Raw genomic sequence first — 48182 nt, 5'->3', positions numbered from 1 at the left:
GGTTAGCGCACCGTCTTCAGGTAAAACCAACTCCCATGGTGTGACGGGCGGTGTGTACAAGGCCCGGGAACGTATTCACCGTGGCGTGCTGATCCACGATTACTAGCGATTCCAACTTCATGGGCTCGAGTTGCAGAGCCCAATCCGAACTGAGACGGCTTTTTGAGATTTGCGAAGGGTTGCCCCTTAGCGTCCCATTGTCACCGCCATTGTAGCACGTGTGTAGCCCAGCCCGTAAGGGCCATGAGGACTTGACGTCATCCCCACCTTCCTCGCGGCTTATCACCGGCAGTCTCCTTAGAGTGCTCAACTAAATGGTAGCAACTAAGGACGGGGGTTGCGCTCGTTGCGGGACTTAACCCAACATCTCACGACACGAGCTGACGACAGCCATGCAGCACCTGTGTTCCAGGCTCCGAAGAGAAGGTCACATCTCTGCGACCGGTCCTGGACATGTCAAGGGCTGGTAAGGTTCTGCGCGTTGCGTCGAATTAAACCACATGCTCCACCGCTTGTGCGGGCCCCCGTCAATTCCTTTGAGTTTTAATCTTGCGACCGTACTCCCCAGGCGGAATGCTTAAAGCGTTAGCTGCGCCACTAGTGAGTAAACCCACTAACGGCTGGCATTCATCGTTTACGGCGTGGACTACCAGGGTATCTAATCCTGTTTGCTCCCCACGCTTTCGTGCCTCAGCGTCAGTATCGGGCCAGTGAGCCGCCTTCGCCACTGGTGTTCTTGCGAATATCTACGAATTTCACCTCTACACTCGCAGTTCCACTCACCTCTCCCGAACTCAAGATCCTCAGTATCAAAGGCAGTTCTGGAGTTGAGCTCCAGGATTTCACCCCTGACTTAAAGACCCGCCTACGCACCCTTTACGCCCAGTGATTCCGAGCAACGCTAGCCCCCTTCGTATTACCGCGGCTGCTGGCACGAAGTTAGCCGGGGCTTATTCTTGCGGTACCGTCATTATCTTCCCGCACAAAAGAGCTTTACAACCCTAGGGCCTTCATCACTCACGCGGCATGGCTGGATCAGGCTTGCGCCCATTGTCCAATATTCCCCACTGCTGCCTCCCGTAGGAGTTTGGGCCGTGTCTCAGTCCCAATGTGGCTGATCATCCTCTCAGACCAGCTACTGATCGTCGCCTTGGTGAGCCATTACCTCACCAACTAGCTAATCAGACGCGGGCCAATCTTTCGGCGATAAATCTTTCCCCGTAAGGGCTTATCCGGTATTAGCACAAGTTTCCCTGTGTTGTTCCGAACCAAAAGGTATGTTCCCACGCGTTACTCACCCGTCTGCCGCTGACGTATTGCTACGCCCGCTCGACTTGCATGTGTTAAGCCTGCCGCCAGCGTTCGCTCTGAGCCAGGATCAAACTCTCAAGTTGGACTTGAACTTTGAACCGGCTGATCACAACGTTTTGACGAGGTCCCACCATTTTTCATCGACCGAAGTCGATGAGCTGCCCGCGATTCACATCGCTGGCAACGATGGTGTAACCTTAAAACGTGTACCGCCGAAGTCTTTCGTCCCCTCTCAGAACTCAAAAGCCGAAGCTCTTCAGTATCCGAGAGGCGCAAGGACTCCGCCGTCCACGTTTCTCTTTCTTCATCTTCACTTGTCAAACAGCCCGGGACCAGGAGGCCCCAACCTTCCAGAGAGGAAGGGTTCCGACACCCTTACCGACGATGGATGAACTCCAATCGACTTACGTCGACTGTTGTGTCACTCAACAAGGTGAGGAGCATCAGTGGCGCGTTCGCTCGCCTTGGTCAGTGACCCGGCGGCGCCGCGCTCAGTGGTCGGGTTATAGGCCCCACCCATCGGGGTTGTCAACGACCATTGTCAGAAAATCGTCGCACGGTGGATTGTTCGAAAAATCCACGCGATTACAGCAGGTTAGAAAGTCACCGAGCGGCTGGATCGGGCCAGCGCGGAGAAAAAACCCAAAAAAAGTTTGGGCCCGAGGGGGCTCCGGAGGCGGCATGGAGGCGCCTTGGCCGGGGCTTGGAGCGCCCGCCCCTGGAAGGCCCCTGACGCCCAGCCGTTTCCGGAAACTTTTCCATATTAGGCGCCGTACTTGAGCCACAATCCCCCGGCGTTCTGGTACAGACAAAGCTTGAATCGCAGGGATGCCAGTGGGGGCTGCCGGCGGTTTGTGTGGGGTCAGAGGAAGGCGATCATCCAATGAAGCAGCCTTCTTCAGACATTCGAGACACATCGAGAGATCTTTTTTCCGCTTAGCTGTTCGTAATTTCGGCCGGCCCGTCATCTGGGCCTTCTGACCGCGGACGCCTATGCGGCTTGCCTTTTCCGGAGACGCCCCAGAGCGGGCGGCGTAAGGAGGGGCTCGAAGCAGGGTTGCTCGAAACGGGGCTGCTCGAAATCGGGCTCTCGGGTCGTTGATTGGGGGACTTGGGTTGAACCACAGGACGTCACGCGGCGCTTACGGGCGTGAGACCGGGATCATCGATCTCGGCCACGAGCCGCCGCTGTCCGTCGATGGTTCCGAAGCCGCCGTCATCGATCGCCGCCGCGTCTCGGTGCAATGGTTCAGCGGGACGATTCTAACCGGACTTTGCGGCGCAGCCCTGATCGGCGGCGCCGTTTTCGCTTCGCTCGACGGCGAGATGACCTTCGCCAAGGTGCCGGAGCGCGTCGAAGGCGCGCTGCGCGGCGCATTCGGCGCAGCCGACCGCGCCGCCACGCTGCACAAGAGCGACCGCCTGCCGCCGCCGAACGAATCCACGGCCTCGCGCAACATCGTGCGCGTCTCGACCGTCGCCCGCGTCGGCAACCGCGACGTGATGCGGGTACGTCCCTTCATCCGGATCGCCGGCAATCTGTCGATGACGACGAGCGACCTGTCGGCAAAGATCCCGCCGTTCAACGCCCAACGCCTTCTCACCGACGTGGGCTCCGATCCGAAGACGGCATCCGAGGATCCCAACAATCCGGAAGCCGTCGAACCCGACGCCGAGGTCTCGTTCGTCACCAAGGATCTCTCCCAGGTGCTGCCGAAAGCCAAGATTTCCGCAGTGGTGGCGCTCGACGACATCCTGATGCGGGTCCGCGATGCCGCCAATTGGCGCGGCAATGGCGGGGTGCGCTACGCCGCGCTCTCCAATGCTGCGGCCGACGTCTCCGGCGCGACCGGCCCGTCCGACATCCGAAGCGCCTACGCCACCGAAGTGTCGCCGTCCGATCCCTATGCCGGCTTCGAGACGCGCGTGGTGCCTGAAAACGTCACGCTGCTGCCGAAGACCAAGGAGCAGATCACCGGCGGCAATCCCAACGGCGAACGTGTCCACGTGGTCAAGAAGGGCGACAGCGTCGCCGGCGTGCTGCGCGATCTCGGCGCCACGGCCGAGGAGATCAAGGCGATCACCGCGACGCTCGGTCCGCGCGGCCGCGACGGCGGCCTGAAGGAAGGCGAGAAGCTGCGCATCCTGATGGCGCCCGCAAGCCCCGGCGCCCGTCTGCAGCCCTACCGCGTCGTCATCGCCAACGAGACCATGGTCGAGGCAATCGCGGCGCTGTCCGATCTCGGCAAATACGTCGCGGTCGACGTCTCCAGCATGAATACCGTCGCCGACGCGGCGGCGAACGCCAACAGCGACGACGATGACGACGATGACGGCACGGGCGTGCGGCTCTACCAGAGCATCTACGAGACCGCGATGCGCAACAAAGTGCCGATGCCCGTCATCGACGACATGATCAAGATCTATTCCTACGACGTCGATTTCCAGCGCAAAGTGGCGCCGGGCGATTCATTCGACGTGTTCTACGCCGGCGAAGACGAAGGCGTGACCGCGAGCGAAAAGAACGACGTGCTGTTCGCTTCGCTCACGCTCGGCGGCGAGACCAAGAAATATTACCGCTATCAGAGCCCCGACGACGGCGTCGTCGACTACTATGACGAGACCGGCAAGAGCGCGAAGAAGTTCCTGGTGCGCAAGCCCGTCAACAACGCCATCATGCGCTCGGGCTTCGGCGGTCGCCGTCACCCCATCCTCGGCTATGTGAAGATGCATACCGGCGTCGACTGGGCGACCTCCTACGGCACGCCGATCTTCGCCTCCGGCAACGGCGTGATCGAGAAGGCCGGCCCCGAGGGCGGCTACGGCAAATACATCCGCATCAAGCATAACAACGGCTACGAGACCGCCTATGGCCATATGTCGGCCTTTGCCAAGGGCATGGAGCCCGGCAAGAAAGTGCGGCAGGGCCAGGTGATCGGCTTCGTCGGTTCGACCGGCGCGTCGACCGGCCCGCACGTCCACTACGAAATCCTGGTCAACGGCCGCTTCGTCGATCCGCTGCGCGTGAAACTGCCGCGCGGCCGCTCGCTGGAAGGCCCGATGCTGGCCGGCTTCGAGAAGGAGCGCGACCGGCTCGACGGCATGATGAGCGGCCGCGCCGGCGCCATCGCCCGGATGTCGGACGCAACCGGCGGTCCGTTGCAGGTCACCAACAGGTAAAAGCCGGCGACCGGCCGAGATCGGCCGATCATCTTCAAACACGATCCGGATTTGACGTCGTCGCGCGAGGCCGCTTGGCCGCATCACAACGTCAAGTTTCGTTTGCCAAAGCGGCGTGAGGAGCGAATACTTTCCAAAAAAACGGGAGGTCTCGCCATGAAGAACAGGCTCGCCTGCGCAGCCTTCGTTGCTGCGATTGTCTCCGCCACCAGTGTTTCGGCCGAAAACTGGGAGGTCACCAAGCTCGTCCCGGGCTCGGCGTTCCACGGCGTGCACGGGCTTGCGATCGACAAGGCCGGCCACCTGTTTGCCGGCAGCGTCGCGGGCGCGGCGCTCTACGAGGTCGACATCGCCGGCGGCACCGCCAAGGTTGCAATCCCCGCCCCGATCGGAATGGCCGACGACATCGCGTTCGCCCCCGACGGCACCATGACCTGGACCGGATTCCTGGCCGGCGATCTCTATTCGCGCAAGGGCGACGGCCCGATCAAGAAACTCGCTTCCGGCCTTCCCGGCATCAACTCGCTCGCTTACCGCAAGGACGGCAGGCTGTACGCCACCACCGTCTTCCTCGGCGACACGCTCTATGAGATCGACGTCGAGGGCGACAAACCGCCGCGCCAGATCATGGAGAAGATGGGCGGCCTCAACGGCTTCGAGTTCGGCCCTGACGACAAGCTCTACGGTCCGCTCTGGTTCAAGGGACAAATCGCAAAGGTCGACGTCGACAAGGCCGAGCTGACCGTCGTCGCGGACGGCTTCAAGGTCCCGGCCGCGGTGAACTTCGATTCCAAGGGCAATCTCTGGGTGGTCGACACCGCGCTCGGCCAGCTCGTTCGGGTCGATCCCAAATCGGGCACCAAGACCATGGTCGCGCAATTGAAGCCGTCGCTGGACAATCTCGCGATCGACGACAAGGACCGAATCTACGTCTCCAACATGGCCGACAACGGCATCCAGGAGGTCGATCCTGCGACCGGCCAGGCGCGGCAGGTCATCATCGGCAAGCTCGCTTTGCCCGGCGGCATCGGCGTCACGTCGGAGAACGGCAAGGATACGATCCACGTCGCCGACGTGTTCGCCTATCGCACGGTGGACGGTGCGACCGGCGAGGTCACCGAGAAGGCCCGCATGCACGCCGCCGGCGTCACGCTCGAATATCCGATGAGCGCGACGGCGAAGGGCAACGACGTGGTCCTGTCGAGCTGGTTCACCGGCACGGTGCAGGTGATCGACGGCAAGACCGGCGCCACCCGCGACATGCTGCACGGCTTCAAGGCGCCGCACGACGCGATCGTGCTCGCGGACGGCAGCATTCTGGTGGCCGAGCTCGGCACCAAATCGCTGGTCCGCGTCAGCGGCGAGCACGGCAAGGACCGCACCACGCTGATCGGCGGCCTCGAGGGCCCGGTCGGGCTGGTCGCGGGATCGCGTGGCGAGGTCTATGTCACCGAAGCGTTTGCGGGCGTCGTCTCGATGATCGAGAGCGGCGGCGAAAGGACCGTGCTCGCCAAGGACCTGAAAATGCCCGAAGGCATCGCACGCACCAGCGACGCCAAGCTGATCGTGGCAGAGGTGGGCGCCAAACGGTTGATCGAGATCGCACCGGAGAGCGGCACGGTCACCGAGATCGCGGCCAATCTCCCGATCGGCCTCGTGGGTGCGCCCGGAGGGCTGCCGACGCACATTCCGACGGGAGTGGCGGTCGGGGCGACGGGAGTGATCTACTTCTCGTCGGATGTGGAGAACGCGATTTACAAGGTGGTGAAGAAGTAGCTCTGCCGATCAACATTCGCGCAAGCGCCGCGCCGAGATACGCGCACGGCGTGTGCTGCCCGGCTACATATTCATCCGAAGCACAAAGAAATGCTTGTTTGCAGGAATGATCTTGCCGTCCGGCGTGGCGTTGACGTTCGTGATCCTGATCGACTGGGTCACGTTCCCGCCGATTGCCCTGATCTTCCCGGAAGACAGCTCAACCACCAGGTTTGTGTGAGAGTGAAAAGGCTTGTTCGGCAACATCTGTTCCAGATCTGCGCGGTTCTGGACATCGTCCGAAAATCCAATGAGATCTCCGACCCGCGGAGCCATTTCGCCCTTGTCGAAGTAAACAATTGGTGCGTCCATCCGATTGGCGACCCGGTTGGCAAGGGCGGCCAGGATATAAACCGAATGGCTCGCTGAAAATGGAAACTGGGCTCGGGTTACGCCTCCCGCATTCAAGACGAATGAAATATAGGCTGCCGACCATCGTACCGCAGCCGGATTTGTGACGTCGTCGCGGCCAACGAACTTGAAATACTCGAGCACCCGGGCGCGCAGCGGCTCCTCTGTTTCCGTTACAGCTGATCCCCCCCGTCGTGCGAACGTATTCATCTCATCGAGCGCCGCCTGAACTGCATTGGAGAGGACCAACGTGGTGCTGGGACTGCCAACACGCCCACCGCCAGCGCTGCCAGGCGTAATCGTCACCAAGGCGGCGGCCTCGTTGTTTCTGCGCTGATATAGGGCATTCAATTTGTTGATCGCTTGACTAACCGTCAGCCCCCCCAATCCATTGTTGTGCGCAGCTTTCACTCCGATGACCGACTCGATTGCAGTATCGGGATTCGCAGTCAGCATCTTGACCGCGCCTTCAAGGCCCTGCTGATGGGCCATGTAAAGCTCCACCGGCGTGATTGCCCGTCCCAATCTGGCCTTGAGCGCCTTTGCATTCTTCACCGTGAATGTGCATCCGATCTCGACCTGCACGTCGACCGAAGCGCCAGCCGCCTGTCCCTTTCCCGGGCCGCCTCGGTTGGGAAACGTAGGGCCCCCTTCGGCCGCCCATGTGTCGTCGATGAACTGAAACAGGCCGGCCGCCGAACTCACGGAGTTGCATTCGGTTGGATCAAAGTCGCCGGTCTCTATCGCAATGATCGTCAAGACGGTCATCGGATCAAGTCCATGACTTTTCGCACCGGCGATCAGCTTGTCGATAACGGCCTGATGACTTCCGGGCTTGGCCTGAATGTCGCCACCTAGACCGGTCGAAGTATCCCCTGAGATCGGGCTGTCAGGATCGGCTGGAAGGCTGTCCTTGATTTCGTGCGCCAGCCTGCTGACTTCGTCGAATCCTGGGATAAGCTTTGTGGTGCAGGCCTCCAGTGCTTCCTTGATCGTCGCGCTGCCATCGTCCTTGAAGATTGCCTTGTTGCGGCTCAAGAAAACCTTGCGCGCGACGTCATCCGGAAAGATCTCCTCGAGGACCTCCAAGGACGGCCGCGCAGGTTGGGCTTGCTCGGCGTCGAGGATCTTCGCGGCCGCGTTCGATCCGAAAGTCCCGGCGCCCACAAATATGAACGCCAGATAGAGGTCCACCGCGGTCAAACTATGAGTTGGAAGCAGCCCCTTGAGCAGGGTTGCCGACTTTGATGCCAGCACCGCAGCAACAACACATTGCGCGGTCGGGAACTTGATCTGTTCGGCGGTAAGGCCTCTGAGCTCCGCTAACTCCAGAAGCTCCTGCCAGGTCTTTGTGGTGAACTGGTATGCGCCTATTGTTTCTGCGCCGTCAGGATCGCTGGTCTTGACCTCCGTCAGGCTCCACTGGCTGCCGCTCTGCACGAACGCCAATGCATAGAGGTAAGCGGCATTGGTTGCGTTTTGCTCGGCCTGGGTAAGGCACGCATCTGCCAAATCAGTTCTCGATACCTGCGCGGGAAACGGTTGGAAGCCGCCGGACATCGGGATGTCGTTATTCTCGTCGACAATGAAATGGTCGTCCACAAACCCCTTTCGCTGCTCGATGTTGGCTCCGCTCGTCGCTTCAACGAAAACCCAGGTGATCGTTGTGCCCCCGATGATCTCGGTGGTGGAAGGCTTCGCCCCGATCTTGATCTTCTCACCCGCAAAGACCCGCAACGGCACGCCGTTCAGCACGACTTGATCCGAATCGTCTCGTCCCTCCTTGAGGAGAGGCTGATTCGTCAGGATTTTCCCGACCGCGGCTCCGGCCATGTCTAACTCCCAAAATCAAAAAAGGATTGATGTCATCCGTTATTCGCAGGTTGTCCAACTTGTCTGCAGGTGCGCGAGATATTGTTGTACGATTTGTCGTTGACAGTGTTCGTCGTCAAATCGGTCAACTCAGCCTTTCTCGCAGCGGTCATTTGCTTCTTGGCCTCAACAATCGCATCCCGAGTTAGTTGATCGAACTTTCCGCTCGCATTGCCCTTGATTCTCACATCGCAGAATCCGAGCATGACCTGAAATGCCTTCACCCCCGCCTCATCGACGAAGGCGTACCTCTCAAATGGTGTCCGGTTGACCCGGCCCTTCGGCAAATCGTCGAAGCAGGGTTGATCCAAGCGTGTAAATATTTGCGTCTCGACGCCGTTGACAATTTGCGGCTCGATGTTGGTGAATGGCACAGCTGAAGCACCGCTTTGCAATGCGCCTAGTTTGGCTTGCTTGATCGCATTTCGCATCGTGTCATCAAAAGTATTTGACTCTTTCAAACATAATGTTCTCTGGATCGACCCGCCGGTGGACTGAGACATGGCCCGCTCGCTGTCGGTGATCCCTCCGATCATCTTCGGTGGCTTCGGCGTCTGCGGATTTCCGGGCGTATCCGGCAGCGGGTCACGCGGATTCTTGGGAATCGAGTTGAGCAATGAACCAGCCAGGAGCGACTTGCGAATCTGTTCCGCATTGCCCTTATCAGGCGGTGTATTTCCCGCGACGCTGTCGCGCGTCCGCTGATTGACCAGATCCTCTATATAGAATGGCGTACATATCAGCATGTATTCCCGGAGCACGTGCACGGCGTCTGGTTGATATGCAATCCGCACATTCAGCGTCTCGCGGTACTGCAAGCGTTTCTCACGGACCAGAAGCGAGACCGTTGATTTCTCGATTTCGAACAGCAACCGCGAGTAGTAGTTTGTGAAGGAATTGCTTGCCAGACCGAAGGCGAGACCTGCTATGGCGATCGGCGCCGCGCCGACGCCAGTCGTGTACAACAGCGCTTCGGTAAAAGTCCGAGTGTCGTGGATCTGGCTCAGGATGGCGCTGCGGTCACGGCGCCGGCTGGCTAGCCAGGCAAGATAGCTGTCACAGCGGCGATCAATATCGTTGAACCCGGCACTCACTAAAGCGGACCATTGGGCACTTCCGTACCTGCTTACGTCGCAGGAGACGATGGCGTCAGAGGCCGGGTCGACGACTTTGACCCCTCCAGCCTGCACACACAAGTACGAGAGGTAAATCTCCAGCCGGCGGGTCGACTCGGCCATGTCCTCAGCTGGCAGTTCAGTGCCAATGCCTTCCTGGATTAACTTCTCTTCAAGTGAGCCGCAGCCGCTCAGCAGCAGCGCCAATGCAACAAAGCCCGCAACGATACCCGCACGCATCGCACGCCCCCACAATATCTTTCAGACTATGGCGAGCAACCCTGTCACCGCGAGCGACAGCTTCACGTGAACAACAGTTCCGGCAAAATACCGTGTGTGGCCACAATCCCTCAAATCTCGGAGGATTGTGGCGAGCCTCGACCGGATTGTTCAAGAAGATTCATGCACGCTCTCAGCGAAAGCGCGGAGCGTGTTTCATTTATAACACACGGCTTTTGCGTGCGTCGCAAGGACGCAGCCAGCGGTTGTGATACTTGTCACGCATATAGCGCGACACCTGATTGCGCGTCGGGCGAAGCAGATTGCGCGCGTTGCCGGTACGAAAAAACCTCCCCGCGTCGCGGGGAGGTTTGAGCAGGTTCAATGTGCTGTTTTGGACGCTCAGTTCAACTTCCGCTTCGACACCGGCGCCTCGAACTGCGCGATCTCGGCGGTCTGCGGCGCCTTGCCGTTGAAGGTGAGCACGTTGCCTTCGGAAGAGATCGCAACGGTATCGCCGTCCTTGACGTCGCCGGCCAGGATCATCTCGGCGAGCGGATCCTGGACATGACGCTGGATCACGCGTTTGAGCGGCCGTGCGCCGTAGGCGGGATCCCAGCCCTTGGCGGCGAGCCAGTCGCGGCCGGCAGCGTCGAGCGTCAGCACGATCTTGCGATCGGCCAAAAGCTTTTGCAGCCGCGCGAACTGGATCTCGACGATCCGGCCCATCTCGCTCCTCTGCAAACGATGGAACAGGATGATCTCATCGACGCGGTTCAAGAACTCTGGCCTGAAGTGCGCCCGCACCATTCCCATCACCTGCTCGCGCACGGCCGAGGTGTCCTCGCCCTCCGGCTGGTTCACCAGAAACTCCGAACCGAGGTTCGAGGTCATGATGATCAGCGTGTTGCGGAAGTCGACGGTGCGGCCCTGGCCGTCGGTGAGGCGGCCGTCGTCGAGCACCTGCAACAGGACGTTGAAGACGTCAGGATGCGCCTTCTCGATCTCGTCGAACAGCACCACCTGGTAGGGCCGGCGCCGCACCGCTTCGGTCAGCGCACCGCCCTCATCATAGCCGACATAGCCCGGAGGCGCGCCGATCAGCCGCGAGACCGAGTGCTTCTCCATGTACTCGGACATGTCGAGGCGGACCATCGCGGTCTCGTCGTTGAACAGATACTCGGCGAGCGCTTTCGTCAGTTCGGTCTTGCCGACGCCGGTCGGCCCCAGGAACATGAACGAGCCGGTCGGCCGGTTCGGATCCTGCAGCCCCGCGCGCGAACGGCGCACCGCGGTCGCGACCGCACGCACGGCCTCGGCCTGGCCGACGACGCGCTTGCCGAGCGAGTCCTCCATCCGCAGGAGCTTGTCCTTCTCGCCTTCGAGCATCTTGTCGACGGGCACGCCGGTCCAGCGCGAGACCACCTGCGCGATGTGGTTGGCGGTGACCGCCTCCTCCATCATCTCGCCGGAGTTCTCCTTGGCTTCGATGTTTGCAAGCTGCTTTTCGAGCTCGGGGATCCGGCCATAGGCCAGCTCGCCAGCCTTCTGGAATTCACCGCGCCGCTGCGCGTTGGCGAGTTCGACCCGTAAGCCGTCGAGCTCGGCCTTCAGCTTCTGGGCGTCGGAGAGCTTGTTCTTCTCCGCGCTCCAGCGTGCGGTGAGTGCCGCGGACTTCTCCTCGAGATCGGCCAGCTCCTTCTCCAGCGTCTGCAGGCGGCTCTTCGAACCGGCATCGCTCTCTTTCTTCAATGCTTCCTGCTCGATCTTCAGCCTGATGATTTCCCGATCCATCGAATCCAGCTCTTCCGGCTTGGAATCGACCTGCATCTTGAGCCGCGCCGCCGCCTCGTCCATGAGGTCGATGGCCTTGTCCGGCAGGAAGCGGTCGGTGATGTAGCGGTTGGACAGCGTCGTGGCGGCGACCAGCGCGGAATCGGTGATCCGCACGCCATGGTGCTGCTCGTACTTGTCCTTCAGCCCGCGCAGGATCGAGATCGTGTCCTCGACCGAGGGCTCGCTGACGAAGATCGGCTGGAAACGCCGCGCCAGCGCCGCGTCCTTTTCGACGTGCTTTTGGTACTCGTCGAGCGTGGTGGCGCCGATGCAGTGCAGCTCGCCGCGAGCGAGCGCAGGCTTGAGCAAATTGGACGCGTCCATCGCGCCATCGCCCTTGCCGGCGCCGATCAGCGTGTGCATCTCGTCGATGAACAGGACGAAATTGCCCTCGCTCCCGGTCACCTCCTGCAGCACGGCCTTCAGCCGCTCCTCGAACTCGCCGCGATATTTTGCACCCGCGATCAGCGAGCCGAGATCGAGCGACAGCAGCTTCTTGTCCTTCAGGCTCTCCGGCACGTCGCCGTTGACGATGCGCAGCGCCAGGCCCTCGGCGATGGCGGTCTTGCCGACACCGGGCTCGCCGATCAGGACGGGATTGTTCTTGGTCCGGCGCGACAGCACCTGGATCGTGCGGCGGATCTCCTCGTCGCGGCCGATGACCGGATCGAGCTTGCCGTCGCGCGCCGCCTGGGTGAGGTCGCGGGCATATTTCTTCAGCGCGTCATACGCGTTCTCGGCCGTGGCGGAGTCCGCGGTCCGGCCCTTGCGTAGCGCCTCGATCGCCGCGTTGAGGTTTTGCGGGGTGACGCCGCCCTTGGCCAGGATCGCGCCGGCCTCGCTGGTCTTCTCCAGCGCGAGGCCGAGCAGCAGCCGCTCGACTGTGACAAAGCTGTCGCCGGCCTTCTCGCCGGCCTTTTCGGCGGCGTCGAAGGTGCGGGCGAGCTCAGGCGCCAGATAGATCTGTCCGGCGCCGCCGCCAGAGACCTTCGGCACCTTGTTCAGGGCGTCCTCGGTCGCCTTCAGGATTGCGCGGGAATTGCCGCCGGCACGGTCGATCAGGCCGGCAGCGAGGCCTTCATTGTCGTCCAGCAGCACTTTCAGGACGTGCAGGGTCGAAAACTGCTGGTGCCCTTCGCGCCCCGCAAGCGACTGCGCGGACTGGACGAAGCCCCTGGAGCGTTCGGTATATTTTTCGATATTCATATCGTGGTCTTTCCCTCGGCCTGCCCCTGGAGCCCTCTAAGGCACTCCAAACGGCATCTTCATTGGGTTTCCGATGGCCGCATTGACGTTTCTCAACCGGCAACGGTCGTTATCAGCCGGCGCTGGCGCCGGCCTGACCCAGATGTGGGAAGCGAGGCCTCGGACCGGAAGAGGCGCGTTCACAATTTCGTGCGCGGATCCGCCCGCTTAGCGCCGATGGGCCGAATCCCCTAAGTAGCGGCATGACCCCCAGCGCAATGACAGCCAGCCAGACCGCCGAGATCACCGGCCTCTACCGTTATCCGATCAAGGGCCTGACGCCGGAGCCCCTGCCCCGCGTCTCCCTGCGGACCGGCCAGACCTTGCCCGCCGACCGCCGCTACGCCATCGAGAACGGCCCCAGCGGCTTCGATCCGGAACAGCCGCAGTGGAAGCCGAAGATCCAGTTCCTGATGCTGGCGCGCAATGAGCGGCTGGCTTCGCTCGACAGCCAGTTCGAGGACGCGACCAACCGCCTGACCATCCGCAAGGACGGCCAGATCGTCGCCAGCGGCGATCTCGAGACAGCGGCCGGGCGCGCCGCCATCGAGGCCTATTTCAGCGAGAACTTTCAGCCGGAGCTGAAAGGCCCGCCCAAGGTCCTGTCCGGCCGCGACCACAGCTTCTCCGACGTCGCCCGCAAGGTCGTCTCCATCATCAATCTCGACAGCGTCCGCGCGCTCGAGACCATGCTCGGCGGCGCCGCCGTCCACCCGCTGCGCTTCCGCGCCAATCTCTACGTGAAGGGCTGGCCGGCCTGGTCCGAGCTCGACCTCGTCGGCCAGACGCTCGCGATCGGACAGGCCCGGCTGGAAGTGGTCAAGCGCATCAAGCGCTGCCCGGCCACCAATGTCGACCCCGAGACCGCCAGGCGCGATCTCGAAATCCCGGCCACGCTCTCGAGCCATCTCGGCCACATGGACTGCGGCATCTATGCCGAGGTGATCGCCGACGGCGATATCGGCGTGGGCGACGCGGTTGCGCTGGAAGAGCCGAGATTGGTGTGACGCGACGCCGACGCCACGTACTCCGTCATTGCGAGCGCAGCGAAGCAATCCAGGAATGCGCCCACGGAAACGGTCTGGATTGCTTCGTCGCTTCGCTCCTCGCAATGACGGGGCAGAAACCTCAATTCGGCATCACATACGCATAGATCCGGCCGCGCGAGATCGGCGCTTCGCGGACGCGGTTGCCGTTGTTGCCGGAGATCATGATCGGATTACCCTGCGCGTCGATGCCGGTGATGATGCCGACATGGCCACCCCGACCACCGCGCGACATCACTGCGATGGCGCCGACCTGCGGACCGGAGACGCGCGTGCCGTAATGCGCGAACGAATTCGCCATATCGGAGCCGGTGCCACGGTGACCGGTCTTCTCAAGCACCATGTTCATGAACCGCGCGCACCACAGGCTGCCGCGGCCGGTCGGATTGCCGCCGACATAGCGGCGCGCCTCGGACACGAGGCCCGATCCGCCACCGAAGCCGCCGCTGCTCGTGGCGCCATTGGCCACGCTGCCGACATTCGCCTCAGTGGCCATCCCACCGCCACGCCTCGTGGCGATTCGACGGCTGGCGCGCGTGGTCATCCCACCGCTATCGCCGGTAACGATTCCAGCGTTGCCGCTCATAGCCATTCCACCGCTGCCGCTCATGGCCATTCCACCGCTGCCGCTCATGGCTACGCCGCCGCTATTGGCGTTCGGGTCATAGCTGGCGAAGGTGTTGCCGAAGCCGCTCGCCTGCAATTGCGCCGCGCCGCGCTCGAAGCGCGAACCGCGTGCATGCCGGTAATGATGATATCTGCTGGCGTGATGCGCGTAAGCGTGCCGCTCTGCGCTATGACGATGAGATCGTGCTGACGCCGGAGAAGTGAAGGCGGCGACCGCCGCGAAGAAAACAGCCAGCGCGACGACACAGCGCGACCGGCGAGACGCAAACAACTCGAACATTCTTCATCCTTCGTTGACACCCCCACTTCCCCGTCGGCCGGTGCGGTGGCCGACATCCGCGGGCTGTATCAGTATCCTGATGTGGCGAGAACAAGACGCGGTCGCGGAGATTTTGGACGATGATCAAGATGATTAATAAGTGTTAGGATCGTATGCGCTGACCGCAGGACGGCATTCCAAAGCCGCAGCCACCTCTGGGAGAAAACCGGATGCCTCACGCCCTCACGAAAGACAATTGCAGTCTCTATTTCGAAGAAGCAGGCGCGGGCACGCCGATTATTTTTCTGCACGAATTCGCGGCCGACTACACCAATTGGGAGCCGCAGATGCGCTACTTCTCGCGCGGCCATCGCTGCATCACCTATTCGGCGCGCGGCTACACGCCATCGGACGTGCCTGATGGCGAGGTCTACGGCTACACGCATTTCTACACCGATGCGCTCGCGGTGCTCGATCATCTGAAGATCGATCGCGCGCACTTCGTCGGTCTCTCGATGGGCGCCTATTCGTCGCTCCAGATCGGGCTCAACGCGCCCCAACGTGCGCTGTCGATGACGCTCGCCGGCGTCGGCTCAGGCTCGGAGATCGAGAACCTCGACGCCTGGCGCCAGCAGTGCCGCGCCAACGCGGAGCAATTCGAGATGCTCGGCTCAACCGAAGTCGCAAAAGTCACGCGCGAGGCGCCGAGCCGGATTCCCTTCCTGGTGAAGGATCCGCGCGGCCACGCCGATTTCTATGCCGCCCTGGCGCGGCACGACGCCAAGGGATCGGCGCGGACGATGCGCGGTTTCCAGGCCGGCCGGCCCTCGATCTTTACGATGACGGACGCGATCAGAGCGGCCACGACGCCGGCACTCATCATTTGCGGCGACGAGGACGATCCGTGCGTGGGCGCAAGCCTGTTCCTGAAGAAGCACCTGCCTGCGGCAGGGCTCGCCATGTTTCCGAAGTCCGGCCACGTGCTCAATCTCGAAGAGCCCGCGCTGTTCAACGAAACGGTGGAACGGTTCGTCACGCTGGTGGAAGCGGGAAGATGGCCAGCGCGCGATCCGAGGTCACTGGCGGCGCATTAGCGCGACGGCGTCGCCACACGCTCCGTCGCGTAGCCCGGATGGAGCGAAAGCGTAATCCGGGGCCTTCGCGTCCGCGGATAGAATCCCGGATTGCGCTGCGCTCCATCCGGGCTACGGGCCGGCCTACTTCCTGCCGCCACGCGTCAGCAAGAACACGCCCTGCTCGCCGAACAGATTCCACACCCACCAGGGCATCCGCAGCCGCAGCGGACGACCGTAGAGGTCGAGCGCCTCGGCCCGTTCCATCTTGACGTCGATCGCATCGCAGAGCTCGACGAAATCCTTAATGGTGCAGAAATGGATGTTGGCGGTGTCATACCAGCTTGCCGGCAGGTTCTCCGTGCGCGGCATGTGGCCGCCGATCAGGAGTTGGAGCCGCATCTTCCAGAAGCCGAAATTCGGGAACGACACGATGGCGCGGCGGCCGATGCGCAGCAAATTCTCCAGCACCACTTTCGGCTGCCGCGTTGCCTGCAACGTCTGCGACAGGATCACGTAGTCAAAGGCGTCATCCGGATAATTCACGAGGTCGGTGTCGGCATCGCCCTGCACCACCGCAAGACCCTTGGCGACGCAGCGGTTGACGCCCTCGCGCGACAGCTCGATGCCGCGGCCGTCGATGCCGCGGGTTTCCAGCAGCTGGAGCAGGTCGCCCTCGCCGCACCCGACGTCGAGCACTTTCGAGCCCGGCTTGACCATCTCGGCCACCAGCACATGGTCGGCGCGAAAATCGCCGGGCTGCCCGGTCGCAAGGCCGCCGAGCGGCAGCGCTTCCTGTACAGACATGACTAGCCGTCCTTTAAGCTTTCTTGGCGGTGAGCCCGCGCGCCTTGTCTGCCGACTGCAGGAAGGCACGGGCGATGTCGAAGAACTCGGGCACGTCGAGCAGGAACGCGTCGTGACCGCGATCGGTCTCGATCTCGGCGAACGACACCCGCGCGCTCGACGCATTCAGCGCGTGCACCAGCGCGCGCGATTCCGAGGTCGGGAACAGCCAGTCGCTGGTGAAAGAAACCACGCAGAAGCGGGTCTGGATTCCCGCGAACGCCTTCGCCAGCACGCCGCCATGGTCGCCGGCGATGTCGAAATAATCCATCGCGCGGGTCAGATAGAGATAGGAGTTGGCGTCGAAGCGTTCGACAAAGGACGAGCCCTGGTAGCGCAGGTAGGACTCGACCTGGAAGTCGGCGTCGAACGAGAAGGTCGGCAGCTCGCGGTCCTGCATCCGCCGTCCGAATTTGCGATGCAGCGCGGCATCGGAGAGATAGGTGATGTGCCCGGCCATGCGGGCGACGGCGAGGCCGCGATGCGGATGGGTGCCGTGATCAACGTAGCGTCCGCCATGCCATTCCGGATCGGCCATCACCGCCTGCCGGCCGAGTTCGTGGAAGGCGATATTCTGCGCCGAATGGCGCGTGCTGCATGCGGTCGGGAGCGCGGAGAAGACGCGATGCGGATAGGCCGCGGTCCATTGCAGCACCTGCATGCCGCCCATCGAGCCTCCGACGACGCAGAGCAGCGTATCGATGCCGAGGCGGTCGAGCAGCATGGCCTGGGCTCGCACCATGTCGGGGATGGTGATGATCGGAAAATCCAGGCCCCACACTTTGCCGGTCGCCGGATTGGTCGACGCGGGGCCGGTCGAGCCCATGCAGCCGCCGATGACGTTCGAGCAGATGATGAAATACTTATTGGTGTCGAGCGGGCGGCCGGGCCCCACCATGATTTCCCACCAGCCCGGCTTACCGGTCAGCGGGTGCACACTGGCGACGTGCTGGTCGAGCGTCAGCGCATGGCAGATCAGGATTGCGTTGGACCGCTCGGCATTGAGCTCGCCATAGGTCTGGTATGCGATCTGGAACGGGGTGAGATCGACGCCGCAATCAAGCGGCAGCGGCTGGTCGGCACCGAAGCGTGCGACCTGGGAGCTCGGATGATCGACCTCGTGCGAGCGCTCGTCGGCGCTGATCGCGGGACTGGGAATTGACTTGATGCCCATCTCTGACCACTGACTCGTTTGCGATCGGGGGTCCGACCGCGACTGACATCAGGCCATGAAAAACCCGGCCTGAACGATAGGTTCGGCCGGGATCGAAAGGGTCCCCGGCCTGTTTAGCGAGTTTTTTAACGTGGCTGCAAGCCGGCCGGCTCAAATGACCACGGAACGGCTAAAAACTACCGTCTTGGACGGTTTTCGTCAAGTCACGGCCCGGATCAGCCAAATTCGCCTGTCGCGCCACGGGCGGAAAGGGCCCGATTTCCCTTTGCATTTCTCTTTGCTTTCGCAGCCCCGACTGCCTAATCAGGATATCCATCACAGCGGTGACAGCTCGACTGATCCGCATTGAACGCCTCGCAACAGCACCTCACAGACATGTCCCAACGTCCGCCCGCGCCACCATCACTCCAGGAATTGCGCAAGGAGATCGACGCGATCGACGAGGGCATGCATCGTCTGCTGATGCAGCGCGGCGACATCATCGACCGCCTGATCCAGGTGAAGCAGACCCAGGAGGTCGGCTCGGCGTTCCGCCCGGCACGTGAGGCCTCCATGATGCGCGACCTCGTCCAGCGCCATCGCGGGATCCTGCCGCTCGACACGGTCGAGAGCATCTGGCGCGTCATCATCGCGACGTTCACCTATGTCCAGGCGCCGTTCTCGGTCCACGCCGACATCTCGGCGAGCGAGCCGGCCATGCGCGATTCCGCGCGATTCCATTTCGGCTTCACGGTGCCTTACATCGCGCATTTCAGCGCGCAGGCGGCGGTCGAGGCGGTCGCGAAGTCCAAAGGTGATCTGGCGCTGGTCTCGGCGACCTCGAGCCGCACGCCGTGGTGGCTGTCGCTGGAAGAAGCCGGCGCGCCAAAGATCATCGCGCGGCTGCCCTTCGTCGAGCGCGCCGACCACCCGGCGGCGTTGCCCGTGTTCGCGGTCTCGCGCGTCGCCGACAGCGCGCTGGTGACGGAGGTCGAGACCTTCAGCGTGCGCGTTTCGGGGTGGAACGCCGAGGTCGCACGCGCCCTGTCACCGCTCGCCGAGATCGTGGCGGTACCCGACACCGCCTTCGACGGCGCCGCGCTGCTGGTCTCTGTCACCGCGACGAGCAGCCTCGACAAGATCAAGGCTGCCCTGATCGAAGCGGGGGCCTCGGTGCGCTCCACGGCCCTCGTCGGCAGCCACGCAACGCGCTATACGGTGCCCCCGACCGGGTCGAAATCGTAAGTCGCGAACCGCTTAAGCCAGTCCGGAGTTGAAGATGTCCCGCCCCGTGCCGAATCCCGGCATTCTCGATATTGCGCCCTATACGCCCGGCAAGAGTCCGGTGGCAGAGCCCGGCCGCAAGGTGTTCAAGCTCTCGGCCAACGAGACGCCGTTCGGGCCTTCGCCGAAGGCAATCGAGGCGTTCAAGCAGGTGGCGGATCATCTGGAAGACTATCCGGAAGGAACCTCGCGCGTGCTGCGCGAAGCGATCGGGCGGACCTTCGGGCTCGATCCCAACCGCATCATCTGCGGCGCCGGCTCGGACGAGATCCTCAACCTGCTCGCCCACACCTATCTCAGCCATGGTGACGAGGCGATCTCGACCACGCACGGCTTCCTGGTCTACCCGATCGCAACCATGGCGGTCGGCGCGAAGAATGTCATCGCGGCCGAGAAGAACCTCACCTGCGATGTCGACGCCATCCTCAAGGCGGTGACGCCGAAGACAAAGCTAGTCTGGCTCGCCAACCCCAACAACCCAACCGGGACCTACGTGCCGTTCGACGAGGTCAAGCGCCTGCGCGCCGGCCTGCCCTCGCACGTGCTGCTAGTGCTGGACGCAGCCTATTGCGACTATGTCTCGCGCAACGATTACGAGATGGGGATCGAGCTGGTGGCGACCACCGAGAACACGGTCGTGACCCACACCTTCTCCAAGATCCATGGTCTTGCGGCACTGCGCATCGGCTGGATGTTCGGCCCCGAGCACATCATCGATGCGGTCAACCGCATTCGCGGTCCCTTCAACGTATCGACGCCGGCGATGTACGCTGCCGTTGCCGCGATCGAGGACACCGCGCACCAGGCCATGTCGAAGCAGTTCACCGAGACCTGGCGCAACTGGCTGACCGAGGAGATCGGCAAGCTCGGGCTGAAGGTGACGCCGAGCGTCGCCAATTTCGTGCTGATCCACTTCCCGACCGAGGGCAAGACTTCGGACGCAGCCGACGCCTTCCTCACCAAGCGCGGGCTGGTGCTGCGCGGCTTGAAGAACTACGGCCTGCCGCATTCGCTGCGCATGACCATCGGCACCGAGGAGGCCAACCGCCTTGTCGTCGAGGGCCTGCGCGACTTCATGGCCGGACGATGAGCGCGACCCCGCACTTCCAGCGCGTCGCGCTGATCGGCTTCGGCCTGATCGGCGGCTCGATCGCGCGCGCCGCGAAGCTCCAGGGCCTGGCTGGCGAGATCGTCACCACCGCGCGCTCGGAGAAGACGCGCGCACGCGTGATGGAGCTCGGCATCGTCGATCAGGTCGTGGCGACCAATGCAGAAGCCGTGAAGGACGCCGATCTCGTCATCCTCTGCATTCCCGTCGGCGCCTGCGGGCCGGTGGCGCAGGAGATCGCCGCGCATCTCAAGCCTGGCGCGATCATCTCCGACGTCGGCTCTGTCAAGGGCGCCATCGTCAGGGATATGGCGCCGCATCTGCCGAAAGGCATCCATTTCGTGCCGGCGCATCCCGTCGCAGGCACCGAGCACTCGGGCCCCGATTCGGGCTTCGCCGAGCTCTTCATCAACCGCTGGTGCATCCTCACCCCGCCGGAGGGCGTCGATGCGGCTGCCACCGATCGCCTGCGCGCGTTCTGGGCCGCGATGGGCGCCAAGGTCGAAATCATGACGCCGGATCATCATGATCTCGTGCTCGCGATCACCAGCCATCTGCCGCATCTGATCGCCTACACCATCGTCGGCACCGCCGACGAGCTGGCGCAGGTGACGGAGTCCGAGGTCATCAAGTTCTCCGCCGGCGGCTTTCGCGACTTCACGCGCATCGCGGCATCCGATCCGACGATGTGGCGCGACGTCTTCCTCGCCAACAAGGAAGCCGTGCTGGAGATGCTCGGCACTTTCACCGAGGATCTGGCAAAGCTCACCCGCGCGATCCGCCGCGGCGACGGCGAGGCGCTGTTCGACCACTTCACCCGCACCCGTGCCATCCGCCGCGGCATCGTCGAAATCGGCCAGGACTCGGCTGCGCCCGACTTCGGCCGGCCACACGCGGCGCTGAAAAAGCCGTAGCGCTGAAGTAGCCCGGATGGAGCGCAAGCGTAATCCGGGACCTCCGTCGCTTGAGGCAAGATTCCCGGATTGCGCTTCGCTCCATCCAGGCTACGAGCCTGCGTCGCTCCGTGACTAGAACGGATAGTAGCGGATCTGCGTCATGACGACGTTGTCGTCCGTCCTCGGAGCGCCGCCGACGCCGGCGAACGCGACCCGCTGGGTGTAGGAATACTGCAGGCCGGCTTTGAGCGTACCGAAATTGCCCTGGTAGACGGTGTCGTAGATCCCGGCCGTGATCTGCCGGACCTCCCTGGTGTTGCCGTTGCAGGTCGCGGCGGGCGAGTTCTCGGTCAAGCAGCCGGTGTTGTTGTAGAGCGGATTGCCGTAGCCGAAGGGCACCGTTCCAACATTGGCGAAATTCGCCTTGGCTTTTTCCAAGCCCGCATAGGAATAGACATCGAGGCTCGGCGTCGCGTGCCAGATCAGGCCGACGGCGGCCGCCGTGATCGTCAGCGGGAGGATGGTGCCGTCCTGCGCCACTGCCGCATCGGGGAACGGCGTTGCCGTGAAGCGGCCGAGCACGCCGTGCGAGCCATAGAGCTGGAGATCGAGGGTTTTCGGAATCAGCTCGGCGAAGATGTGACCGCCGAAGCTTGCGGTGTCATAGGTGTGATTGGCGTTGTTGAAGCGGTCGAACAGCTGGCGGTAGAGCGCCCACGCCTCGACATGCAACTTATTGGGCCCAAGCCTTGGGTCCCAGGCTGCCTTGACGGTGACGTCGGGCACCTGATTCAGACTGACATTGTTGAGGTTGTTGAAGAAGCTGCCGCCGGGACCGGTCAGGTTGACCTGAAGGTTCGGGTTCAGCACGCCCTGTGGTCCGATGGCGGGTGTGCCGACGGCCGGGACGTTGCCGCCGAAGAACGCTGTCTGGGCATTCTCGACCGAGGCAGCCAGCTTGAACTCCGGTCCGATGTCCTGCCAGACGCGCAGCCCGGGCTGCCGTGCCGCAAGAAATCCCGGAACGGATTCGAAGTCGATCACGCCGGGCGCGTCGACGCCACGAGGATCGATGCCGGACTTGGTCGGCGCGTTGAGCGACCAGGATTGCCCGGCAAGGAAGTGAAGACCGAGATCGCTGCGGTCCAGTTCCAGGCTAAGCTGCCGCATGCGCGGATTGAACGAGTTGGTCGCAACCGAGCTCGCCGTCTGAGCCGCACCTTCGAAATCGATCTCGCCATAACCCGCGAGGTGCGTGTCGGCATCGGCATTGCCTTCCGCCAAGACCGAGAACCTGCTCTGGCGCGCGGAGAAGCGCGTTTCCGGGATGTTGAAGTTGCGGCTCTGCTGATAGGGGATGAAGTTGTAGACCGAGCCGGTATCGGAGGCGAGATTCCGTGAGCGGTAGATGCCGGTGAGATCGACCCAGCCACCGAAGGTCAACGTCACGCCCTTGTAGCAGACCTTTCCGGCCGCACATGGGTCGGCGGCGAGCGCCTTGTAACTTGCTGGCAACTGAACGGCCTTCGCCTGCGCTTCAACCTGTCGCGTCTTGCGCGCCTCGGAGTCCACGCGCTGCTGGAGCTCCTTCAGCTTCGCCTTCAGCGACTGGATTTCGGTTGTGACATTGTCGTCGGCACGCGCCTGCCCTGAACAGACAGCGAGAATGCCCAGCATCAGCCCGCAATTGATGATCCGCACTTGAAGCTTCCTCCATTTGGGAAGCGGATTGGATTCCGCGCGCCGTCTCCGGCGCATGCATGCTTCCCTGGTGTGGAGTGATTTGAATGCGGCTGCGGTTATTCGCGGCGCCGGGCATCTTCTGCATCACTTTTTCCTGACGATCCTGTTCGGAATATTTTCGTTGGCTGCCGATCCGCACGCGCGATTGTCGTGATTGTCCAAGGCAACTTTCAAGGCAACGCGCATTGGGCCCGGCCGGGACATGACCGGGCCCAGTTCACGACGGGCAAGTGGTGGATGGCGGCTATTTGCCCTTGGTCGCGCGCATCACCGTTGGGCGCGGTGATTTCGGCGAGGGGACGAATGCCATCGTCTCCCGCGTCGTGGGATTCGAGATGTTGCGATCACCGTTCGGATACTGCGCCGCGAATGCGGCCGGCTCCTGCGACTGCCATTGCCACTGCGCGAACGCGGGCGTCGCGAGCGTGGTCGAGATGGCGATAGCGGCAATGAACAGCCTGGACTTGGTCATGATATCTCTCCTGCCTGGGCGACCGCATCATCGTGCGGCGGACATGGAGAGAGAGCGGAGTTTGCGGCTCCGCATTCCCGGCGGGTCATCACGATCCGGCGAAGCGGCCGTGAGTTCAGCTCGTAATCCGCATGGAGGGAGTTACGACAGCTGAGGGCGCTGAATGGAGAGAGGCGACTCTGAATTCATCCTACTGCTTCGCGCTGCGACCAAACTTTGCCGGCTTGAACAGATCGAGGTCGATGGCCTGTCCCATCGCCAGATATCCAGTGCGGTTGGGATGAAGCTTGTCGCCGGCGCCGCCAGTCGTGCTTTCGGGAACGAACTCCGGCTTGAGGCCACCCGAGGCCGGATCGAGCGTCGCGCGATCAAAATCTATCACACCGTCGAATGTCCCCGAACTACGGATGAATGCGTTGAGCGCCTTGCGCTTGTCATCCTGCTCGGGAAAACCATGCGCCGCGCTGGTGCTGCCCAATGCCGAAACGACGGTGGCGCCGATGATCCGGGCTTGCGGCCATTTTGCACGTAGCCTCGCGACGCCGTCCTTCATCGCGGTGATGACCTGATCGGCGGTAAAATTGCCGTTCTTGCTGAAATCGTTGATGCCTTCCAGCCAGATCAGGCTCGATATGCCGGACAGCGACAGCACGTCGCGATCGAGCCGCTGGCCCGAAGCGGGGCCGCCCGCGTACGGTTTGTCGGGACCATATTCGGCGGGGCCCGCGATTTGGTTGCCACCGATGCCGCCATTCACGACGGCGACCTTGTTGCCGTAGACCGCCTTCAGGCGACGCGACAGCACGTTGGGCCAGCGATCGTCGCCATTCATGGTTGAAGCGGTCCCGTCGGTAATCGAATCCCCAAACGCCATGATGGCGAAGGCATCGGCAGGCGCAGTCATCTCGATCGCATCGAGAAAGAACCACGACGCAGTCGCATAGGGGAAGGAAGCCTCGTCTTCGAGGGCGCCCTTCGCGCCGGCGCCGGGCGCACTGACATAGGAAGTGGTCAGCGCTTTGGCGTGCCAGGTCATCGGACCGCTCTGGCCGGCGACATGAAAACTGACCGCAAGCCGGCGGCCGGCGAGGTCATCAGGCCGCTTTGCAAACGGCAGCGCGATCGCATCGCTCCAGACCGAATTCCCCGGCGACACCGTAACGGAAGCCGTGCCGGCGAACGTAATGGGAGTGTTGGAGCCGCGGATCAACGCGGCACTGCCCGATTGCAGGCCGACGTAAACGCCGTCAAACGTGACGGGTTTGGTGCCGAAGGCGTTGCTGAGCCGGATGCGGGCCTGACGGCCCCAGATATCCGGCCGAACCATCAGGCGAAAAGTCTGGTCCCGCGCACCGGCCGCAGGCTCGGGAAACGCGAATTTCTGTTCGGGCTGGGCAGACGGATTGCCGACGGGGTATGGGCCCTGAACCGCGCCCGTCCAGGACACCACCCAATGTTCGCCATCCTTGGCGGTTGCGGTCTGAAGCGAGGCGACAAGCAGCGATGCTGCGACGAGACAATTCAATGCGTGCATTGTTTCCCCCGAACCCCAGATAATTTGGGCGCGACTTTAAAGCCGTCAGTTGGCCTTCAATAGGGCGGCAGAGCGCTACCTGTCCAGCCGCAACTAATACACTCCTCGCCCGACGCCGGAGAGGACCCCACAGGTTGCGTCACCGGCGCCAACAAGAAGCGCTTCGGACGCCATCTGTTCACAGCTTCGAACGCATCAGGCGGACCAAGCTGTCCGCCCGGCAGATTATGAATTCACGGCTTAATACAACGGCGGGATCTGGCCGACCTTGACCGGGCCGAGCAGCACGGCGCCATCGGCGAACTTCAGCGGGAAGCTGCGGGCCTTCTTGCCTTCCAGCGTGCTCTCGGTGCCGATCGAATTGATGCCGGCGGCAACGCCGGCATTGGCGTTCTGCTTGATGACCTTGCCGAGGCCGGGAACGGCGCGGTCGAGCGCACCGAACAGATTGTTGAGGTCCTGCGACTTCACGCCGGGCGCGACGCGATCGAGGGTCGCCTGCGGGACCCCCTCCTCCAGCATCTTCTCGATGCCGAGCGCGGGGATCACGCGCTCGAGGCCCGTCACCGTCATCTGCAATTCGCCGTCGAGACGGCCGTTAGCCGAGAGCCCGAGCGTGCCAGCCGCAACCGCGATCATCTCGCCCTGCTGGATCCGGGACTGCACGATCTCGATATGGCCGCCGGCGGCCTGGATCTCGCGGAAGCGCTGCGGCCACGGCTTTGGCGTGAGGTCGGACAGTCCGGTGATCTTCGCCCGCGTGTCGGCCTCGAACGGCTCGGCGAGCAGCGGATGAACACCCTGAATGCTGCCCTGCGCGATCTGGAGCACGGTCTCGATCACTGGATGATCGGACGGCGATCCATCCGCGAGGCGTCCATGCAGCTCGACCTGTTTCGCGCGCGCGAGCGGCACCTGCACACTGCCGTCGACACGATTGACGGTCGGCTCCTCGAACACGATCGAGGCGCGCTCCGGCACGGCGGGCAGGCCGACCACGCTGCTGCGACCCTTGCTCCAGTTCACCACGAAGGTGCTTTGCGTCACGCCGTCAGTGAGCGTCGCGGGTGCGGTGAATTCGGCGATGACGCGCTTGGGGTCGTAGACCTGGGCGACGACCAGGATGTTGTCGAGCTTCGCCGTGAACGGCGTCTTGCTGGCATTCTGCGACACCAGGGCGACGCTGGCGCCCGAACACTGGACCTCGAAGCGGAAGGGGAAGCCCGCGATCGAGCGCTTGGCGCAATCATAGACGCGGCCGGATTTGGCCTCCTGCGCGCGCCAGGCATCGGCGGCGATTTCGGCCTGCGACGCCGCATAGAACCAGAAGCCGCTCCACGCCACCGCGAGGATCAGGAGGATGACAGGGGCGATGAAAAGGCCCCAGCGGGAGCGCCGGCGTGCGGCAACGGTCATATCGGACATGCGGCGACCCTTTGACCCCTGATTTTGTCAAATGTAAGCGAGCTTGGCGTGCTCCGAAAGGCGGAGAATTCGCTTCGCTTGGGAGCGCGGTTCTGGTAGCCGTGCCCGAAATGTCGGAAATCACCCTCCCCTCCGTCACCACTGCCAAAGGCGACCTCTGGGTGTTCGGCTACGGCTCGCTGATGTGGCGGCCGGGCTTCGAATTCGAGGAGCGCGTCCCGGCACGGCTGGTCGGCGAGCACCGCGCGCTCTGTGTCTATTCCTTCGTGCACCGGGGCACGCCGGAGAAGCCGGGTCTGGTGCTCGGCCTCGACCGCGGCGGCGCCTGCCGCGGCATCGCCTTCCGCGTCGCCGAAAAGAAACGCGCCGACGTCGTCGCCTATTTGCGCGCGCGCGAGCAGGTGACGTCGGTCTATCGCGAGGTCATGCGCTCGGTGTGGCTGGAGAACGACGCGCGGCAGCGCGTCTCCGCGCTCGCCTATGTCGTCGACCGCGGCCATGTGCAATATGCCGGCCGGCTGTCGCTCACCGACCAGCATCGCCACGTGCTCCAGGGCCACGGCCAGTCCGGCGCCAATCGCGACTACGTGACCGCGACGGTGAAGGCGATCGAGGCCGAAGGTTTTCGCGACGCGCCGCTGCATCAGCTTGCCATGATGCTGCATGGTGATGCGCATTCTCCGCACGCGCCGGCTCCGACGGACGATCGGGAAAACCGCTAGCTCTCCAACGGCGCATAGCTCGGCGCCGAGCCGATCAGCTGTTCCTGCTCCTTGCGGCCCGCTTCGACGAGGCGGCCGGTCGCGTCTTCGATCGCCGTTTGCACACGGGAAAGATACTCGTCCTTGGGCAAGCCCGGCGGCAGCGGATCGAGGAATTCCACCACCAGCGTGCCGGGATAGCGCATGAAGGTTCGGCGCGGCCAGAACAGGCCCGAATTGAGCGCGATCGGCAGGCACTGCGCGCCGCAGGACGAATAGATCTGCGCGAAGCCGCTTTTGTAGTCCGGTGGCGCGCCCGGAGCGCGGCGCGTGCCTTCGGGAAAGATCACGAGCTGCCCGCCGCTGCGCACCGCCTCCCGCGCCCGCCGTGTCATGTCCAGCAGCGCCTTGACGCCGGCATTGCGGTCGATCGCGATCATTCCGGTCTTGACCAGGAACTGACCGAACACCGGGATCTGCATGAGCTGACGCTTGAGGATGAAAATCGGACGGTCGAAGAAGCCCGGCAAGACGAACGTCTCCCAGAACGACTGGTGCTTCGCCACGACGACCAATGGTCCCGTCGGAATCTTGTCGAGGCCGCGGAATTCCACCTTGATGTTGCAGACCGCCCGCATCAGGAACAGCGTCGCCTTCGCCCACCATTGCGCGACCGTGAGCATGGCGCGCGGCGGCAATGCGAAGGTCGGCAGCGCCACGATCGCGAGGCACACCAGCACGGTGTAGAACAGCACGTTGAAGACGAGCGATCGCAGGAAAATCAAGAACATCGAGGATCCGATCAATTGCCGATCCATTGCCGATCAATTGGCCTGTGCGGTGGCGGGCCGCTTCGGCTGCAGCCCGGAAGGCTGCTCCGACATCTCGGGCGAAAGGTCAATCCCGAAATCCTCCAGCCGCACCCTGAGCTCGGCCGCGATGTACTTGACATATTCCGACAGCAGCAGCCGCAAGGTGGACGCCGAGGTCCACCACGGCTCCTCGCGCCATTTGTCGCCGACCACCACGAACGGGATCAGTGTCGTCTCCGGCATCGCATGCGAGAATTCCACCAGCGCGCGCGGCATGTGATAGTTCGAGGTGACCACGATCAGCGATTTGAAGCCGCGTCCCGCGGCCCAGCGCCGCGCTTCCGCGGCATTGCCGCGGGTCGAGACCGCGGTGCGGTCGAGATCGACGCAGCAACGCATGAAGGACTGGTTCTCCGGCAGCGTCCGGGAGATGTCGCTCGCCGTCGAGGTCGGGTGCACGCCGGAGATCAGGAGCCTCCTGCCGTAGCCGGCAGCGAGCAGCTCCATCGCATCCGACACCCGCGAGGAGCCGCCGGTCAGAACCACGATGCCGTCCGCTTTGCGGTCCGGCGCGATCTCGGCGCCGCGCAATTGCGACAGAAACGCAATGAAGCCCGCCGCCGCGCCGACGAAGGCGAGCGCAATCGTCGACATCACGGCCGCGCGCAACCAGCCGCGCGGCAGTTTCGGCGATCGATCGTCGGTCGGCGCGGTCATGCGATGTCGGTGATCCCTTCCCAGAGATGATTTTAGGACGTTTTGAGGCGAAGTGGAGTCCGGTTTGTCGGCCTCAATCGATGTGGCGAAGCACTGGGGCCGCGAAGTAGATTTCCCCTCTCCCCTTGTGGGAGAGGGTGGCTCGCCGCGATAGCGGCGAGACGGGTGAGGGGTATGTCTCCGCGAACTCGCCTCGACGTTCGTGCACGTGGATAGAACCCCTCATCCGGCGCTTCGCGCCACCTTCTCCCACAAGGGGAGAAGGAAGAAAACCATTTCAATCGACATCATTCAGCGTCGCGAACAGCGTCTGGCGCGAGGCGACCGCGGTGATGGCGCCGATCAGCACGGCCTGCACCGCGAGCACGATGTAGCCGGACGGCCGCAGCGAGAAGGTGCCGAGCAGCGCGGCGAACTGGTCGCCGACCGGGGTGCCGGAAAACCAGCCTGCAATCGACTCCGAGAAGCCGAACACCAGCATGGCGGCGCCGCCGCCGATCACGCCGCCCTCCAGCCCCAGCCTGAGGAAATGACGCAGGAAGCGGTTGGCGATATAGCGGTCGCCCGCGCCGACGAAATGCAGCACCTCGACGATCGGACGGTTCGCCGCCATGGCGCCCCGGGTCGCGAACGACACCGAGATGATGGTGGCGACGATGACGAGCGCGAGGATGCCGAGGCCGGCGAGCACGGTGGCGTTGGTCATCGAGCGCATGCGCTCGATCCAGGCGCGGTGATCGTCGACGCTGGCGCTTGGCGCCACCTGGGTCACGCGGGCGCGCAGAGCGCCGAGATCGAGCGCCGTGCCGGGCTGCACGCGCGCGATGATCATGCGCGGCACCGGCAGATCGTCCATCGACAGCCCGGTGCCGAGCCAGGGCTCGAGCAGCTTGCCGCTCTCGTCCTTCGTGAACGGCTTGACTTCGACGATGCCGGCTTGCGCGCGCATGGCCTCGGTCACCGCCGCGGTGTCGCGTTCGAGATCGCGGCCGGTCTGCGGGCGGACCTGGATGGTGATTTCGCTCGCAACATCCGACTGCCATTCGGCGGCGGAGGCGCTCACCAGCAGTACCGTGCCGGTCGTCATCGACGCCAGGAAGGTCATGATGGCGACGACGGCGACCAGCGCACGGCCGTGGATCGAGGCGCGCGGCACGATCGGCGACATGTTGCGCGCCCGGGCCGGAAGCGGCGGCCCTTCCTGTCCGAGATCGACCAGCACGCCGCGCTCGTCGGGCCTACTCATAGACGTGCAGCCGTCCCTGGTGCAGCACGAAGCGTCGCGCCTCGTACTGGTCCATCAGGGCGATATCGTGGGTGGCGATGATGACGGCGGTGCCAGACTTGTTGAGCTCGATGAACAGCCGCAGCAGGCGGCGGCCGAGCGTCGGATCGACGCTGCCGGTCGGCTCGTCGGCCAGCAGCAGCTGCGGCCGCGAGATCACGGCGCGCGCGATCGCCGCGCGCTGCTTCTCGCCGCCGGACAGGATCGGCGGCAGCGCGTCCATGCGCTCGCCGAGCCCGACCCATTTCAGGAGGTCGATGACCTCCTTGCGGTAGCTCGATTCGCTGCGACCCATGACGCGGAATGGCAGCGCGACGTTCTCATAGGTCGTCATGTGGTCGAGCAGGCGGAAATCCTGGAGCACGATGCCGATGCGCTTGCGCAAGTCTGCGATCTCGTCCTTGCCCAGTTGCGAGATATCGTGACCGAACAAATTGACGAGGCCGCGCGTCGGGCGATGCGACAGGAACAACAGGCGCAGCAATGAGGTCTTGCCGGCGCCGGACGGGCCGGTGAGAAACTGGAAGGAATGCGCCGGAATCTGGAAGTTGAGGTCGCGCAGGACCTCGGGCCCCAGGCCGTAACGCAATCCGACATTTTCGAACCGAACCAAGCTCAGCTCCGTTCGAGAGAGGCCGCGGGCCGCACGGCTGTGCTCCGCCCCACGCGATCAGCGGGTTTTGCGGCCGTTATGGTTTCCGGTTCGTTAACGGTCGTCCTGTAGCATAATTGGTAGCATCTTTCCCGCTCGGTTCTCCGCGACCGTGTCACCGTCACGACTTGGCCATGCATCAAGGCTCGTCCATGCATATCGTCTGCCCTCATTGTACGACATCCTACGCCATCAAGCCCGCGAGCCTGGGGACGAACGGACGGACCGTGCGCTGTTCCCGTTGCAAGGAAACCTGGGTCGCCCATGCCGAGGATGCCATCGAGGAGGCATCTGTCCCGGCCATGGCCGCGGCCAGCCGGGCCGACGACCAGTCCGATCTCGCCGAGCAGTGGAACTCCTATGCCCAGGACGACGGCGCCGCTGACGCGCCTGTCGTTGACAGCCCCTCGATCGCCAGCGACTGGCCGGACCAGGAAACCAGCGACACCGACGACGAATGGTCCGCGGCCGCCCGGTCCGTCGAGGAGGAAGTCGTCGGCGAACAGCACCAGTCCTGGTTCCGTGGCCTGTTCGGCCGCCGCCGCGGCGCCCGAGTGCGCCGTCCGGTGGCCACCGCGGCCCCACGAAAATCCCATTTCGGCCTGCCGACCGCCTGCGCCGCCATGGGCGCGCTGGTGCTGGCGCTGGTGATCTGGCGCGGCGACATGGTGCGGCTGCTGCCGCAGACGGCCGCCTTCTACCGGATGGTCGGCCTTGAAGTTAACCTGCGCGCACTGGCCTTCAAGGACGTCAAGCTCTCCAGCGAGACCGTGGACGGTAAGCAGGTGCTGGTGATCGAGGGCGTGATCGTAGGCCAAGGCAAGAAGCCGCTCGACATTCCCCGGTTGCGCTTCGCGGTGCGCGACGCGCAAGGCGCGGAAATCTACGCCTGGAACGCGGTTCTGGAACAGACCGTGCTACAGCCCGGCGAGCGCGCCTTCTTCCGCTCGCGCCTGGCCTCGCCGCCGCCGGAGGGCCGCAATATCGACGTTCGCTTCTTCAACCGGCGCGACATCGCCGGTGGCAGCGTATAATCGATTTCGCAGGTCTCGCAGGCAAAATTGGTGGCGAGATTGATCCCAAGGTTTGTCTCATGTCCAAGATTCTGATCGCCGACGACGAGGATTCGATGCGCCAGCTGGTGGCGCGCGCCATCGCCATGGACGGGCACGAAATCGTCACCGCGCAAGACGGCGCCGAGGCGCTGGAAATCCTCACGCGCGCGGACGGCGGGTTCGACCTGCTGCTCACCGATATCCAGATGCCGGTGATGGACGGCATCGCGCTGGCGCTTTCCGTCGCACGCGATTTCCCCGATTTGACCATTCTGCTGATGACCGGCTTTGCCGACCAGCGCGAGCGCGCCTCGAACCTCAATGCGCTGGTGCATGATGTCGTGACCAAGCCGTTCTCGGTCGCCGACATCCGCACGGCGGTGGCGGATGCGCTGGCGGCGAAGAAGGGGTAGCAGGCGGGTTCGTAGCTTGTAGCCCGCATGAGCGCAGCGACATGCGGGACCGGCGGCCCCGGATATCGCTTCGCTCATCCGGGCTACGAGAGCTGCGACAGCCTCAAAAATCCTTCAGCAGCCGCTCAATGTAGTCGAGTTCGATCTGCGGGCGCGAGCTATCCCCCAAGCGGCGGCGGAGCTCCTCGAGGATGCGGCGGACGCGCTGGGCGTCGATCTCGCCGGGGATCTTGACCGTGTAGTCGTCGCTCAGATCGCGGCCGTGAAGCGGGCGACCGAGCGGATCGGTCTGATTGCCGCCGCTCTGCTGACGGCCGGGCCGGTTGCCGGGACCATCGCCCTGCCCGTCGCCATCGCCCTGCTGCATCGCCTCGGCCATCTTCTGCGCGCCCTTGCGCAAGGCCTCGAGCGCTTTCCCCTGCGCGTCCACGGCACCGTCCGAATTGCCTTCTCCGAGCTGCGAGCCGGCATCGCCCATGGCCCCGTCGGCAGCGTCCAGACTGCCGTCGTCATCGCCCTGATCGCCGTCCTGATCGCCATCCTGGCCCGGCTGTCCCTGCTCGCCCTGCTGACCCTTTTGCCCTTTTTGGCCCTGGCTCTTCTGGCCTTTTTGCCCCTTCTGCGTGAGGCCGCGCTTGGCGAGCTCGTCCTGCAGCTTCTTCAGCCGGTCGCGCAGCGACTGCTGATCCTGCTGGAGGTCCGACATCGACTGGTCGCCCTGCTGCTTGCCGCGCGAGCGCTCACGCCGGGAATCCTGCCCCTGCTTGAAAGTCTTGTCGCGCAATTGCTGCTGCTTGCGGATCATGTCGCTTAGCTCGTTGAGCGCCTGCTCCATGTCGCTGTCGCCGGATTGCCCGGGCTGCGCCATCTGGAGGTTTTCCATGATCTGCGCGAGCTGCTCGAGCATGCGCTGGGCCGCTTCTTTATTGCCTTCGCGCGCCGCCTTCTCGATTTGCTTCAGCAATTCGTCCAAGTCGCGCTGCGTGATGACGGAACGATCGCGATTGGAGGATTGGCTCTTTTCCGTCGCGCGCTTGTAGTCCTCGAGCTTCTGAATCGCATCGGATTGATTGTTCAGGCTCTTGCCGGATTCCTTCTGCCTGAGGCTGTCGCCGGAATCCTGCATCGCCTTTTCAGCGCCATCGAGCAGGGCATCGACATCCTGATCCTGCTGGGCAGCCACGGGCGAGACGCCTCCCAACAGGAAAGCGAGGCAGGCGATCGAGATCGCCTTCAAGACTGGCACGCGTGCTAGCTTCCGCATTTACGGTCTCGCGTCGACTGGTTGGCACCGTCGTTGCCCGGCTTCGCCCGGTTGTTCGCCGACTTGCGATAGGCCTGAAGCTGCTCGCGCAACGCGTCCTGCTGCTTCGCCAGCTCTTCGAGCTGCTCGGGCGTGGCGTTCTGGGTCTTTTGTTTCAGCTCGACGGACTTGTCGAGGATGAGCTGAACCTCTGCCGGGAAAGGCTGCCGGGGCCCAAGCGGATTCTGCTCGGCGCGCCGGGCGAGATCGCGCACCTTGCCGGCCATCGCCTCGCGAAGCTTTTGCGTCAGCGCCTTGATCTCGTCCTCGCTGGCGCCGCGTTCCAGCGCCCGCTTGAGCGCATCCTGGGCCGAGCGCAGCGCGGCGTTGACGCTGCCGGCGACACCGTCGTCCTCGATGGTGACCGCGAACGCCCACATGCTTTTCACCACATCGCGCATCGCGTCGTCGGTGCGGGCGGCTTCCAGCTGCAGCGCCAGGCTGCGCAGGCCGAGATAGCAGCCCGCATCCGGCGTGAACAATTCGGGTGCGATCATCAGCGCGTCGAGCGCGGCGTAGACATCCGAATTCTTGTTGGCGTCGAGCGCGAGGATGCGGCGCTGCTCGACCAGCGCGCGCGCGAGCGAGTTGGTGAACAGCCGCTCGGGCAGGCGCATGTTGAAGGGCTCGCTCCTGGCCTCGTTGCCGGCCTCGTCCTTGGCGGTGAGGGTCAGCGTGACGTCGGCGCCGGCATAGGGATCCTCGCTGAGGTCCTTCACCGTCTGGCCGACGCCGTTGCGGGTGCGCGCATTCGGCAGCACGAGGGGGAATTGCGGCGGCTGGAATAGCGGCCGCGCGGCGGCCTTGGTATCGGCCTCCTTGCTGCCATCCTTGACGCCATCCTTGGCATCGACGGGACGCAGGCCGATTTGCGCATCGGCGCCGGTGACGCCGTAATCGTCCTCGACCTTGTAAGTGAGCTGGAGTCCGCCACGGGCCTGGCGCTCGGGATCCTTGGCCAGCGCGATCGTCGGCGCGCGGTCCGGCGTTGCCGCAAACGCCCATTGCGGCTGGCCGGAGGGTGCGCGGACATGCGCGGTGCCGTCGCCGCCGATGGCAAAATGCTTCTCGTTGGTACCCTTGGGCGCGGCTTCGGTGGGCGCGACTTCCTTGAGGCCGCCGGAGACGACAACATCAAGGCTGCCGCCGGAGGAGCGAACGATCAGGGTCGAGCCTGCGGGAACGGCGAGCGGGCCGCTGGCCGGCAGCGCGGCGGCCTCCTTGTTCGCGGCCGACAGGATGACCGGCGGCTTGCCGGTGTAGAGCGGTGGCGTGACCCAGGCATCGACGCGAACATTCGCCGGCGCCAGCACGCCGTTCCAGTGGAAGGCGGCCCCGAGCCGCATCGCACGCTCGTCGCCAGCGGCGAAGAAGGTCGCAACCAGCATCACCATGACCAGCGCGCGCAGCGCCCAGGGATCATGCAGAGCGAGCCGGGGCTTCGGCAGACCGGCGCGGATGCGCTTGATCGAAGCCAGCGTGCGCTCACGCTGTGCCCGCCACAATGCCTGCGCAACCGGGTCCTGCGAGCTCAGCGTGTCCGTCAGCGTGGTAGCCGGCCGATGACGGATGCCGGAGCCGCGATCGAGCCGGGCCAGCGCCTCCTCGCGGCTCGGCCAGCGAAAGCGACTCAACGGGAACAGGACGGCAATCGCGATGCCCGCGAAAACCACGAGCCCGATGGCGCGGGCAATGAAGGGCAGCGCCAGCCAGAGGCCGGCCCAGGACACCACAAGGAACAGACCGACGACGGTGAGAAGCCGCGCCAAATTCGGCCAGGCACGCTCCCACGCGATGGCATAAGTGGCCCGCTGCAGGGCTTGCGCCAGCTTCAGCCGCGACAGAGCGTCGCCATCGCGGATCGGGTCTGACGGGTCGGGGGTGACGCCGTTCAATCAACTCTCCAGGTTGCCCGGTAGAGAAGCGTACCACAACGGCAGCACTGAGGCATCCGTTCCTGTACGGGAGACACCCCTTTTCCCGCATAACACGAGGACGTGACTGGCCCGCCGCAACCCCGTAATTTCCGCGCCGCCAGCCAAGAAAACCGCAAGCGAAGCAAAGGAAACGCCATGGACAAGAAGATGCACGACAAGGGCCTGGAAGTTCGCAAAGCGGTGCTGGGCGAGGCCTATGTCAACAACGCCCTGAAGACCGTCGACGATTTCAACCGTCCGTTCCAGGAGATGCTCAACGAATATTGCTGGGGCACAGTGTGGGGCCGCGAGGAGCTGCCGCGCAAGACGCGCAGCATGCTCAACATCGCGATGATCGCGATTCTCAATCGGCAGCACGAATTCCGCGCGCATCTGAAGGGCGCACTCACCAACGGCGTCAGCCGCGACGAGATCCGCGAGATCCTGATGCAGGTCGCAATCTATGGCGGCATGCCGGCCGCGGTCGACAGTTTTCGGATCGCACGCGAGGTGTTCGCGGAGATCGACGCCAAGGCGTGAGCTAGACTAACGCTCTCTCCCACGTCGTCCCGGCGAAGGCCGGGACCCATAACCACAGGCAGCCCTTTGGCGATGACTATACTTTACCTGACCTTGATCGGTACGTGCGCTATCCGCCAAACAGAGATCACGCGGTATGGGTCCCGGCCTTCGCCGGGACGACGCCGAATGTAGGGGCGCACCGCTCGCCAACAACGAAGAACACAAGGAAACACCATGGACATCGGATTCATCGGCCTCGGAAACATGGGTTTCCCGATGGCGCGGCGGCTGATCGAGGCCGGCAACCGGCTCGTCGTGTTCGACACGCGCCAGGAGGTCGTCGACAGACTGGTGGCGCGCGGCGCCACTGCGGCGACGTCGCCGAAAGAGGTCGCCGACCAGGTCGAGACGGTCATGGCGAGCCTGCCTTCGCTGCAGGCTTCGCTCGCGGTTGCGACGGGGCCGAACGGCGTGATCGAGGGAAGCCGCGTCAAACGCTTCATCGATCTCTCCACGGTCGGCTCAGCGATGGCGGTGAGGATTCACGGCCTGCTCGCCAAGCATGACATCGTGCAGATCGACTGCCCCGTCTCCGGCGGCGTCGGCGGCGCGGAGAAGGGCACGCTGGCGGTGATGGTCTCGGGGCCGAAGACCGAGTTCGAGCTGCTCAAGCCCGCGCTCGACATCATCGGGAAAGTGTTCTTCATCGGCGAGAAGCCCGGCGCGGCGCAGACCATGAAGCTCGCCAACAACTTCTTGTCGGCAACCGCCATGGTGGCGACCTCGGAAGCGGTGGTGATGGGCGTCAAAGCCGGGCTCGATCCCGCCGTGATGATCGACGTCATCAATGCCGGCTCCGGCATGAACACCGCGAGCCGCGACAAGTTTCCGCGCTCGGTGCTGCCGCGCAGCTTCGACTTCGGCTTCACCACGGGACTGATGGTGAAGGACGTGCGGCTGGCGCTGGAGGAGATGAAGCAACTCGGCCTGTCCATGGAGGTCGCGGATGCGGTCGGCCGGTTGTGGGAGACGGTCATCAGCGCGGAAGGCGCCGAGTCCGATTTCACCGCGGCGATCAAGCCGATCGAGAAGAAGGCGGGCGTCGTGGTTGGCGGCAGGCCACCCAGCTAGCGCCAACACGAGAACGCAGCGCCGACAACCGGCGCTGCGCTGTCCTCCTTGGATCGATCTGACGAAGACGCAGTTCAAGCCTTGGCGAGATAGGGGATCGTGCCGGCCAAGTCGGTATCGTCGATCAACTGGAAGCGGCTCTCGCTGCCGCCCCTGCGCGCTGCCGCGAAGCGGCCGTAGGCGGGATCAGCGACGAAGGACTCTGCTGCCTTCGCCGTTGGAAACGACATGATCGCGATCAGCGAGGTGTCGAGAGGGGCACCTTCAAGGGTTTTCACATTGCCGCTGCGGGAAAGATACTTGCCGCCATGCTTGTGCACCAGCTCGTGGACGGACGCGGCGTAGTCCGGCACCCACTTTCCGTCAGTCACTTTGATGTCCGCGATCAGATACGCTGTCATGTCGTGTCTCCTGGCTCGAGTTCAGCTCCGCGTTGATACAGGCGGGCATCACTTGGGTGCCAGAACACGGCGCGGGCTCGCCAGTACGGGAACTGTAGCGGGGCGATACAAATACTGAATTGCGCCGCCCTGGATCAGCTCGCCAGCTTGCGTTCCTTGGCGAACGGGCTGAGGCCCAGCCAGCTTTGCATGGCTGCGGCAAGCTGCCGGTCGCCGGTGAGCAGCATCCGCCGGCTTGCGACGGCCGCGCGCACGGTATCGAGTCCCATCCAGATCGCCGTCATGGTGCGCAGATCAACCGACGCGTAAAGGTCGACGTCGAAACCGGGATCAATCGAGCAGAGGTCGACACTGTCGTCGGGATCGACGATCAGCCACCACAATCGCTGCGTCGAAGGCAATTCCGGATAGGCGAACTGCAGCACACTGCGGCGAGTCGGCATCGGCGTGGTGTTCAAATTCCGCCGCATGTCCCACATCAACAGCTGGACATCGAGATGCTGAAGCGACAGATCCGACTCGATGCGGCGCTGGCCCCAGATGCCGAACGCCTCCACGATTGGGCCGAGTTCGCGTCCGGCTGTGGTCAGCAGATATTCGGTGATACCGCGCTCGGAAGCCGACGCCCGGCGCGTAACGATGCCGGCGGCTTCGAGCTCCTTGAGACGTTGCGAGAGCAAAGCAGGCGACATCCGCGGAACGCCGCGGCGCAGCTCGTTGAAGCGCGTCGAGCCGGCAATGAGTTCACGTAGCAGCACGACGGTCCAGCGCGTGCATAATATCTCGGCCGCCATCGCGACCGGACAGAACTGCCTGTAGCTGCCGATGGTCATGCGGGCCTCCGTGACAAGCGAAGGCGCAACCTTAGGGCCGCGGCGCGCGGCTTCCTAGTTCAGTTTCTGTATCAGCAGCGATTCATTCTCTGAACTGGCCGCGGACCGTGGTGAGCGTCTATTCGACCGGCATTGGCAAGCCGGCCGCCGCAATCGCGGCCCGCCGGACACAGGAGATTACCATGAAGAAATACGATTCAGCGGCTTCCAGATTGCTCGTTTCGGTTCGCAGCGCCGCGATTTGCACCCTCGGCCTGGGCGTCGGCGTCATGCCGGCGTCCGCAGCCAATCTGACGAGGAGCATCGAGGTCAGCAGTGCTGCGGCCGAGGTGTGGTCCGTCATCGGGCCGTTCTGCGCGATCAAGGATTGGCTGCCGCCGGTGGGGCAGTGCATTGTGGACGGCAAGTCGCCGCCAACCCGGACGCTCGTCACCAGGGACGGCAAGGCTTCGTTCGTGGAGACGCAGACTGCGCGGAACGACAAAGACTACAGCTATTCCTACGCGTTCCTGTCGAGCCCACTGCCGGTGAGCCAGTACAAGTCGACCATCAAGGTCATGGCAAAGGGTGAAGGCGCGTCGGTGGTGACATGGACCGGCACCTACACGCCCGACCCGGGGCGGGAGAAGGAAGCGGTCGATGCCCTCGGCGGCGTCTATGATTCCGGCCTCGCCGCGATAAGGGACCGGTTCAAGAAGTAGGGGTCAATGCAGCGATGGGCGCAGCGGTAGCTGCGCTCATCGTGGACAATCACAGCCTCACAGCCACGGCGCCGGCGTATCCATCGCGATCAGTTGCTCGACTTCGATGCGCGGACGCACGACGGCGTACTGGTCACCCTTCACCAGCACTTCGGGCACCAGCGGTCTCGTATTGTAGGTGCCGGCCTGCACTGCGCCATAGGCGCCGGCGGTCATGATGGCGATGAGGTCGCCGGGCTTTGGCGTCGGCAGCGTGCGATCCAGCGCGAGGTAGTCGCCGGTCTCGCAGACCGGGCCGACGACGTCGGCCATCATGGTCGCGGCTCCCTTCGCCGGCTGCGTCACCGGCAGAATGTCGTGATGAGCCTCGTACAGCGTCGGACGGATCAGATCGTTCATGGCGGCGTCGATGATGACGAAATTCTTGCCGTCACCATGCTTCACATAGATCACCTTGGCGACCAGGATGCCGGCATTGCCGACGATCATGCGGCCCGGCTCGAACATCAGCGTGCAACCGAGATTGTGGCTGACGCGCTTGACCATCGCAGCATAGGCGTCGGGCGCCGGCGGCGCTTCGCGGTCCATGTAATAGGGAATGCCGAGACCGCCACCGAAATCCACATGCGAGATGTTGTGGCCGTCGGCACGCAGCGTTTGCACAAATTCGGAGAGGATGCGGAACGCGATCTCCATCTTGGAAAGGTCGGTGATCTGGCTGCCGATATGCACGTCGGTGCCTGTGACCTCGATGCCCGGCAGCTTCGCGGCGCGGGCATAGACCTCGCGGGCATGCGCGATCGGGATGCCGAACTTGTTCTCGGACTTGCCGGTCGAGATCTTTGCGTGCGTCCCGGCATCGACGTCGGGATTGACGCGGATCGAGATCCGCGCGGTCTTGCCCGTCTCGGTCGCAACGCGCGACAGCAGCTCGAGCTCGGGCTCGGATTCGACGTTGAGGCAGAGGATGTCGGCGGCCAGCGCGGCGCGCAGCTCGTCTTCCGTCTTGCCGACGCCGGAGAACAGGATCTTGTTTGCGGGAATGCCGGCGGCCAGCGCGCGCTTCAATTCGCCGCCGGAGACCACGTCCGCGCCGGCCCCGAGCCTAGCCAGCGTGCGCAGCACCGACTGGTTGGAATTCGCCTTCATGGCGTAGCAGACCAGCACCTTCTCGCCTGCGAAGGCGTCGGTGAAAACGCGATAGTGCCGCTCGAGCGTCGCGGTCGAATAGCAATAGAACGGCGTGCCGACGGTCGCAGCCAGCTCGGACAGGTTCACCGCCTCGGCGTGCAGCACGCCGTTGCGATAGTCAAAATGGTTCATGGCGTTGGCTCAGTTGCCCCAGCCTATCGGCTGGGTCTTTCGTCCAGGAGCGGGTCGAGGATGAACGGTCTCTTTTTGCCCTTGGTCGCCGCCGGTGCGGCGTCCGCGCCATAGGTAGGATTGAACACGCTCGGCGTCCTCTGGGCTTCGGCCTCGGTGTCGGTCGGCGGTGCGACGTTGGCCGTGGACGCGCTCGAAGCCGTCGGCGGCAGATCCAGCGGGCCCTTGCGGCCACAGCCGGCAAGCGCGAGCGCCGTCAGGCTCAAGACAATGATGGCCCACCCCGAGCCGGCCGGGCGAAACTTTGACGTCACGACGAAATCCCCACTACGCGCGGCGCACCATACAGAGATTGGCGCGCTCTGGCGAGACCCGGATGACCATGAAACATAAGCGAAATTTTGCCCTCAGCCCAATTTTCGCTCTTTTTCCAGCCGCCTCAGCCAGGCCTTGGCCTGCGCCGCCACGTTCTTCGGCGCGGTGCCGCCGAAGCTGGTCCGGCTCTTGACCGACGATTCGACCGAGAGCACGCCAAGCACGTCTTTCGTAACCTTCGGCTCGATCGCCTGCATCTCCTTGAGCGGGAGCTCGTGCAGCGCCACGCCGCCCTCGGCGGCTTTCGCGACGATGCGGCCGGTGACGTGATGGGCCTCGCGGAATGGCATCTTCAGCGTCCGCACCAGCCAGTCGGCAAGATCGGTCGCGGTGGCGTAGCCCTCGCCGGCTGCCGCCTTCATCTTCGCTTCATCAGGCACGAGATCTCGCACCATGCCGGTCATGGCGCGGATCGCGAGCGACAGCGCGGCGAAGCCTTCCATGGCGCCCTGCTTGTCCTCCTGCATGTCCTTTTGATAGGCGAGCGGCAGGCCCTTCATCACGATCAGCAGCCCATTGAGCGCGCCGATGACGCGGCCGGTCTTGGCGCGCACCAGCTCGGCGGCGTCGGGATTGCGCTTCTGCGGCATGATCGAGGATCCCGAGGTGAACTTGTCGCTGAGGCGGATCATGGCGACCAGCGGCGAGGTCCAGATCACGATCTCCTCGGCGAAGCGCGACATGTGCACGGCGCAGATCGAGGCCGCCGACAGCGTCTCCAGCACGAAGTCGCGATCGGAGACCGCATCGAGCGAGTTGGCCATCGGACGATCGAAACCCAGCGCCTTCGCCGTGCCGTGACGATCGATCGGGAACGAGGTCCCGGCGAGCGCTGCAGCTCCGAGCGGGGATTCGTTCAGCCGCTTGCGCGCGTCCTGGAAACGGCCGCGATCGCGCGCGGCCATCTCGACATAGGCAAGCAGATGGTGGCCGAAGGTCACCGGCTGCGCGGTCTGCAGGTGCGTGAAGCCGGGCATGACCGTCCCGGCATGCTCCAGCGCGCGCTCGACCAGCGCCTGCTGGAACGCGGCGAGCGAGGCGTCGGTCTCATCGAGGACATCGCGGACATAGAGACGGAAATCGGTCGCGACCTGGTCGTTGCGCGAGCGCGCCGTGTGCAGGCGGCCGGCGGCGGGGCCGATCAGCTCGGACAGGCGGCTCTCGACATTCATGTGAATGTCCTCGAGCGCGCGCTTGAATTCGAAGGTGCCCTTGCCGATCTCTGACAAAATCGTGTCTAGACCCTTGCCGATATTTTTCGCATCAGAGGCCGTGATGATGCCCTGTGCGGCCAGCATCGCGGCGTGGGCCTTGGACGCGGCAATGTCCTGGGCAAAGAGGTGCCGATCGACGTCGATGGAGACGTTGATCTCTTCCATGATCTCGTCGGGACGTTCCGAGAACCGGCCGCCCCACATCTTGTTGCTCATGATCCCCTGCTCACGCCTTGCCTGTCGCCGCCACACGTTTGCTGACGGCTGCCAGCCGTATTAAGAGGCCTCTGATAGCCATATCTGCGACCGGATGACAAACGATATGCTCGACCCCAACGATAGGCTCGAACAAAGGACAGCGCGGTCGGCCACGCGCCGCATCCCCGTCGTCATCGCCACTGTGGTGGTCGGGGGCCTGGCTGGCTTTGCCGCGCTGTACGGGCTGGGCCTGGGCCGGGCCCCATCCGGCGATCCCGCTTGCCGGGCGGCGGTGAACACGGCGCAGAAGATCGGCCCGCTCGCCCATGGCGAGGTGGCGGCGCTGACCATGGCGACCGCACCGCTAAAGCTGCCGGACCTGGCCTTCGAGGACGCCGACGGCAGGCCGAAGAAGCTGTCGGATTTCCGCGGCAAGACGCTGCTGGTGAACCTCTGGGCCACCTGGTGCGTGCCCTGCCGCAAGGAAATGCCGGCGCTGGACGAGCTCCAGGGCAAGCTTTCGGGCCCGAATTTCGAGGTGGTGGCGATCAATATCGACACCCGCGACCCCGAGAAGCCCAAGACGTTCCTGAAAGAAGCCAATCTTATCAGGCTCGGCTATTTCAACGATCAGAAAGCCAAGGTTTTTCAAGACCTTAAGGCGATAGGCCGAGCCTTGGGCATGCCCACCTCGGTGCTGGTCGATCCCCAAGGCTGCGAGATCGCGACGATCGCGGGGCCGGCGGAATGGGCGAGCGAAGATGCGCTCAAGCTGATCCGGGCTGCGACGGGCAAAGCCGCCGCGTCGTTCTAAGCGGTGATGTTAGGCGGTGACGTTGAGGTTGCCGCCGACGCCGGCGCCGACATTGGCGAGCGAGGGCTGTCCGGCGCCGAGCAGCGTCAGGACGGTGGATTTCTCCGCATCCGCGTTCTGCTTCATCAGCGTCGCCGAGATATTCGACTGCAGCGCGCCTTGCTGAGAGGCCAGCATGCTGCTGACCATCGCCATCATGTCCATTACGCAAACCCTCGTACCGCGCGTAACCTAGACGCGAGCGGTTAACGGGACATGAATTGCCACGAAACGCCTAGGTGGGCTTTGTCCGTGTTCCGGACGCGGCGCGCCATGCAATGACGCGACGCAGAGCCGGGGCGCGAGACCGCCTTATCTCGTCGGAACCGGCTTGGCGCCGCGGTAGTCGTAGAAACCGCGCTGGGTCTTGCGACCGAGCCAGCCCGCCTCGACGTATTTGACCAGCAGCGGGCACGGGCGGTACTTGGAATCGGCGAGACCTTCATGCAGCACCTGCATGATCGACAGGCAGGTATCGAGGCCGATGAAATCGGCGAGCTCCAGCGGGCCCATCGGATGGTGCGCGCCGAGCTTCATCGCCGCGTCGATCGCCTCGACGTTGCCCACGCCTTCGTACAGCGTGTAAATCGCCTCGTTGATCATCGGCAGCAGGATGCGGTTGACGATGAAGGCCGGAAAATCCTCGGAGACCGCGACCTGTTTGCCGAGCTTGCCGACGAATTCCTTTGACGCCTCGAAGGTCTGGTCGTCGGTGGCGATGCCGCGGATCAGCTCCACCAGCTCCATCAGCGGCACCGGATTCATGAAGTGAATGCCGATGAAGCGTTCGGGCCGGTCGGTGGCGGCGGCGAGCCGCGTGATCGAGATCGAGGAGGTATCGGAGGCAACGATCGCCTCCGGCTTCAACACGGCGCAGAGATCGTGGAAGATCTTGCGCTTGACCTCTTCCTTCTCGACCGCGGTCTCGATCACGAGATCGCAGTCCGCGAGATCGTCCAGCTTTTCGCCAGCCACGATACGCGCCATCGCCTTGGCTTTGTCGTCCTCGCTGACGGCCTTCTTGGAGACCTGGCGCGCCAAATTGCCGTTGATCGTGGCCATGCCTGACTTGAGGCGGTCGGTCGAAATGTCGTTGAGCACCACGTCGAAGCCGGCCAACGCAGCGACATGCGCGATGCCATTGCCCATCTGCCCCGCGCCGATCACGCCGACCTTCTTGATTACTGCCGCCATAATGTCATCCACCGGAACGGCGCGCTATCAACCGCGCCTGCCTATCCCCCTGAGCCGGGAGGTCTGATTTAATCAGAACCCGGCCTCGAAACCTAGATTGGATCGCTTCGAACGCGTGTCCCGCGCCAAAGAAAACGCCTCAAAAAGCAACACCGGCCGGAGTTTATAGCTCCGGCCGGTGTTTTAGCGCGTTTTACTTGCCGAGCTTGCCGAGTTCGGCCGTCAGCTCCGGAACCGCCTGGTAGAGGTCGGCGACAAGGCCGTAATCGGCAACCTGGAAGATCGGCGCGTCCTCGTCCTTGTTGATCGCGACGATCACTTTGGAGTCCTTCATGCCGGCCAGATGCTGGATCGCGCCGGAAATGCCGACCGCGACATAGAGCTCGGGGGCCACGACCTTGCCGGTCTGGCCGACCTGCCAGTCGTTCGGCGCATAGCCCGCATCCACCGCCGCGCGCGAAGCGCCGACGCCGGCGCCGAGCTTGTCGGCGAGCGGCTCGATGTACTTTGCGAAATTCTCGCGGCTCTGCATGGCGCGGCCACCGGAGACGATGATCTTGGCCGAGGTCAGCTCGGGACGGTCGCTCTTTGCGACTTCCTCGCCGACAAAGGACGACAGGCCCGGATCGGCCGCCGCCGCGACGCTCTCGACCGACGCGCTGCCGCCTTCGCCCGCTGCGGCAAAAGTGGAGGTGCGCACCGTGATGACCTTCTTGGCGTCCTTCGACTTCACCGTCTGGATGGCGTTGCCGGCGTAGATCGGACGCTCATAGGTGTCGGGGGCGACCACCTTGGTGATTTCCGAGACCTGCATGACGTCGAGCAGGGCCGCGACGCGCGGCATCACGTTCTTGAAGCGCGAGGTCGCGGGCGCGACGATGGCGTCGTAGCCGGGAGCCAGCGAGACGATCAGCGCGGCCAGCGGCTCGGCCAGATCGTGCGCGTAAAGCGCGCCGTCGGCGAGCAGCACCTTCTTCACACCGGCAAGCTTTGCGGCCGCGTCCGCCGCGGCCTTGGCATTCTCGCCGGCCACCAGAACCTCGACGTCCGCGCCAAGCGCGGCCGCCGCGGTCAGGGCCTTGTTGGTCGCATCCTTGAGCGACGCATTGTCGTGTTCGGCAATCAGAAGCGTCGTCATCAGAGCACCCCGGCTTCGTTCTTGAGTTTCGACACCAGCTCGGCGACGTCCTTGACCTTGACGCCCGCCTTGCGGCCCGCCGGCTCCGTCGTCTTGAGAACCTCGAGGCGCGCGGTGAGATCGACGCCGTAATCGGCGGCGGTCTTGTCCGCGATCGGCTTCTTTTTGGCCTTCATGATGTTAGGCAGCGAGGCATAGCGCGGCTCGTTGAGACGGAGATCGGTGGTGACGATCGCCGGTCCCTTCAGCTTCACGGTCTGCAGGCCGCCGTCGACTTCGCGGGTGACCTTGAAGTCGCTGCCTTCGACCTCGAGCTTCGAGGCGAAGGTCGCCTGCGACCAGCTGAGCAGCGCGGCCAGCATCTGGCCGGTCTGATTGCTGTCGTCGTCGATCGCCTGCTTGCCGAGAATGATCAGGCCCGGCTGCTCTTCGTCAGCAATCTTCTTCAGGATCTTGGCGACCGCGAGCGGCTCGACCGCGCCCTCGGCCTTCACCAGGATGCCGCGATCGGCGCCCATGGCGAGACCGGTGCGGATCGTTTCCGACGCCTGCGCCGGTCCGATGGAGACCACCACGACTTCGGTCGCCTTGCCGGCTTCCTTCAGACGCAGCGCTTCTTCGACCGCGATTTCGTCGAACGGGTTCATCGACATTTTGACGTTGGCGAGTTCAACGCCCGATCCATCGCTCTTGACGCGGACCTTGACGTTGTAATCGACCACCCGCTTTACCGGCACCAAGACCTTCATCGATCCTCTTTCACTCAATCTGGGAGGGGGTTTATCAACTGGCGCGGAACCTAAAGGCCTGATCCGGCCCGGTCAACGCGCGAAGGGGTCTAATTTTGGCGCCCAGAAATGCGCGGCCCAATGGGTCAGCGATTCTGGCCCGGAACCCAGAGCACGTCGCCGCCGCCGTCATTGGCGGCGCGGCTCGCCACGAACAGGAAGTCCGACAGGCGGTTCATATACTGGATGCCAGCGGTACCCACAGGCTCGTCCGGCCGCGCCGCCAGTTCCACCATCACGCGTTCCGCCCTGCGGCAAATCGTACGGGCGACATGGAGGGTGGCAGCGGCCGGCGTTCCGCCCGGAAGCACGAAGGAGGTCAGGGGCGCCAGCTTGTCGTTGAGCGCGTCGATGTCGCGCTCGAGCCGCTCGACCTGGCTCGCGACCACCCGCAGCCGCTCCGCCTTGCCCTCACGTTCGGGCACCGCGAGGTCCGCGCCGAGGTCGAACAGATCGTTCTGAATGCGCCCGAGCATTGCGTCGAGCTCCGGCGCATCCTTTGTGTACAGACGGACGACGCCGATCGCGGCATTGGTCTCGTCGACCGTGCCATAGGCCTCGATGCGCAGATCGTATTTCGGCCGGCGCTCGCCCGAGCCGAGCGCTGTCGTGCCGTCGTCACCGGTTTTCGTATAGATGCGGTTGAGCACGACCATGTTAACGCCCCATCGCCCACACGGCGACCATCGCGATGACGATCGCCACGAACTGAAGCAGCACGCGCCAGCGCATCAGCTTCTGCGAAGTGCTGGGCGAGCCGCCGCGCATCATGTTGATGAGACCGAGCAGCAGCACCAACGCCACGGCGCCGACCGCGATCGGCAGGATGAAAGTACTCAGAAGAGATGCCATTCGAGGGTAAATAACACCCTCCGCGCCGGTCCGCCATGGCGTTCCCGATCTGGCTTTTAAGCCAATAATATCAGAAGCTAGCTGGATGATTTCCGATTTGCGCGAATTGCCCATCCTCTTCGCCTCTCCCCGCCTGCGGCGAGAGGTCGGAATGCGTTTCCCCCGCGCGGGAAGCGGAAACGACAACTGCAGTGCAGGTGGTGCGTGAAGGCAATCCGTGCCATCTACGTCGTCGCGATGGACGCGTTCTACACGTTCCTGGCCGACGATGGCTGGGCGATCGCGAGCCACATCGCTCTGTCGACGCTGATGGCACTGTTCCCGTTCCTGATCGTGCTGACCTCGCTCGCCGGCTTCTTCGGCTCCAAGGAACTCGCGGACCAGGCTGCAAGCCTGATGCTCCAGGTCTGGCCCAAGCAGGTCGCGGATTCGATCTCGGGGGAAGTCCACGACGTGCTGACCACGACCCGCACCGGCCTATTCACCATCGGCGCGGTGCTGTCGGTCTACTTCGCCTCCAACGGCGTCGAGGCGCTGCGGGTCGCACTGAACCGCGCCTATGCGGTCGTGGAGATGCGGCCCTGGTACTGGCTACGGCTGGAATCGATCGCCTACACGCTGATTGCGGCCTTCACCGCGCTCGCCATGGCATTCCTGATCGTGCTCGGGCCGCTGCTCATCGAGGCCGCGCGCGCCCACATTCCCCTGTTCGTTGAATCCAACGAGAGGATCCTCACCTGGCTGCGCTACGGCATCACCGTCGGCGCGTTGGTGGTGGCGCTCATCATCCTGCATACCTGGCTGCCGGCGGGACGGCGCCGGTTCCTCCAGATCCTGCCCGGCATCGTCTTCACCATCGTGGCGTCGCTGATATCCGGCATCGTGTTCGGGCAATATCTGGCACGCTTCGCCAACAATTACGTGACGATGTATGCGGGGCTCGCCTCGGTGATCATCGCGCTGGTGTTCCTGTACTTCATCGCCGCGATCTTCGTTTTCGGCGGCGAGCTCAATGCCGCGATCATCAAGTCGCGGCTTCCTCACGGCGTGTCGCTGCAAGCAGCGCAGTCGCTAGCGCCCGCGGAGACACAGGCTTGACCAGAAATGCGTCGGCGCCGGCCTCGCGTGAGGCGACTTCGTCTTCGCCGCGGCCGGACACCCCGATGATGGGGATCTGAGCCAGCGGCGTCGCCATGGTGCGGATCCGCCTGATCGCCTCGACGCCATTGATGCCCGGCAGCACCATATCCATCAGCACCGCGTCGAAGGCGCCCTGCGCGAGCCGGTTCACCGCGTCCTCGCCGCGCCCGATGAACTCGGCATGATGTCCGAGCTCGGTCAGGATGGTGTTGAGCACGACGCGGCCAAACGGATTGTCTTCGACGCTGAGCAAGC

44 protein-coding genes, 1 rRNA gene and 1 riboswitch (2 of these 46 only partly in view) are annotated in these 48182 nt (G+C 63.8%); of the genes, 16 read left to right on the top strand and 29 right to left on the bottom strand.

Annotated elements, in window-relative coordinates; genetic code table 11:
* Positions 1 to 1394 (bottom strand): 16S ribosomal RNA (locus AC0L20_RS16955) (it extends 95 nt beyond the left edge of the window).
* A 1033-nt stretch (positions 1395 to 2427) separates the two neighbouring features.
* Here AC0L20_RS16955 and AC0L20_RS16950 point away from each other — a divergent pair.
* Positions 2428 to 4491, top strand: coding sequence for a peptidoglycan DD-metalloendopeptidase family protein (locus AC0L20_RS16950; RefSeq protein WP_473289857.1), 2064 nt, complete (start codon positions 2428 to 2430; stop codon positions 4489 to 4491).
* A 156-nt stretch (positions 4492 to 4647) separates the two neighbouring features.
* On the top strand, positions 4648 to 6267 hold the full coding sequence (locus AC0L20_RS16945; protein WP_473289855.1) for a hypothetical protein: 1620 nt from the start codon (positions 4648 to 4650) through the stop codon (positions 6265 to 6267).
* Positions 6268 to 6330: 63 nt separating this feature from the next.
* Here AC0L20_RS16945 and AC0L20_RS16940 read toward each other — a convergent pair whose 3' ends face one another.
* The 3 genes from AC0L20_RS16940 to clpB form a co-directional block, all read right to left on the bottom strand.
* Positions 6331 to 8490, bottom strand: a complete 2160-nt coding sequence (locus AC0L20_RS16940; protein WP_473289853.1) for a DUF2272 domain-containing protein — start codon at positions 8488 to 8490, stop codon at positions 6331 to 6333.
* A 32-nt stretch (positions 8491 to 8522) separates the two neighbouring features.
* Positions 8523 to 9884, bottom strand: a complete 1362-nt coding sequence (locus AC0L20_RS16935) for a hypothetical protein (protein ID WP_473289851.1) — start codon at positions 9882 to 9884, stop codon at positions 8523 to 8525.
* 381 nt (positions 9885 to 10265) lie between these two features.
* Positions 10266 to 12905: an ATP-dependent chaperone ClpB gene (gene clpB / locus AC0L20_RS16930; RefSeq protein ID WP_473289848.1), complete on the bottom strand. Its 2640-nt coding sequence runs from the start codon at positions 12903 to 12905 to the stop codon at positions 10266 to 10268.
* Between the two features lie 257 nt (positions 12906 to 13162).
* On the opposite strand from clpB, the gene AC0L20_RS16925 reads away from it, so the two are divergent.
* Positions 13163 to 13951, top strand: a complete 789-nt coding sequence (locus AC0L20_RS16925; protein ID WP_473289999.1) for an MOSC domain-containing protein — start codon at positions 13163 to 13165, stop codon at positions 13949 to 13951.
* Between the two features lie 121 nt (positions 13952 to 14072).
* Here the strand turns inward: AC0L20_RS16925 and AC0L20_RS16920 are convergent, their stop codons facing one another.
* Positions 14073 to 14897 carry a TIGR02594 family protein gene (locus tag AC0L20_RS16920; protein ID WP_473289846.1) on the bottom strand — a complete coding sequence of 275 codons (825 nt, stop codon included), beginning with the start codon at positions 14895 to 14897 and terminating at the stop codon, positions 14073 to 14075.
* A gap of 209 nt (positions 14898 to 15106) precedes the next feature.
* Here AC0L20_RS16920 and AC0L20_RS16915 point away from each other — a divergent pair, with 209 nt between their 5' ends.
* Entirely contained in the window at positions 15107 to 15970 is an 864-nt protein-coding gene (locus AC0L20_RS16915) for an alpha/beta fold hydrolase (protein ID WP_473289844.1), read from the top strand.
* Positions 15971 to 16093: 123 nt separating this feature from the next.
* Here AC0L20_RS16915 and metW read toward each other — a convergent pair whose 3' ends face one another.
* Entirely contained in the window at positions 16094 to 16756 is a 663-nt protein-coding gene (metW, locus tag AC0L20_RS16910) for a methionine biosynthesis protein MetW (RefSeq protein ID WP_007597293.1), read from the bottom strand.
* Positions 16757 to 16769: 13 nt separating this feature from the next.
* Complete coding sequence (gene metX, locus AC0L20_RS16905) at positions 16770 to 17969, bottom strand: homoserine O-acetyltransferase MetX (RefSeq protein ID WP_473289842.1); 1200 nt, start codon at positions 17967 to 17969, stop codon at positions 16770 to 16772.
* A gap of 92 nt (positions 17970 to 18061) precedes the next feature.
* A riboswitch (SAM riboswitch) is annotated at positions 18062 to 18141 on the bottom strand.
* A gap of 203 nt (positions 18142 to 18344) precedes the next feature.
* On the opposite strand from metX, the gene AC0L20_RS16900 reads away from it, so the two are divergent.
* From AC0L20_RS16900 to AC0L20_RS16890, 3 genes are read left to right on the top strand one after another with little or no spacing between them, the layout of a single operon-like run.
* Positions 18345 to 19193: a chorismate mutase gene (locus AC0L20_RS16900; protein WP_473289840.1), complete on the top strand. Its 849-nt coding sequence runs from the start codon at positions 18345 to 18347 to the stop codon at positions 19191 to 19193.
* 34 nt (positions 19194 to 19227) lie between these two features.
* Positions 19228 to 20322: a histidinol-phosphate transaminase gene (gene hisC / locus AC0L20_RS16895; RefSeq protein WP_473289838.1), complete on the top strand. Its 1095-nt coding sequence runs from the start codon at positions 19228 to 19230 to the stop codon at positions 20320 to 20322.
* Positions 20319 to 21254, top strand: a complete 936-nt coding sequence (locus AC0L20_RS16890; RefSeq protein ID WP_473289836.1) for a prephenate/arogenate dehydrogenase family protein — start codon at positions 20319 to 20321, stop codon at positions 21252 to 21254. Before hisC ends, AC0L20_RS16890 begins: the two co-directional genes overlap by 4 nt.
* A 114-nt stretch (positions 21255 to 21368) precedes the next feature.
* Here the strand turns inward: AC0L20_RS16890 and AC0L20_RS16885 are convergent, their stop codons facing one another.
* On the bottom strand, positions 21369 to 22937 hold the full coding sequence (locus AC0L20_RS16885; RefSeq protein ID WP_473289834.1) for a hypothetical protein: 1569 nt from the start codon (positions 22935 to 22937) through the stop codon (positions 21369 to 21371).
* Between the two features lie 28 nt (positions 22938 to 22965).
* On the opposite strand from AC0L20_RS16885, the gene AC0L20_RS16880 reads away from it, so the two are divergent.
* Positions 22966 to 23133, top strand: coding sequence for a hypothetical protein (locus tag AC0L20_RS16880; protein ID WP_456767554.1), 168 nt, complete (start codon positions 22966 to 22968; stop codon positions 23131 to 23133).
* 90 nt (positions 23134 to 23223) lie between these two features.
* On the opposite strand, the gene AC0L20_RS16875 is transcribed toward AC0L20_RS16880, so the two are convergent.
* From AC0L20_RS16875 to AC0L20_RS16865, 3 genes are all read right to left on the bottom strand, one after another.
* Positions 23224 to 23451, bottom strand: a complete 228-nt coding sequence (locus tag AC0L20_RS16875) for a hypothetical protein (RefSeq protein ID WP_473289832.1) — start codon at positions 23449 to 23451, stop codon at positions 23224 to 23226.
* 190 nt (positions 23452 to 23641) lie between these two features.
* A complete protein-coding gene (locus tag AC0L20_RS16870) occupies positions 23642 to 24985 on the bottom strand; it encodes a GDSL-type esterase/lipase family protein (RefSeq protein WP_473289830.1) in 1344 nt (447 codons plus the stop codon).
* A gap of 240 nt (positions 24986 to 25225) precedes the next feature.
* Positions 25226 to 26410, bottom strand: coding sequence for a DUF2125 domain-containing protein (locus tag AC0L20_RS16865; RefSeq protein WP_473289828.1), 1185 nt, complete (start codon positions 26408 to 26410; stop codon positions 25226 to 25228).
* Between the two features lie 110 nt (positions 26411 to 26520).
* Here AC0L20_RS16865 and AC0L20_RS16860 point away from each other — a divergent pair, with 110 nt between their 5' ends.
* Entirely contained in the window at positions 26521 to 27132 is a 612-nt protein-coding gene (locus AC0L20_RS16860) for a gamma-glutamylcyclotransferase (protein WP_473289826.1), read from the top strand.
* Here the strand turns inward: AC0L20_RS16860 and AC0L20_RS16855 are convergent.
* The 4 genes from AC0L20_RS16855 to ftsE all read right to left on the bottom strand — a co-directional run bounded on the left by AC0L20_RS16855 (position 27129) and on the right by ftsE (position 30538).
* On the bottom strand, positions 27129 to 27902 hold the full coding sequence (locus AC0L20_RS16855) for a lysophospholipid acyltransferase family protein (RefSeq protein WP_473289824.1): 774 nt from the start codon (positions 27900 to 27902) through the stop codon (positions 27129 to 27131). The two genes, AC0L20_RS16860 and AC0L20_RS16855, sit on opposite strands and share 4 nt — an antisense overlap.
* Before the next feature lie 33 nt (positions 27903 to 27935).
* Positions 27936 to 28640 carry a YdcF family protein gene (locus tag AC0L20_RS16850; RefSeq protein ID WP_007597307.1) on the bottom strand — a complete coding sequence of 235 codons (705 nt, stop codon included), beginning with the start codon at positions 28638 to 28640 and terminating at the stop codon, positions 27936 to 27938.
* A gap of 277 nt (positions 28641 to 28917) precedes the next feature.
* Positions 28918 to 29886, bottom strand: a complete 969-nt coding sequence (locus AC0L20_RS16845) for a cell division protein FtsX (RefSeq protein ID WP_027514144.1) — start codon at positions 29884 to 29886, stop codon at positions 28918 to 28920.
* Positions 29879 to 30538: a cell division ATP-binding protein FtsE gene (ftsE, locus tag AC0L20_RS16840; protein ID WP_008135325.1), complete on the bottom strand. Its 660-nt coding sequence runs from the start codon at positions 30536 to 30538 to the stop codon at positions 29879 to 29881. Before ftsE ends, AC0L20_RS16845 begins: the two co-directional genes overlap by 8 nt.
* Before the next feature lie 191 nt (positions 30539 to 30729).
* Between ftsE and AC0L20_RS16835 the strand changes: the two genes are divergently transcribed.
* Together AC0L20_RS16835 and AC0L20_RS16830 are read left to right on the top strand one after the other, a co-directional pair.
* Positions 30730 to 31611, top strand: coding sequence for an MJ0042-type zinc finger domain-containing protein (locus AC0L20_RS16835; RefSeq protein WP_473289821.1), 882 nt, complete (start codon positions 30730 to 30732; stop codon positions 31609 to 31611).
* Positions 31612 to 31670: 59 nt separating this feature from the next.
* Positions 31671 to 32045: a response regulator gene (locus tag AC0L20_RS16830; RefSeq protein ID WP_063994095.1), complete on the top strand. Its 375-nt coding sequence runs from the start codon at positions 31671 to 31673 to the stop codon at positions 32043 to 32045.
* A gap of 103 nt (positions 32046 to 32148) precedes the next feature.
* Here AC0L20_RS16830 and AC0L20_RS16825 read toward each other — a convergent pair whose 3' ends face one another.
* Positions 32149 to 33309 (bottom strand): DUF4175 family protein, encoded by a 1161-nt coding sequence (locus AC0L20_RS16825; RefSeq protein ID WP_007597314.1) that lies wholly within the window; start codon positions 33307 to 33309, stop codon positions 32149 to 32151.
* Positions 33297 to 35243 carry a TIGR02302 family protein gene (locus AC0L20_RS16820; protein ID WP_456767546.1) on the bottom strand — a complete coding sequence of 649 codons (1947 nt, stop codon included), beginning with the start codon at positions 35241 to 35243 and terminating at the stop codon, positions 33297 to 33299. Before AC0L20_RS16820 ends, AC0L20_RS16825 begins: the two co-directional genes overlap by 13 nt.
* A gap of 177 nt (positions 35244 to 35420) precedes the next feature.
* On the opposite strand from AC0L20_RS16820, the gene AC0L20_RS16815 reads away from it, so the two are divergent.
* A complete protein-coding gene (locus tag AC0L20_RS16815) occupies positions 35421 to 35804 on the top strand; it encodes a carboxymuconolactone decarboxylase family protein (RefSeq protein ID WP_007615302.1) in 384 nt (127 codons plus the stop codon).
* 216 nt (positions 35805 to 36020) lie between these two features.
* Positions 36021 to 36917: an NAD(P)-dependent oxidoreductase gene (locus AC0L20_RS16810; RefSeq protein WP_473289819.1), complete on the top strand. Its 897-nt coding sequence runs from the start codon at positions 36021 to 36023 to the stop codon at positions 36915 to 36917.
* Positions 36918 to 36991: 74 nt separating this feature from the next.
* Here the strand turns inward: AC0L20_RS16810 and AC0L20_RS16805 are convergent, their stop codons facing one another.
* Both AC0L20_RS16805 and AC0L20_RS16800 read right to left on the bottom strand, forming a co-directional pair.
* Positions 36992 to 37318, bottom strand: coding sequence for a DUF1330 domain-containing protein (locus AC0L20_RS16805; RefSeq protein WP_219680482.1), 327 nt, complete (start codon positions 37316 to 37318; stop codon positions 36992 to 36994).
* A gap of 134 nt (positions 37319 to 37452) precedes the next feature.
* On the bottom strand, positions 37453 to 38151 hold the full coding sequence (locus tag AC0L20_RS16800) for a winged helix-turn-helix transcriptional regulator (protein WP_456767543.1): 699 nt from the start codon (positions 38149 to 38151) through the stop codon (positions 37453 to 37455).
* Positions 38152 to 38333: 182 nt separating this feature from the next.
* Between AC0L20_RS16800 and AC0L20_RS16795 the strand changes: the two genes are divergently transcribed.
* Positions 38334 to 38852 (top strand): SRPBCC family protein, encoded by a 519-nt coding sequence (locus AC0L20_RS16795; protein WP_473289816.1) that lies wholly within the window; start codon positions 38334 to 38336, stop codon positions 38850 to 38852.
* Between the two features lie 57 nt (positions 38853 to 38909).
* Here AC0L20_RS16795 and lysA read toward each other — a convergent pair whose 3' ends face one another.
* The 3 genes from lysA to argH form a co-directional block, all read right to left on the bottom strand.
* Entirely contained in the window at positions 38910 to 40175 is a 1266-nt protein-coding gene (gene lysA / locus AC0L20_RS16790) for a diaminopimelate decarboxylase (protein WP_473289814.1), read from the bottom strand.
* A gap of 23 nt (positions 40176 to 40198) precedes the next feature.
* Positions 40199 to 40489: an LPS translocon maturation chaperone LptM gene (lptM, locus tag AC0L20_RS16785; RefSeq protein WP_473289812.1), complete on the bottom strand. Its 291-nt coding sequence runs from the start codon at positions 40487 to 40489 to the stop codon at positions 40199 to 40201.
* 93 nt (positions 40490 to 40582) lie between these two features.
* Positions 40583 to 41980, bottom strand: coding sequence for an argininosuccinate lyase (gene argH / locus AC0L20_RS16780; RefSeq protein ID WP_473289810.1), 1398 nt, complete (start codon positions 41978 to 41980; stop codon positions 40583 to 40585).
* Between the two features lie 106 nt (positions 41981 to 42086).
* On the opposite strand from argH, the gene tlpA reads away from it, so the two are divergent.
* Positions 42087 to 42776 (top strand): thiol:disulfide interchange protein TlpA, encoded by a 690-nt coding sequence (tlpA, locus tag AC0L20_RS16775; RefSeq protein ID WP_456767538.1) that lies wholly within the window; start codon positions 42087 to 42089, stop codon positions 42774 to 42776.
* Between the two features lie 9 nt (positions 42777 to 42785).
* On the opposite strand, the gene AC0L20_RS16770 is transcribed toward tlpA, so the two are convergent.
* The 6 genes from AC0L20_RS16770 to AC0L20_RS16745 form a co-directional block, all read right to left on the bottom strand.
* Complete coding sequence (locus AC0L20_RS16770; protein ID WP_354104436.1) at positions 42786 to 42980, bottom strand: hypothetical protein; 195 nt, start codon at positions 42978 to 42980, stop codon at positions 42786 to 42788.
* Between the two features lie 147 nt (positions 42981 to 43127).
* Entirely contained in the window at positions 43128 to 44009 is an 882-nt protein-coding gene (locus AC0L20_RS16765; RefSeq protein ID WP_456767537.1) for a 3-hydroxybutyryl-CoA dehydrogenase, read from the bottom strand.
* Between the two features lie 193 nt (positions 44010 to 44202).
* Entirely contained in the window at positions 44203 to 45147 is a 945-nt protein-coding gene (locus AC0L20_RS16760) for an electron transfer flavoprotein subunit alpha/FixB family protein (protein ID WP_007597340.1), read from the bottom strand.
* Complete coding sequence (locus AC0L20_RS16755) at positions 45147 to 45896, bottom strand: electron transfer flavoprotein subunit beta/FixA family protein (RefSeq protein WP_473289806.1); 750 nt, start codon at positions 45894 to 45896, stop codon at positions 45147 to 45149. The genes AC0L20_RS16760 and AC0L20_RS16755 overlap by 1 nt, the downstream gene beginning before the upstream one ends.
* Before the next feature lie 125 nt (positions 45897 to 46021).
* Positions 46022 to 46591, bottom strand: a complete 570-nt coding sequence (locus AC0L20_RS16750; RefSeq protein WP_456767535.1) for a cob(I)yrinic acid a,c-diamide adenosyltransferase — start codon at positions 46589 to 46591, stop codon at positions 46022 to 46024.
* Between the two features lies 1 nt (position 46592).
* Positions 46593 to 46787, bottom strand: coding sequence for a twin transmembrane helix small protein (locus AC0L20_RS16745; protein WP_247427614.1), 195 nt, complete (start codon positions 46785 to 46787; stop codon positions 46593 to 46595).
* A gap of 204 nt (positions 46788 to 46991) precedes the next feature.
* On the opposite strand from AC0L20_RS16745, the gene AC0L20_RS16740 reads away from it, so the two are divergent.
* On the top strand, positions 46992 to 47885 hold the full coding sequence (locus AC0L20_RS16740) for a YihY/virulence factor BrkB family protein (protein WP_473289803.1): 894 nt from the start codon (positions 46992 to 46994) through the stop codon (positions 47883 to 47885).
* Here the strand turns inward: AC0L20_RS16740 and AC0L20_RS16735 are convergent.
* Positions 47812 to 48182: the 3' portion of an ATP-binding protein gene (locus AC0L20_RS16735; protein WP_473289801.1), read on the bottom strand. It continues 943 nt past the right edge of the window; only the last 371 of its 1314 coding nucleotides appear in the window; the start codon falls outside the window, past its right edge — the gene reads right to left on this strand; its stop codon occupies positions 47812 to 47814. The genes AC0L20_RS16740 and AC0L20_RS16735 overlap by 74 nt on opposite strands.

The organism is Bradyrhizobium sp. Kon58, assembly GCF_055807455.1.
Note: the sequence above shows the minus strand (reverse complement) of the source record. Positions and strands in the feature narration are given on the sequence as shown.

Excerpts from the sequence above, each read along its gene's own strand:
- AC0L20_RS16945 (WP_473289855.1), top strand. The coding sequence starts at position 4,648 with ATGAAGAACAGGCTCGCCTGCGCAGCCTTCGTTGCTGCGATTGTCTCC.
- AC0L20_RS16940 (WP_473289853.1), bottom strand. The coding sequence starts at position 8,490 with ATGGCCGGAGCCGCGGTCGGGAAAATCCTGACGAATCAGCCTCTCCTC.
- AC0L20_RS16935 (WP_473289851.1), bottom strand. The coding sequence starts at position 9,884 with ATGCGTGCGGGTATCGTTGCGGGCTTTGTTGCATTGGCGCTGCTGCTG.
- clpB (WP_473289848.1), bottom strand. The coding sequence starts at position 12,905 with ATGAATATCGAAAAATATACCGAACGCTCCAGGGGCTTCGTCCAGTCC.
- AC0L20_RS16925 (WP_473289999.1), top strand. The coding sequence starts at position 13,163 with ATGACAGCCAGCCAGACCGCCGAGATCACCGGCCTCTACCGTTATCCG.
- AC0L20_RS16920 (WP_473289846.1), bottom strand. The coding sequence starts at position 14,897 with ATGTTCGAGTTGTTTGCGTCTCGCCGGTCGCGCTGTGTCGTCGCGCTG.
- AC0L20_RS16915 (WP_473289844.1), top strand. The coding sequence starts at position 15,107 with ATGCCTCACGCCCTCACGAAAGACAATTGCAGTCTCTATTTCGAAGAA.
- metW (WP_007597293.1), bottom strand. The coding sequence starts at position 16,756 with ATGTCTGTACAGGAAGCGCTGCCGCTCGGCGGCCTTGCGACCGGGCAG.
- metX (WP_473289842.1), bottom strand. The coding sequence starts at position 17,969 with ATGGGCATCAAGTCAATTCCCAGTCCCGCGATCAGCGCCGACGAGCGC.
- AC0L20_RS16900 (WP_473289840.1), top strand. The coding sequence starts at position 18,345 with ATGTCCCAACGTCCGCCCGCGCCACCATCACTCCAGGAATTGCGCAAG.
- hisC (WP_473289838.1), top strand. The coding sequence starts at position 19,228 with ATGTCCCGCCCCGTGCCGAATCCCGGCATTCTCGATATTGCGCCCTAT.
- AC0L20_RS16890 (WP_473289836.1), top strand. The coding sequence starts at position 20,319 with ATGAGCGCGACCCCGCACTTCCAGCGCGTCGCGCTGATCGGCTTCGGC.
- AC0L20_RS16875 (WP_473289832.1), bottom strand. The coding sequence starts at position 23,451 with ATGACCAAGTCCAGGCTGTTCATTGCCGCTATCGCCATCTCGACCACG.
- AC0L20_RS16870 (WP_473289830.1), bottom strand. The coding sequence starts at position 24,985 with ATGCACGCATTGAATTGTCTCGTCGCAGCATCGCTGCTTGTCGCCTCG.
- AC0L20_RS16865 (WP_473289828.1), bottom strand. The coding sequence starts at position 26,410 with ATGTCCGATATGACCGTTGCCGCACGCCGGCGCTCCCGCTGGGGCCTT.
- AC0L20_RS16860 (WP_473289826.1), top strand. The coding sequence starts at position 26,521 with ATGTCGGAAATCACCCTCCCCTCCGTCACCACTGCCAAAGGCGACCTC.
- AC0L20_RS16855 (WP_473289824.1), bottom strand. The coding sequence starts at position 27,902 with ATGTTCTTGATTTTCCTGCGATCGCTCGTCTTCAACGTGCTGTTCTAC.
- AC0L20_RS16850 (WP_007597307.1), bottom strand. The coding sequence starts at position 28,640 with ATGACCGCGCCGACCGACGATCGATCGCCGAAACTGCCGCGCGGCTGG.
- AC0L20_RS16845 (WP_027514144.1), bottom strand. The coding sequence starts at position 29,886 with ATGAGTAGGCCCGACGAGCGCGGCGTGCTGGTCGATCTCGGACAGGAA.
- AC0L20_RS16835 (WP_473289821.1), top strand. The coding sequence starts at position 30,730 with ATGCATATCGTCTGCCCTCATTGTACGACATCCTACGCCATCAAGCCC.
- AC0L20_RS16830 (WP_063994095.1), top strand. The coding sequence starts at position 31,671 with ATGTCCAAGATTCTGATCGCCGACGACGAGGATTCGATGCGCCAGCTG.
- AC0L20_RS16825 (WP_007597314.1), bottom strand. The coding sequence starts at position 33,309 with ATGCGGAAGCTAGCACGCGTGCCAGTCTTGAAGGCGATCTCGATCGCC.
- AC0L20_RS16815 (WP_007615302.1), top strand. The coding sequence starts at position 35,421 with ATGGACAAGAAGATGCACGACAAGGGCCTGGAAGTTCGCAAAGCGGTG.
- AC0L20_RS16810 (WP_473289819.1), top strand. The coding sequence starts at position 36,021 with ATGGACATCGGATTCATCGGCCTCGGAAACATGGGTTTCCCGATGGCG.
- AC0L20_RS16805 (WP_219680482.1), bottom strand. The coding sequence starts at position 37,318 with ATGACAGCGTATCTGATCGCGGACATCAAAGTGACTGACGGAAAGTGG.
- AC0L20_RS16800 (WP_456767543.1), bottom strand. The coding sequence starts at position 38,151 with ATGACCATCGGCAGCTACAGGCAGTTCTGTCCGGTCGCGATGGCGGCC.
- AC0L20_RS16795 (WP_473289816.1), top strand. The coding sequence starts at position 38,334 with ATGAAGAAATACGATTCAGCGGCTTCCAGATTGCTCGTTTCGGTTCGC.
- lysA (WP_473289814.1), bottom strand. The coding sequence starts at position 40,175 with ATGAACCATTTTGACTATCGCAACGGCGTGCTGCACGCCGAGGCGGTG.
- argH (WP_473289810.1), bottom strand. The coding sequence starts at position 41,980 with ATGAGCAACAAGATGTGGGGCGGCCGGTTCTCGGAACGTCCCGACGAG.
- tlpA (WP_456767538.1), top strand. The coding sequence starts at position 42,087 with ATGCTCGACCCCAACGATAGGCTCGAACAAAGGACAGCGCGGTCGGCC.
- AC0L20_RS16770 (WP_354104436.1), bottom strand. The coding sequence starts at position 42,980 with ATGGACATGATGGCGATGGTCAGCAGCATGCTGGCCTCTCAGCAAGGC.
- AC0L20_RS16765 (WP_456767537.1), bottom strand. The coding sequence starts at position 44,009 with ATGGCGGCAGTAATCAAGAAGGTCGGCGTGATCGGCGCGGGGCAGATG.
- AC0L20_RS16760 (WP_007597340.1), bottom strand. The coding sequence starts at position 45,147 with ATGACGACGCTTCTGATTGCCGAACACGACAATGCGTCGCTCAAGGAT.
- AC0L20_RS16755 (WP_473289806.1), bottom strand. The coding sequence starts at position 45,896 with ATGAAGGTCTTGGTGCCGGTAAAGCGGGTGGTCGATTACAACGTCAAG.
- AC0L20_RS16750 (WP_456767535.1), bottom strand. The coding sequence starts at position 46,591 with ATGGTCGTGCTCAACCGCATCTATACGAAAACCGGTGACGACGGCACG.
- AC0L20_RS16745 (WP_247427614.1), bottom strand. The coding sequence starts at position 46,787 with ATGGCATCTCTTCTGAGTACTTTCATCCTGCCGATCGCGGTCGGCGCC.